Raw genomic sequence first — 57,294 nt, 5'->3', positions numbered from 1 at the left:
GTCTCTTGATCAACTGACATATGTCCAGGATCGCCTTTTGGGACCCACGACGTCGAGCAAGGCCCCTACGCGAACGGACGCTTGAGTCCGGACAGTGTTATTGCTGTTATTAGACTGTCACTGCTTTTATGGCTGAGAAGCCAATGAGGTTTCGGTTGGGCCGCGCCAGGTTCAAACTGAATCAGCAACGCCCAGGGGTCGAGCGTCCTCCGCTATTTGGCCATATCTCAGAGGACTCTCTTCCACTGCTTCTTGGGACACCGACAAGCTAGATTCACCAGCCCGGTGAATGATGCGTTTCCGTCTGGTCTCGCAGGCTCAGCGTGTTCAGCACCACGACGATCATGAGCGCGCCAGCGATGCCGAGGGTCATTCCGAGCCAGCCTGCGCCGTCGAACGCCACCCCCAGCAGCCAGCCCAGCAGGGACGAGCCCAGATAGTAGGCGATGTTGTACAGGGCGCTGGCCTGGCCGCGGAATCCGGCGCCCGCACGGGCGCCGACCGTGGCGACGGCCGCGGCGTGCGCCATGAAATTCCCGCCAGTGAAGAGCAGCAGGCCCAGGATGATCGGCATCAGGCCGTTGATCGCCAGGACGCCGAGGCCTGCGAACATCGCGATCACGCCGAACAGGCTGGTTCTGGCGAAGCCCCAGCGCATGAGCCACTTGCCGGCCAGACGGGAGGAGACCGTGCCGGCGAAGTACGCGAGGAACACCAGGGAGGCGAGCGCCGCTGGGATCGCGAACGGCGCCGCCTCAAGCCGGAAGGTCAGGAAGTTGAAGACCGCCACGAAGCTGCCCGTGACGAGAAAGGCCTGCATGTAGAGCACCAGCAGGGAGCGCGAGGTCAACGCCTGGCGGATGCGCCCGGACGGCCGCTCGGCACGATCCGTTCTCGGCCGGGCGCCCCGCTCCTGCGGCGCCAGGACGAGGAACACCACGGCCGCAGCGAGGCTCACCAGCCCGACTCCGAGCAGGGCGCTGCGCCAGCCGAGCCAGGCGCCGAGCGGCCCCGCCACGAGTCGCCCCAAGGCTCCGCCCACCGTGGTGCCGGAGATGTACACGGTGGCCGCGACTGCGGCTCTGGCTCCTGAAAGCTGTTCGTAGACGTAAGCGACCGCGAGCACCGGCACTCCGCCGACCACCAGTCCGGTCAGGAAGCGAATGCCGAGCAGCATCTCCATGCCCGGAGCCGCGGCCGTCGCCAGCCCGAGCACCACGGTTCCGGTCACGGCGATCTGCATGCAGCGCAGCCGTCCGATCCGGTCCGCGACGGCGGCCCACAGGAGGACGCCGACGGCGAGTCCGGTGGTGGCCGCGGAAACACTGAGGGCCGCCGTCGATGCACTGAGCGAAAGCTCCCGGGCCAGCCCGGGCAGGACGCCTTGAATCGCATAGAGCTGCGCGAAGCTGGCGACGCCGGCAGCCAGCAGAGCGGCCATCATGCGTCGGTACCGGCGCTGCTCCGCGACGTCGTCCGCTGCCTCGGGTGAACCCGAACCGTAGGGCAGCTTGCGAGGGCGCTGCTCTACGGTGGGAAGTTCGGCGGTATGAGTACTCACCTTTTCGACGGTACTCACGCGATGAGGTTATGACTAATGCTATTTATCTCTAGAATCATTCACTATGGATATGAATCCTCGGATGATCCGGGAGGTGCTTCCGCATCTTCCTCTTCTGGCGGAGCTCGCACGGACCGGTTCCGTAACCGCCGCGGCCGATGAACTCGGCATTCCTCAGCCGTCCGCCAGTCGTTCCCTGGCAAGGCTGGCCGCGCTCGTCGGAGTCCCCCTGATGCACCGCGTGGGCCGTGGTGTTCAGCTGAGCGAAGCCGGTGCGTCTTTGGCCGCGGCGGCAGCCAAGGCCCTGGCAGGCCTGGAAGACGCAGTGGCAGCAGCACGGGTCCAGGGGCAGGCCGACGACGCCGTCATCACGGTGGCCTATCAGAATGTTCTCGGCGAGATCCACGTGCCCCGGGCGATCGCTCGTTTCCGGACTCGCCGTCCCAAGGTGAAGTTCAATCTCATGCACGGTTCACGGGCAGCGTGCATCCGGATGGTCCGGGCCGGTGATGTCGATCTGGCGGTGATCGCTGACCCGCCCCATGTCGAGGACCTCAGGACCACCGAGTTGTTCACCGAGCCGCTCGTGGCGACCATGAGCCCGCAGCATCCGCTCGCCCACGCGGGCCGTGCCGTGACCGTTGACGATCTCAGGACCCAGGATCTGATCGTGCTGAGGCGTGGTTACGGCCTGCACGATTCGATGCAGAGGATCCTCGGCACCCGGGGCGAGATTCCTCATGCGGTGTTCGAGGTGGACGACACACGGGATGCCCGCGGGCTTGCCGCGGCAGGGCTGGGGATCACCGTGTTGCCCGCGAACCGTGGCGGTGGAGGCCTCGACGTCGCCGAGGTGCCCATCGACCATCCCGCAGCCAAGAGGATCATCGGGGTGGTCGCCCCTACCGCCGGCAATGCGCTCGTCGAGGAGTTCGTAAGCGTGTTCCGTGGCTGACGCTGGGGGGCAGTTGCCGAGTCACGCCGGTCGCCCCCGATTCTCCTTCGAGAATCCGAGCATCATCGCACCGAGAACCAGCAGGACCGGGCTGAAGATCAGCCCCAGCGCACAGAGAAGCTGCGACCCCGCAAAGGACTTGCCGAATGCTTCGGTGTCTCCTCCGCCGCCGGCGAGAAAGACGAGAATCAGGAAGCACTGGCCTGCCAGCGACGCCACACCGCCGAGGATTCCCACGATGAGGCCGGTGAGACCCCACCCTTTGAGGAGTATGCGGCGCTCACGTTCGATCCGCGCTTCCAGTTCCGCAAGTTCCAGCTCCGCAGGCGTCGGTTCATCGTCGCGCTCGGCGCTCTCGTCCGTAGCGCCTGCGGCCATCGGATTCTCGTGATTTTCGGCTGTCATGGCCACGACCCTATGGACCTCAGAGTGCAGTCGGCCAGACCATATCGCCCTGCTGTGGACAGCGTTTCCACAGCGGCCTGCGGAAGCCTCGACTCGGCCCCGTCCGGCGGGTAGTTTGCAGCTTATGGCGTGGTGGAGTGAGCGAATAGTCCCTCGGTTGATCGACAAGTCCTTGAGCAATCCCGCGCTCAGCTCATATCGTTCGACCGTCTGCTCAGGACTGTATGGCCAGGTGGTCGAACTGGGTTTCGGCAGCGGACTCAACATCGGGCACTACCCACCCGCTGTCGAACGAGTGGCGGCCATCGAACCGTCGGACACGGCCTGGGAACTGTCAGCAGGACGAAGGGACTCCTCACCGGTTCCCATTGAGCGTCAGGGCCGGGACGCTCAATCGCTTCCGTGCGGCGACGGGAGCGTTGACGCCATCCTCTCGACCTTCACGCTCTGCACCATTCCGGACCCCGTGGCTGCCCTCCGGGAAGTGCGCCGCGTGCTCCGTCGCGGTGGGACCTTCGCATTCCTGGAACACGGCCGTTCCCCCGACCGTGCCGTCGCGGGTTGGCAGAAGGTCATCGGGCCGCTCAATACCCGCTTTGCAGGAGGATGCCACCTCGGCCGACAGATTGATCGCCTGATCGCGGACGCCGGTTTGACCCTTGTGACGGGCGACGCCGGCTACCTCGACGTCAGCGCGCCGAAGTCCCAGCGTTACGGCTTCGTCGGAACTGCCCGGAAGGACGGATGACGCGACGACGCAGGGATCAGAGGTCTGCCAGCACGCTCCCCGGGTGCTCGACCGCGTCGGCGACGTAGCGCAGGAAGCCTCCCGCGGTGCCGCCGTCGCAGACCCGGTGATCGAAGACCAGCGTCAGCTCCACCACCTTGCGCACCGCGAGTTCCCCGTCGACCGCCCACGGCCGGTCCACGATCCGCCCGACCCCGAGCATCGCCACTTCAGGGTGATTGATAATCGCGGCACTGCCGTCCACACCGAACACCCCATAGTTGTTGAGCGTGAAGGTGCTCCCGGAAAGCTCCGCCGGACTCGCCTTGCCATCGCGGGCGACCGCGCTCAGTCTCTTCAATTCGGCATCCAGGCCGCGCGCACTGAGAGCCTGGGCACCGCGGATGTTCGGCACCACCAGGCCGCGGTCGGTCTGCGCGGCGAAACCGAGGTTCACGCCGTCGAAGGAGACGATCTCCTGCCCACCGTCGGCCGCGGTGTCCACGCGGGTGTTGAGCTCGGGGAACTTGGCCAGCCCGGCCAGGACGAAACGGGCGATGAACGCCAGCAGGCTCGGTGCGTTCTCCGGATCGCGCCGCTTGAGGTCGGCGCGGAGAGTCACGAGCTCCGTGGCATCCACGTCCACCCAGACGGTAGCCTCCGGAATCTCGCTCCGGCTGCGGCTCATCGCCTGCGCGACCGCACGACGGACCCCGCGCATCGGCGTGCGGGACGCGACCGGAAGACCGTTGAGCGCGTCGCGCTCCCCGGCCGCAGCGGCGGGAACCGCAGCAGCAGGAACCGCGGCGGCCGCCGTCGTCGTTCCGCTGCCGGCGCCTTCGACGTCGCGCCGGAGGATCAATCCCTCCGGCCCCGAACCGCTCAGCGTGTGCAACTCGACCCCGAGATCCTTGGCGAGCTTGCGCACCAGGGGCGAGACGACGCGGACGGCCTCCGTGCGCTGCGCCGGGGGTGCAGCCTGCTCCCCCTCGGCACGCGGTGCACTCCGACGACGGCGCGTGCGTCCGCCGTCGTCGTTCCCGGAGGTGCCGTAGCCGATCAGAACGTTCCCGGAACCGGCGCGCTCCTCGGTGCGGTAGTCGGAAGCGGTCTCCACGGCGGGCGCGGAAGCGGCCCCGCCTTCGTCGATGCTGATGAGCGGCTTGCCGACGTCGAGCGTCTCACCCTCGGCACCGTGCAGCACGGCGACGGTCCCGGCGTATGGCGACGGCACCTCCACGACGGCTTTGGCGGTCTCCACTTCGGCGACGGGCTGGTCGATGGCGACGGCGTCGCCCACGGCGACCAGCCAGCGGACCAATTCAGCTTCGGTCAGGCCCTCCCCCAGATCGGGGAGCAGGAATTCGCGGCTCATCAATCCTCCCACTGCAGCTCGTCGAGGGTGTCGAGGATGCGGTCCACCCCGGGCAGGTACCAGTGCTCGAACTTCGGCGCCGGGAATGGGATGTCGAAGCCGGCCACACGGCGGACGGGCGCGGCGAGCGAATGGAAGCAGCGTTCCTGGATGCGGGCGGTGATCTCCGAGGCGACGGAGGCGAAGCCCTGCGCTTCCGCGACCACCACCACGCGGCCGGTCTTGCGCACGGAGGCGCACACGGTCTCGTCGTCGAAGGGCACGATGGTGCGGATATCGACCACCTCAACGCTCCGCCCCTCGGCGGCGGCAGCCTCGGCAGCGGCGAGGGCGGGCGGCACGGCGGGACCGTAGGCCACGATCGTCGCGTCGGTTCCGGGACGGACCACGGCCGCCCGGCCCTCGGCATTCGCGCCCTTGCTTTCGAAGTCGAGCCGCAGCGTTTCCAGGTCGACGGGTTCCTTGGACCAGTAAAGCTTCTTGGGCTCCATGAAGACCACGGGGTCGTCGCTCGCAATGGCTTCGCGCAGCAGGCGGTAGGCGTCCGCGACGGTGGCCGGTGTGAAGACCTTCAGCCCCGGGGTGTGCGCGTAGTAGGCCTCCGAGGAATCACAGTGATGCTCGACGCCGCCGATCCCACCCGCGTACGGCACGCGGATGACCATCGGCAGCGTGACGCGGCCGCGGGTGCGGTTGTGCATCTTGGCGACGTGGCTGGCGATCTGCTCGAAGGCCGGGTAGGCGAAGGCGTCGAACTGCATCTCGACCACGGGCCGCAGGCCGTTCATGGCCATGCCGAGCGCCATGCCGACGATCCCGGATTCCGCGAGCGGGGTGTCGAAGCAGCGCTGCTCGCCGAACTCTTTCTGGAGGCCGTCGGTGATGCGGAAGACGCCTCCCAGCGTCGCCACGTCCTCGCCGAAGACGACGACGCCGGGGTCGGCACGCATCGCGTCGGCCATAGCGGTGGTGAGGGCCTTGGCGAAGGTCACGGCTTCGGGGCCGGCGTTCGCGGCGGCGCGGGCCGCGGCCGCTTCTGCGACGGTGGTCATCTCAGTGCTCCTCACGGGTTTCGGCAGTGACAGTGGATGCACCGGCGGCGTCGCGCGCGAGTTCGTCCGCTAGGACGGTGGCCTGCTCGCGCAGTTGCGGGGTGGGTTCGGTGAAGACGTAACGGAAGAGATCCTGCGGGTCGATGTCCGGCTCCTCGCTCAGGCCGGCGCGGAGCTGTTGCGCCACCTGCTCGGCGTCGCTCGCGAAGGCGGCCTCGACGTCGTCGTTCAGCTGTCCGGCGGCACGCAGATAGTGGCGCATGCGGTTCAGCGGGTCCTTGGCCGCCCAGGCTTCCACTTCTTCCTGGTTGCGGTAGCGGGTGGCGTCGTCTGCGTTGGTATGGGCCTGCATGCGGTAGGTGTTGGCCTCAACCAGGAGAGGGCCTGAGCCGGAGCGGGCCAGGGCGACGGCGCGGTCCAGGACGGCGAGGAGGGCGACGAGGTCGTTGCCGTCCACCCGCTCCCCCGCCATCCCGTAGCCCACGGCCTTGTGCGCGAGCGACGGCGCCGCGGTCTGGTGCGCGAGCGGGACGGAGATGGCGTACTGGTTGTTCTGTACGAAGAACACGACCGGCAGGTGGAAGACGGCGGCGAAGTTGAGGGCCTCGTGGAAGTCTCCCTCGCTGGTGGCCCCGTCACCGCACATGGCGAGGACGACAGTATCCTCGCCGCGCAGCTTGGCGGCGTGTGCGACGCCGACGCCGTGCAGGAGCTGTGTGGTGAGCGGAGTGCTCTGAATGCCGACGTGGTGGGCGTGCGGGTCGTAGCCGCCGTGCCAGTCGCCGCGGAAGATGGTCATGGTCTCCACGGGGTCGACGCCGCGGGTCATGACGGCGACGGCGTCGCGGTAGGTGGGGAACATCCAGTCTTGGGAGTCGAGGCACAATGCCGCCGCGACCTGGCAGGCCTCCTGGCCGTGGCTGGACGGGTAGACGGCGAGGCGGCCCTGGCGGACGAGGGCGGAGTTCTGGTCGTTGACGCGGCGTCCGATGACGAGGCGGCGGTAGGCGTCGAGGAGCTCTTCGTCGGAAGGGACGGGGTACTGGTGGCCGGGGCTGGAGCCGCGACGGTCCTCGGGGAGCATAGTGCCGTCCTCGGCGAGGATCTGGATCTGGCCGTGGACCGGAAGCATGTAGTCCTCGAGGCTGATCCCGAAGGTGGTGACGGCGTCTTGCGCCTCCGCGGGAATGGTCATGATGCCTCCTTGCAGCATGGTCCTGACGGGCTGATCTGTTGGGATCAGTATGGTCGCGGAGGACGTTTCGTATCCACGGATCGGGGAAATCCTGGAATTGTGGATTCAGAACCGAGTATCTTGTAGACGAAACGGTCAATATGAGCTGGATCACAGGAGGCCCCGTGGACGATGTGGACCGCGCCATCCTGGCGCTGCTGACCGAGGACGCACGCCAGTCGGTGACGACGATCGCGGAGAAGGTGCACGTGTCCCGCGCGCACGCCTACAACCGGATCGCCAAGTTGCAGGAACAGGGCATCATCACGGGGTTCACCACGAAGGTGGATCCGCTGAAGGCAGGGCTCCGGGCGAGTGCCTACGTGACGCTGAAGGTGCGGCAGCACTCCTGGCGGGAGCTGCGCGCCAAGGTCAGCGACATCCCCGAGGTCCACCACGTGGCGCTGGTGGGTGGGGACTTCGACGTGATCCTGCTGGTGCGTGCCGTTGACAACGCGGACCTGAGGCGAGTGGTATTCGACCAGTTGCAGAACATGCCCGAGGTGCTGGATACGCAGACGTTTTTGGTGTTTGAGGACGTTGAGGTGCGGTGATGGGCGGCACTAAACTACCACCCATCACCTTGCAATCTCCACCGGAGGTCAAACACAAAGCGTTCGGCCCAGGCTAGATCGTCACCGGGATCAATTATCGGTCCCAAGCTCGGAGACAGGGATGAACCCTAGAGTCCTCATATTTGAGACCGCAAAATCTATGCTCTCCTTGGACTTAATGTACCGGACTCCAAAATCTACGAGCCGCACAACTGTCGACCAATCGTCCGGGATCGGTAGGAGCAGGTCTCGAACATGTTCAGGCTCTAGATGCTGTTGCACGGCACCGTACTCGTTACGCAGAATTTGATGCTTGGCATTCTCCGACATCAAAAAACCGATAACATAGGCGCGTAACGTCGGCGAAGAAATGCGCACTCTAACCATGTCATCCGAGACAATCGCACCATCAAGAGAACTCGTGACGTACGCGAGTCTGCCAATCACTCCCGAACGGGTCAACAGAATGTCACCCTCATGAACCGTGCAAATTCCAAAGTCACGCTTCTGTTTAGCACTTGTCTTAGAAAGATCTATCCACTTAACAGAATCGCGCTTCTCCTGAAGCAAGGCCGACGGCGTAAAATATGGGATGATGTCGGAAGAGTCGGACTCACTGCCAGCCTGGACATTCTCAGTCTTAAGCCTGGGGCCTTTGAAAATCCTTATATCTTTCTCAACCTGCCCGAGCGTCGATGCAGACCAGCCCTCAATGTCAGAATATGCGAGAACGTCAGACAATGCATCATTAAGGTGAGGCAGGTGAAACTGGGGGTTCAAGTTGACAGCGTCACCTAGATCCGATCGACGTGCAGAAAACCGATACGTCGAGGGGATGAGCCGCCCGGCACGGAACGCGCGCAAGTCATGAGCGATCTCCGACAGATCATGATCAATATCCGCTGTCAACGCACCGTCGTCATTAGTGCGAAAAATCGGCATCCCTTCACTGTCCTGACCAGCCTTCTGCGAAATGGCCATGAAAATCTCATAATCGTCGGGCGGCACTTCGCCCAGTTCCAGCTTGCGAATAAAGAGCACGCAGGTTCTTACGCCAGTATCCGGTTGAAAAGAATCCTTGTGTAATGTCACGACCGCTTCGACCACAGCCTCGGAAAGGATGATCATCCTCGCGGAGAGGTAAGCATTTGTGTCGAGGACGCTCTTTGGTAAAACAATTCCAAGACGACCGCCAGGCTTAAGCCAATCGAGGGAACGTTCAAGAAAAAGAACCTCGGGAGCCTGACGCTCAAGTAGAGCACCGCCGATACCAACTGACTCTACCGAGCCGGTCAGCTTACGCGCTGTTCGGAATTGAGAGAGTATGGCCGGGTCGGTAACCTGGCCATCACTTCGCCCAGCAAACGGTGGATTGGTCAGTATTACGTCAGGCATATGGCGCGCACAGCGCGCCTTGAGCCAATCGTCAAGCTCATCATAACGCCCGAGAGAATTCCCTCGCGTCATACCTGAATGGCCATCGCCGTTTAGGAGCATGGCGGTTTTAGCAAGCTTAACGAGACGAGGGGAAATCTCCGATAGATACATAGACGATTTCGCAATGCCCAACATTCGCCCACGAGGGGGCGTATCCGGTTTAGTCTCGGCCAGAACTTGCCGACGGACATGCCGAAAAGCGCTAGTGACAAAACCGCCAGAACCTCCGGCTGGGTCCAGGACAATCTCGCCGACCTTTGGATCGACAAGTTCAACGATCATATTGACAATGAGTCGATTCGTGAAGAACTGGCCGCGTTGCCGTTTCAAATTTGCGTGGGTATACTGTTCATAGGCAGCTCCCATGATATCCCAGTCGTCTGCATCGTCTACATTGGCATCAAGCGACCAAGGTTGTAACACCGCGACAACTTCAATGATGGAGTCGTTTGATACCTCGATCTTCTCGTCCCTGTCGAAGACCGTCGGGAATTGGTCTGCAAACCTGCGAAATAGCTGACGAATTCTTTCTCCCGCGACAGTTCTGCCGGCCGGGGTCTCATATTCTTCTGCAGTGACGTAGAATTGAGGAAGTTCGCCAGGCTCACTCTCATCTTGGATTTTGGCGAGCAAGATTCTCACCATGTCCATCGTCAGATCGTAGTCGGAATTCTCCATTCCGCGCCCATACAGCTTATTGTTGCAAGTTCGAAACAGACGTCTCACATCGTACGGACGTTCAAGCTCCCGCTTGCGGCGCCGCCCAACCGAATTCCACTCTTCCTGAGCGCGGGGGAGTTCGGGCACCTGCTCGAGAGAATTTGAAGTATGACTACGTCGATAAATGACGGTATCATCCCCGTTGCTCCATATTCCGCCGGCGGCAGAAGTATTGAAAATATAGGACGTCAGTTGAGCGTAACCGGACTTTTCGTCTGGGCGTTTGCATTCAACGACGAACTTGATGTTCCCTTGATCTCTCTTACTTGCTGCAACAGAGGAATTGTAGACCACAATATCGGCTCGGATTGGACGACCGAATGCATCTTCCAGCTCGGCGTGGCCCCGCTGGATCGGAACCTCTCTTCGAATTACGTTCCGCGAATATCCATAGTCATTCATGAGAACCGCGATGAACTCCTGGCGAACTTCCTCTTCTGGTGTCGCGTTCAGAATTGTTCCATCGAGAAGGCAGACAAACTGGTTGTCTTCGTTGCGTCTAGGTTCCACCATTCGATTGTCCGATCTATAGTGATTCTACGTAGGGCTAAAGAACAGAATTTGGACCGTCATTGAGCTTCTTGTTAGAAGCGATCTGCCGCCGGTTTAGGCACCCTTTTTTGAATCAGGTACAGTCTTGACCTCGCACGTATGAAACCAGAATGCCAGGCGATCGTATGAAAATGATCGCCTGGCATTCAAAGCGGTCGGGCTGACAGGATTTGAACCTGCGACCCCCTGACCCCCAGTCAGGTGCGCTACCAAGCTGCGCTACAGCCCGCCTTGCCTGACCGTTATCGCTGTTCGCGGCCGTTCAAGCAACGGGTTCTACCCTATACGAAAACCGGGTCAGATGCGAAATCCTCTCCGCCCCTGCGACCCCTCGCGCCGCGCATTACCAGCACCCCTCACAGCCCCTCAACCAGCGCCGCCACAGCCTCCCGATACCGCTTCCGACCAGCGTCGTCGAGGAACACGCTCTGCACCATGTACCCCTGCACCATCCCCAGCACGGCGGGCGCCACGCGCCGCCCCTCGGCCAGCGCTTCCTGCTCCCCCAGCCCCCTGGACTGCCGGAACCAGGCCGCGAAATACTCCGAGAAATGCGAGGTGACCTCGCCGATCAGCTTCTCCGCCGTCTCGGCGAGCGCCTGCGAGTGAATCGCCTCCCCCCACACCTGCACGGCGACACCGGGGAAGAAGGCATCGTCCGGCATATGGTCAAGGAACGCGGGCACCACGGTCGCCGGCGACGGCACATCATCCTGCGCCAGGAAACGGTCCAGCACAGCGACCTTCTCGCTCAGCACCCGCCGCCCCATGTCCACCGTCAGCTGCTCCTTGCCGCGGTAATACACATACACGGCCCCGGCGGACAGCCCCGCCTCCGCGATGATGTCCGCCATCGACGTCGAGGCGAACCCCTTGCGAGCCACACACGTCAGCGCGGCGTCCAGGATCCGCTGCCGCTGCTTCTCGCGATGCTCGTCGCTGACCTTCGGCATGCCCACTCCTCCATCGGTTCACCGAAAACGAATGATCGTTCTTGACAGTCTAGCGCTCAGGTGGACAATAGAGAACGAATATTCTTTTTTGTTGAAGGAAGTCCCATGACCACCACACCCCCGAATCACCGGGAAACCTCGTCGGCCACGAGCGCGCCCCACACCCCCTGGGCGCACGCTCTGCGCACCGCGGTCCTCGCCGCCGTCGCCGTCTGCCTGATCCTCCTCGCCTTCGCCTGGCCCAGCGTCACGGCCAAGCCGCAGCACCTGCCGATCGCCGTCGTCGGCAGCGCCGAACAGGTCCAGCAGCTCACCGCCAAGGCGCCGGAGGGCATGCTCGACATCCGCACGGTCGCCAGTCGCGACGACGCCGTCAGTCAGATCAAGAACCGCGACGTCTACGGTGCCGTCGTCCTGCCGTCCGGCGGTACACCTGCCGCGCCGGAGATCCTGGTCGCGAGCGCGGCCAGCCCCGTCGCGAGCGCCGCGCTGACGCAGCTCGGCACCGGCATCCAGCAGCAGATCGACCAGCAGGCCATCGCCGGACTCACCTCCGCCGTCGAGAAGATGCAGTCAAGCCTCGCCGCTGCGGCGCAGGGCAAAATCACTCCCCCGACAACGGCGGGCAGCCAGGCAACTAGCACCCCGCAGAAACCCACTGCTGTTCCCACGGTGAAGGTGACGGATGTCGTACCGCTCTCCGCCGACGACGCGCGGGGCACCGGACTCGCGGTCGCAGGCCTGCCGCTCGCCATGGGCGGCATGGTGGGCGGCGTGCTCATCTCGCTGCTCGTCTCCGGTGCGTGGCGGCGTCTCGCCGCAGTGCTGGGGTACGGCGTGATCGGCGGACTGGGACTGGTCGGCATTCTGCAGGGCTGGTTCCACGTCCTGCAGGGCGAGTACTGGGTCAACGCCGCAGCTGTGGGGCTGGGATTGACCGCGACGGCGGCGATCATCGCCGGACTGTCCTCGCTGATCGGCCGGGCGGGCATCGCCGTGGGTGCAGTCATCACGATGTTCATCGGCAATCCGCTGTCCTCCCTGACGCAGCCCAAGGAATTCCTGCCCGCACCGTGGGGCGACGTCGGCCAGTGGTTCGTTCCGGGCGCATCCGGGACGCTGTTGCGCGACCTGTCCTACTTCCCCGACGCGAGCATGGTGTTCCACTGGCTCGTGCTCGCCGGGTGGGCAGTTCTGGGCGTGATACTGATCGCCACAGGTCACTTCCGGAATCAGGGAGCCGTCGCGGAGGCGTAGATCCGGGAAGGAGGGGCGAGGCGTTGATGCGCCTCGCCCCTCCTTGCGTTAAAGCCATTGCCTCCGTCTACCTCTCGTAGCCTGTGGATAACTTCTGTCATTTGTTGGTCATTTGACGTAGAGTTGTGCTTGTCCATCTCTCCACTTGATCGGGGTTCTTCGTGAAGCGTGCCGTGTCCTCGTGTGTGTTCGCCGTGGTGCTAGGGCTTGGCATGGCGGCTTGCGATGCGGGAACCACGACTCCGAGCCCATCCCCTGCGGTGACGGCTACTGCCTCCACGTCCGCCACGCCAAGCCCCCGTCCGACACCATCCGCCGGCTACAAGCCCGCCACCGCGACGAGCAAGGCCCAGAACGTCCCCATTCCGGTGCTGCCTGAAGCCGCGAAGAAGAAGACGCCCGAGGGTGCGAAGGCGTTCGTGGGGTACTGGACCACTGCCCTTTCCTATGCCTATGAGACTGGCGACACGAGATATGCCGCCCCTCTTGGGACAAGTGGCTGCCAGCTATGTCAATCGCTGCTGCATGCTTTGGAAGAAAAATGGGACGACGGGGGATGGATTGAAGGCGGGAAAATTACCGCAGGCCCCTCTGAAATTCGAGCTCGACTCGCGAACGAGCGAGTCGGACTAGTCGCCCAGTTCAATCAGGCCAGCTTCAAGACTCACAGAGCGAACGGATCGATTTCGGAGAGTCAGGGTATCGATACGTTGGCGCTCGGCATAAGCCTTGAGTTTGCCGGGGGTAGCTGGAGAATTAGAGACGCTAAGCTTTGGACCGCGAGGTGAAGCGCATTCGGACCTCACTCATGCCGATCGCGGCGCTCTTCCTGGCATTCGCAATACCGACGTCAGCGGTTGCCGAAGGGCAAGACAGCGACACAAGCGCGAGCCTTCGCGGAAATGCAGCGGAAGTGGGTAGCGCCGACGGATTCGATGAGACAACCATTGACTTGAACTCCGTCCACACCTCCCCCGAAGCCCCTAAGTACCAGTGGCTTCTCGCCCTCCCCTGCCAGATCGACAAGGCGGGCACACAGGACTCGAAGTGCCTCAGCTCCAACCGCAACGCGCAGCAATGCCCCGCGGACGCCGACCACGACGAAGCCGGGTACCTCGCCCAGTACCGTTACGCACCGATCGGACTGTCGGACCCTGAATGGTCCCAATGGGCCAATGACGGCTCCCCCACCTGCGTCTACAACCCGCAAGAAGCCCGCGCGCTCCTGAACATCCCGGGCCTCGTCGCCAGGGAATTCCAGTCACGCAAACTCACCCCAGCCCGGTTCGGCGTCGAACCGCAGCCGCACACCCTGATCGGCTTCAACACCAACTTCTACGCCCACCCGGCCACACAGAACTTCACGCTCACCCTGCTCGGCCAGCGGATCGCCCTCACCGTCTACCCGGTCTCCTCCACCTACGACTACGGCGACGGAACCACACTCGGTCCCACCAGCCTCGAAGGCTCCTCGCTCCCGAAAGCCCAATGGGGCACGGAGACCCGCACCTCACACGCTTACCAACGCACCGGCGACTACACCGCCGTCGTCACCACCCGCTTCCACGGCAGCTACAGCATCAACGGCGGCCCCACCATGCCGATCCCGGGCGAAGCCACCGTCACCAGCCCCGGCATCAGGATCTCCGTCTGGCGCACCAAGGTCGACTGGTACGCCGACAACTGTCTCGAGAACCCCTCTGGCGCCGGCTGCTGAACCCGGACCGCGCATTTCGATGCCCAGAATTCCTTCCGGCGCGGCAATATCCGCACCGAAACGAAATCAGGGCACCGAAACGACCCCGACCCCAAGCCCAGCCGCCCCCAACTCCCCCACCACGACAAAACGGCGCGGGCCCCGAAAGGGACCCGCGCCGTCGTACGTCAGAGAAAAGGGCTACTTCCCCCGCCCGCGACGCTCACGCACGCGCATCGACACGTCGATCGGCGTCCCGCGGAAGTCGAACGTCTCACGCAGGCGACGCGTGATGAAGCGGCGGTACCCGGGATCCAGGAACCCGGTGGTGAACAGCACGAACCGCGGCGGGCGGCTGCTCGCCTGGGTCGCGAACAGGATGCGCGGCTGCTTGCCACCACGCACGGGGTGCGGGTGCGCGGCCACGAGCTCGCCCAGGAACGCATTCAGCTTGCCGGTCGGGATACGGCGGTCCCAGTTCTCCAGCGCCAGATCCAGCGCCGGCACCAGCTTGTCCTTGTGCCAGCCGGTCCGGGCGGAGATGTTGACGCGCGGCGCCCACTCCACATGCGCCAGATCCTGCTCGATCTCACGCTCCAGGTAACGGCGGCGGTCCTCATCCAGCAGGTCCCACTTGTTGAACGCCAGCACCATGGCGCGGCCGGACTCGATGGCCAGCTGGATGATCCGCACATCCTGCTCCGACAGCGTCTCGTCCACAGCGAGCAGAATCACGGCCACCTCGGACCGCTCCAGCGCCGCCTGCGTGCGCAGCGAGGCGTAGTACTCGGAACCGTGCGCCATGTGCTGGCGACGCCGGATACCCGCAGTATCGATGAACTTCCAGGTCTCCCCGCCCAGCTCGATGAACTCATCCACCGGGTCACGAGTGGTCCCGGCCAGCTCGTTGACCACCACGCGCTCGGCGCCGGCCAGCTTGTTCAGCAGGGACGACTTGCCCACGTTCGGACGCCCGATCAGCGCGATGCGGCGCGGACCGCCGGAGCGTTCCACCCCGTCCACCGCGGAAAACTCGGGCAGCACGGTCATGGCCTTGTCCAGCAGATCCGCGACGCCGCGGCCGTGCACTGCCGACACCGGGTACGGCTCACCGAAGCCCAGACCCCACAGGGAAGCCGCCTCGGCCTCCTGCACGAAGTCGTCCACCTTGTTGGCCACCAGGATCACCGGCTTCTTGGCCTTGCGGAGCATCTTCATGACCAGCTCATCCGTCGCGGTCGCGCCCACGGTGGTGTCCACCACGAACAGCACGGCATCGGAGAATTCCACGGCCACCTCGGCCTGCGCGGCCACGGAGGCGTGGATGCCCTTGGCATCGTGCTCCCAGCCACCGGTGTCCACCAAGGTGAAACGCTTGCCGTTCCACTCCGCCGGGTACATGACACGGTCACGGGTCACACCCGGAACGTCCTCCACCACGGCCTCGCGGCGACCCAGGATGCGGTTGACCAGCGTGGACTTGCCCACGTTCGGGCGGCCGATGATCGCAAGCACGGGAGCGGGCTTCCGCTCCACCTGCTCGAACTCCTCACCGTGGTACTCGCCCAGCAGCGCGGCGTCGTCCTCATCCAGCTCATATTCGTCCAGTCCGGCGCGCAGGCTCGCGGCGCGCGCCTCCTGCTCAGACTCGTCCATGGCGGCGAACGTCTCGTCCACGGTGTCCGGACCGGAGGGGATGTACTCCTCGTCCTGTCCGTTCATCTTCTCGCTCATGTTCTCCCTCAGTTCACCGGCCCGGTTACGGCCGCATCCACGCTGCCGTCCGGCAGCTCAAGTCCACTTCTACGCACGACCCCGGCGACTTCCGCCACCAGCGCCTGCCTGATCTCCTCGGCCGTCCTGTCCATTGAAGCACGGCCGCTTTCACCCGCCCGGCGCACTGCCCGCAGCGGTTTCCCGAAGCTCACCGCGAACTCGCGGCGAGGCTTCGGCACATGGTTCACATGCTCACCGGCACGTCTGGTTCCGGTGATGCCCACGGGAACGACGACGGCGTCCGTGTGCAGTGCCAGCCAGGCCACCCCGTTGTTCAGACTCGACGCCGTCCCACTCCCGCGGGTGCCTTCCGGCAGGATCCCGACGTTACGGCCCGCATCCAGCAGGGCCTTCGCCGTGTCCAGCGCCGTCCTGCCGTGCGTGCGGTCCACCGGGATCTGCCCCGAGGCTCGCAGCACCCCGCCGAGGAAGCCGGAGAACATCTCCTGCTTCACCAGGATGTGCATCGGGACGGGACTCGCCCCGAACATCACCGGCCCGTCCAGATAGCTCAGATGATTCCCGGCGAACAGCACCGGCACATCCCGCGGGACGTTCGCCGTGCCGGACACCCGGGTCCGGTACGCGACGTGATCCAGGAACCAGCCCACCGGCCGCGCCCACCACATCGTGGCCGGATGCGGGAGGCGCAGCTGTTCAGACACCACGATCCTGCACCACGCCACCATCCTGTGCGCCGCCGTCCAGAGCCTCGTGCTCCAGCACCCGGTGCACGATGTCCAGCACGGCGTCCACCGTCTGACGGAAGTCCAGATCGCTCGAATCCAGGGTCACGACGCCGTCGGCCGCCCGGGTGAAGTTCACCACGGTGGAGTCCTTGGCATCTCGCTCCAGGACCTGCTGAGCCAGCTGCTCCTTGCTCTGCGTCCCGCCCAGCTGCACGCCGCGGCGGCGCAGACGCGCCTCCTCACTGGCGGTGAGCAGGAGCCGGACCTCGGCCCGGGGCGCCACCACGGTGGTGATGTCCCGGCCCTCCACGACCATGCGGCCGCGGTGCGACTCGATCTGCTCGCGCTGGCGGCGGATCAGCTCGGTACGGGCGCCGAGCGTGGTCGCCACCGCCGAAACGTTCTCCGAGATGCGCGGATCACGGATGGCGGCCGTGACGTCGACGCCGTCCACCCGCACGAACTCCTCATCGGGGCTGGTGCTCTGCTCCAAAGGCAGCGCCTCCGCAGCGTTCTCCACCGCCGAAGCGTCCGTCAGGTCGATGCCTCGGTCCAGGCAGTACCAGGTCAGCGCCCGGTACATCGCGCCGGTGTCCAGGTACGCCAGACGCAGGGCACGCGCCGCGGCCTTGCTGACACTGGACTTGCCGGAACCGCTGGGGCCGTCCACGGCCACCACCAGGGACCGCCCGGGGCGGAGCGTCGTCGCCTGGGCGGCTTCCGTCGTCGTGGTCCCGTCACTCATTGCAACACCTTCCAGCCGCGCTTGCTCAGTTCTTCCACCAGGGCGTCGTGCTTGCTCGGCAGCACCGAGATCTCCACCATGCCCACGTTCTGCCCGGACGAGTGGTCCAGACGCATGTCCTCCAGGTTCACGCCGATCTCACCGATCTCGGTGAGCAGCTGCGCGATCTGTCCCGGCCGGTCATCCACGAGCACCGTCAGCCACGAATAGCTGCGGGCCTGGCCGCCGTGCTTGCCCGGGATACGGGCCTGCCCGGCGTTGCCCTCGCTCATCAGCTGAGCCAGGTCCAGACGGGCACCCGGTGCCTCCGGCGCTTCCAGGGTGTTGATCAGCCGGTTCAGATCCTCGCGGACCCCGTGCAGGATCTCCACCATGGGACCCGCGTTGGCACCCAGGATCTGCACCCAGAGCTTCGGGTCACTCGCCGCGATGCGCGTGGTGTCCCGCAGACCGTTGCCCGCCAGGGACAGGGAATGCTCCCCCACCTCCTGCAAGCGGCTGGCCAGCAGCGACGACATGACCTGCGGCAGGTGCGACACCAGCGCCACGGCCTCGTCGTGCTCCTCCGGCGTGAACTCGTACACCGTGGCCGCCAGATCCAAGGCCAGGGTCCGTGCCATCTCCCGGGCCTCCGGAGAGGTCTCCGGACCGGCGCACAGCACCCACGGCATGGAGGTGAATAGCTCACCGCGTGCCGCCACAGGCCCGGACTTCTCCCGGCCCGCCATGGGGTGCGTGCCGATGTAGCGGGACAGCTCCTCAGCCGAGGCCTGCTCGGTCACGGACGCCAGGATCCCCGACTTCACACTCGCAATGTCGGTCACCACGGCATGCGGGTAGCGGCGCAGCGCCTCAGCCACGACGACGGCGGTCACATCGGGAGGCGAGGCGACGACGACGAGGCGCACCGCGCCGTCGTCGTACCCTTTGGCCGTCAGCTCAGCGAGCGGCAGGCCGGCGCCGATGTCCACGGCCACGGCCTGGTTGGTGGGCGACGGGTCGGAGAGGAAGACCTCCACGTTCCGGCCGCGCAGCCCCAGGCCGATGCTGGCACCGAGCAGACCGGTGCCGATGATCACGACGGGACCGGTCAGCTGACCAGGCCCGTGCATGCCGAAGGCGGACATGCTTACAGCCCCACCGCGGCCATCAGGTGGCCGAGTTCCTGCTTGCCGAGGCGGCGGATGCTGCCCTGCTTCTGGTCGCCCAGGCCGATGGGGCCGACCTTCAGGCGCACCAGGCGCAGCACCGGGAAGCCGACGGCGTCGAAGAGACGGCGCACGATGCGGTTCTTGCCCGAGTGCAGCACGACCTCGATCAGGACCTTGCCGGGGGTCGAGTCGACCAGGCGGAAGGAATCGACGGCGGTGACACCGTCCTCCAGCTCGATGCCGGCCAGCATCTGCTTGCTGATGCCGTGCGGGAACGGGCCGCGCACCTGGACCAGGTAGGTCTTGGGCACCTCGTAGGACGGGTGGGTGAGGCGGTTGGCGAGTTCACCGTCGTTGGTCAGGAGCAGAAGACCCTCGGTCTCGGCGTCCAGACGTCCGACGTGGAACAGACGCTCGCCGCGCAGCAGGCTCGGCTTGATGTAGTCGCTGATGCAGCGGCGGCCTTCCGGATCCGTCATCGTGGAGACGACGCCCTTGGGCTTGTTGAACGCGTAGTAGACGAGCGAGTCGTTGAGCTGCAGACGGATCCCGTCGACGTGGATGGCGACGGTCTCCGGGTCGACGCGCAGGCCGAGCTCGGTGACGATCTGGCCGTCGACCTCGACGCGCCCCTCTTCGATCATCTCTTCACAGATGCGGCGACTGGCAACCCCGGCCTGAGCCATGAGCTTCTGCAGGCGCACGCCTTCAGTGCTGTGAAGGTCGTGGTCCGGGGTGTTGCGGCGCGGTGCGCGACGCGGAGTCTGAGCGCGATTGACCGGGCCCTTGTACTCGCCGAAACGCTCATTGCCGAACGGTGCACTGGGGCCGGCGGTGGGCCGGGCCGTGCCTTGGCGGTTGCTGCCGGGCTTGCGGGTGCCCCCGACGGTGCCTGCTCCGCCGCGGCCGGTTCCGGCCTTTGGCTTGCCGGCCTTGGTGAAGCCCGGCTTGCTGGAGTTGGGGCGGTTGGGCTTGCGGGCGCCGTCCTTGGTGAAGGCGTCGCGGTCGGAGCCGAAGCGATCCGAGCCATTGCGGCCCCGGCCATCGCGGTCCGAGGAACGGCCTGCGCCCTGGCTGCGGTCGGGGCGGCCGAAGCGGTCGCTGCGCTCGTATCCGCGGTCGTTCCGCTCGTATCCGCCGCGCTCGCTGCGTCCTGCGCCCTGGCTGCGGCCCTGGCCCTGTGAACGGCCGGCGCCTTGTGTGCGGCCTGCACCCTGTGTGCGGCTCTGGCTCGAGCCGCCGCGGGAGGACCCGCCCTGGCCGAACCCGCCGTCGCGGCGTCCGCCGTCGTTGTCGCTGCGCCCGCCCTGCTGGGCGTCGCGGCCGTACTTACTGAAGCCCGAAGAGGCCTGGCGGCGGCTGCCGCCCTGATTACGGGCATTATCGCCCCGGTGTGAACCCTGTCGTCCCGACTGTGTCATGACCTGTGCCTTAAATTGTGGTGTTTCCGGTTTCGCGCCCCGAACCCCCGGACCGGGAGGCCGCCCCTGAGGGGTTCCTGTCCCGCCGAGCGAGCGCCGGCCGCCTGACGGCATGCCAAAAGAAGGGCCGAAGCCCGGTACCAGTCTACCGGATGGCCTCGCCCCGCCGAGGGAGACCTTGCTTACAGTCCGGCCTCCACGAGCGCTGTTTCGCGCCCTGCCCGGGCCGGGTACCGCCCGTACCGTGCCAGGTCTGGCCCCTCCCTCCCGTGCCCCTCCCTCCCGTGCCCCACCCTGCCGTGCCCCACCCTGCCGAGGTGGGGGGGTTTGGGGGGGGGGGGGGGGGTGTGGCCCCCCAACACCCGCAAACCCCCCCCCCCGGCGTGGGGGGTGTTTGGGTTCTCTTTGTGTTTTTCCCCCCCCCCCCCCCCCCCAAACCCCACGAACTCGGCGGGGTCCGCTGACTGCGGTCTGCCCGGCCTACGGGGCGCGGCCGCTCACGGGCAGGGACCTCACACCTCGGCCCGGCGCCCCTCAGGCCTCAGGCCTCAGGCCTCAGACGGGCCTTCGCCCACGCGGCGTGGATCCGGTGTTTCACGCCGAGCGGGTCGTCCAGGTCCTTCCAGTCGATCCTGACGAAGATCCAGCCCATCTCCATGAGGCGACGTTCCCGGATGCGTTCGTCGGCGATCGCCTCATCGGTGGGGACATCCCCGAAGTACTTGATCCGCCCGTCGAACTCCAGTGCGACCTTGAGCTCCGGCCACGCGAAGTCCAGACGGCGGATTCCCCTGTCTGTGGTGACAGCGAACTGCGAGACCGGCATGGAAATGTTCATCTCCCAGAGAAGAAAGCGCGTGCGGGTCTCGCCCATCGATTCACTCTTCGCGTCGCCGAGTTCCAATGCCTGCCTCAGATTGACCACACCGCGATGGCCTCTCATTTTCTCCGCATAGCCGGCAAGGAGCCGATGATCGGCTCCCCTGCGGAGCGCCTGATCCATCACCACGAGGCTCCCTTCCAGATCCAGAACGCGGCAACAGTCGACGACGGTTCGTTCGAGAGAGGTCATCGAAAACTGGCCGTGGTTCGTCAGTTCCGCATCCTTCAGAGGGATGTAATGGGCCACGGTGCGCGAATCCGATCGGTATCGGTTCGGGCGCGATGCGAAGGTGACGTGGACAAACTCGTCGGCGTGCCACATCTGACAGCCGTGGAGGCGGGCCGCAGACACGTGGCTGTAGACGAACGCCCGGTTCCGCCGTCGTGCATAGACCTTCTGGTGCGCTTCGAGACGGAGCCGCGCCCGTTCGACACCACGCAGCGCCGCAGCGTGGTCCCTCAGGGCGAAGGCACCTCTCTGGATTCTGAGCAGGCCACCCGAATCAATCAATTGTCTGCGCGCCTGCGCCCCGATCCCCAGAGATGACAGCTCAGAGGACGTCCAGACCGTCGTCCCCGGAGCAAGTCGTTTCAGGAGCGCATGAGCAGTCGAGGAGGTGAGTACTGGCTGTTTCGCACGGTTCATAGACCGATGAAAACGCTGAAGCCGCGGTCACGGCAGGGTCCTGTTCCCCCATGGGTACAACTCGCCGGCCGCCCCTGTGGAGACTGGTCCTGCTGAGTTCGTGGGTTCCGGCTGAATTCGTGGACTTAATCCACGAATTCAGCCGGAACCCACGAACTCGGCAGGAAAGGCCCGAAGGAACCCACGAACTCGGCAGGAAAGGCCGGAAGGAACCCACGAACTCAGCGGAGAGGGCAGGAGGACGCAGAAGGCAGGAGAAGGCAGGAGCCCGGCGCGAGCCCAGGAGCACCGCGACGAAGCCTCGTCCTAGCGTCCCGGGTAGATGGCCGTGGATTCGTCCAGGCCCGGGAGGTATGGGGAGATGGCCGGCAGTTCGGAGAGGTCCTTCACACCGAGACGCTCCAGGAAGTACGCCGTGGTCCGGTACTGGATGGACCCGGACTCGGGATCGGTCCCGGATTCCTCCACCAGGCCGCGCTGCACCAGCGTTTTCATCACCGAATCCACGTTCACGCCGCGGATCGCCGATACCCGGGCCCTCGACACCGGCTGCCGGTATGCCACCACAGCCAGGGTCTCCAGCGCCGCCTGTGTCAGCCGGGCGGTCTGCCCGTCCATCACGAAGCGCTGCACCACTTCGGCATGCACCGGCCGCGAATAGATCCGCCAGCCGCCGGCGAGATTCCTCAGCTCGAATCCCCGCGCCCGTCCGGCGCTGCCGCCGTCGTATTCCTCCCGCAGGGCGGCCAGACCGGCTTCGACCTCGGGCTCCGGCACCTCCAGAGCAGACGCCAGCTGGACCGCGGACACCGGCTCATCCACCACCATGAGCACCGCCTCCAGCGCGGAAAGCAGGCCTTCCTCAACGTCCACTGCCGTCCCCTTCCTCATCCGGCGTCTCGCCGGTCAGTGCCGGGCCGCCATCGACGCCCGGCTCGTCGCCGTCCTCACGCTCCGGCCCATCGAAATCCGATGCCACGGAATCCACGCCACCGTGCCCCGTCCACCGAACTGTCAGCTCCCCGAGCGCCTCAAGCTGGTCGAAGGTGACGGCCCGGTCCCGGAACAGTTCCAGAAGTGCCAGGAACCGCGCGATCACCACCTGGGCGTTCAGGGCGTCCGCCACGAGGGAACGGAAACTCAGCTGATGTTCGGCCTGGAGTCTCAACGCGATCAGTTCCGCCTGCTCCCGAACGCTCACCGGCGCACTGTGCAGATGATCCACCTGCACCTCGGGCGGGGTCTCGTCGCGAGGTGCCAGCACCTTCGCCGCAAGCTGCGCGAAATCGTCCGGTCCGTGCTTCCAGACCAGTTCCGGCAGCAGCGCGGCGAAATGCGGTTCCAGGGAGACCAGCCGCGGGAAGCGCCGCGCCTCCTGAGTCAACTCGTCCCCGAGCTGGGCGGCCACTTCCTTGAACGCCTTGTACTGGAGCAGACGGGCGAAGAGCAGGTCGCGCGCCTCCAGGACGGCCAGATCCTCCTCGGGATCAAGTTCACCGGCGGGCAGGAGCCGTGCCGCTTTGATGTCCAGGAGTGTGGCGGCGATGACCAGGAACTCGCTGGCCTCATCCAGCGCCCACTCCTCGCCTTGTTCCTGCAAGGCGCGGATGTAGGCGATGAACTCATCCGTCACGGTCGCCAGCGCGACCTCGGTGACATCCATCTCGCGCTTGGAGATCAGGCTCAGCAGAAGATCGAAAGGGCCGCTGAAGTTGTCCAGCCGGACCTGGAAGCCCTTGACCTCCTCGGCGGCGGCACCTTCAGCCGCTTCCACCCCGGAACGCACGACGACGGCGACGTCTCCGCCGTCGTCGTGTGTCTGTTCAGCCGTCATGGCCGTGCTTACGGGGCACCGCCGCGCTCGATGAGTTCCTTGGCCAGCTGCCGGTAGGCCTCGGCCCCGGGGTGATTGCTGGCGTACTGGGTGATCGGCTCGGCGGCCACGGTGGCGTCGGCGAATTTGATGGTGCGCTTGATGACGGTCTCGAAGACCTTGTCGCCGAACGCCTCCACCAGCCGGTTGATGACCTCCCGGCTGTGCAGTGTCCGCGCGTCGTACATGGTGGCCAGCACGCCGTCCACGGTCAGGCGCGGGTTGAGCCGGTCCTGGACCTTTTCAATGGTCTCCACCAGGAGCGCCACGGCGCGCAGGGCGAAGAACTCACAGATGAGCGGGATGATGACGCCATGCGCCGCGGTGAGCGCATTGACGGTCAGCAGACCCAGGGACGGCTGGCAGTCGATGAGGACGACGTCGTAATCGTCCTCGACCTTCCGCAGAGCGCTGGCGAGCACCTGCTCACGGGCCACCTCATTGACGAGCTGGACTTCGGCCGCCGAGAGGTCGATGTTGGCCGGCAGCAGGTCCACGCCTTCGACGCCGGTGGGCTGGATGGCGTCCCGGACGTCGACCTTGCGGTCCATGAGCACGTTGTAGACGGTGACGTCCAGCTCGTGCGGGTTGGTGCCGAAACCGGCGGAGAGCGCGCCCTGCGGGTCGAAGTCCACCAACAGGACGCGGCGCCCGAATTCGGCGAGCGCCGCGGCCAGGTTGATGGTCGAGGTGGTCTTGCCCACCCCGCCCTTCTGGTTCACCATGGCGATGATCCGGGCGGGACCGTGCGACTGGAGCGGTTCCGGGGTGGGGAACTCACGCAATGGCCTGCCCGTGGGACCGAGTTTGACGTCCTCTTCGGTGGTACCCAGCGTGGTCGTTCCCTGTTCGCGGTTCACGTGACGATCCACTTCTTCCTGCGTCGCTTGAAATCACTTGCCTGAGCACCACCATAACGGTTACGACACGCTGGGTCGGGGATCTTGACAAAGTCGCCCCGGTGAGCCTTGACCTTCAAGTAGAGGGTCAAGGTTAGACCCGGGCGGGCTCCCCTCCGGACACGCCGGCCTCGTCCTGAGCGGGCTCCGCGCCGTGCCCGTCGGCGAGCATGGTGCGCTCATCAAAGGGCAGTTCACCTGCAAGGACGCTCCGCACCTTCTCGTTGTCGATCTCCTTCACCCAGGTGCCGATGAGCACTGTCGCCACGGCGTTGCCGGTGAAGTTGGTCAGAGCACGCGCCTCAGACATGAACCGGTCGATCCCGACGATCACGCCGACGCCGCCGAGCAGCTCCGGGCGGTGGGCCTGAAGACCCGCGGCGAGGGTCGCGAGTCCCGCACCGGTGACACCGGCTGCACCCTTGGAGGCGATGATCATGAAGATCAGCAGGGAGATCTGCTCCCCCAGGCCCAGCGGAGTCCCCATCGCATTGGCCACGAAGAGCGAAGCCATGGTCAGGTAGATGGCCGTGCCGTCCAGGTTGAAGGAGTACCCGGTGGGAACGGTCACGCCGACCACGGGCTTGGAGACGCCCAGGTGCTCCATCTTGGCGATGAGCCGCGGCAGCGCCGCTTCCGAGGAGGAGGTCGAGAAGATGAGCAGGTACTCACGGGCCAGATAGCGCATGAGGCTGAAAACATTCACACCGGCGACGACACGCAGCAGCGTTCCGAGCACCAGGACGATGAACAGGATGCACGTCAGGTAGAAGGCGATCATCAGCGTCAGCATGCTCAGGATGGCCTTGGGACCGGTGGCGCCCACCACGGAGGCGATCGCGCCGAAGGCACCCAGCGGGGCGATCCACATGATCATGACCAGGATCCGGAAGACGAGCTTCTGGGCATGCCCGATGGCCTTGAGGATGGGAGCACCCTGGCTCCCCATGCGCTGCACGGCGAAGCCGACCAGAATGGCCACCAGGAGAGTCGGCAGGACCGGGATGTCCCCCGGGATGATGCCCAGCAGGAAGTCGACGGTGCTGTCCGTCGCCGCCTTCTTGTTCGGGTCGTACGGCGTGAGCTTGAGACCCTCGCCCGGATGGATGAGGTTGCCCACCACGAGGCCGATGGCCAGGGCGAAGGTGGACATGATGAGGAAGTAGCCCAGGGCGAGACCGCCGACCTTGCCCACTGTGGCTGCCTTCGCGATGGATCCGATGCCCAGCACGATGGTGCAGAAGATGACAGGGGCGATCATCATCTTGATGAGCTTGATGAAGCCGTCACCCAGAGGCTTGAGGGACTTGCCCACCTCCGGGAAGAGAATGCCCACCACCGCTCCGAGCACCACCGCGGCGATGACGGCGATGTAGAGGTAGTGGGATGATTCAAGGCGTTTGCCGCGCGCCGCCGTTGGCGCCGGGTTCCGCTGGGTCATGCCGATGCTCCTTGGGAGTCCTGGCGCAACCGGGATGGCGGCGCCTCATGCGACCATGGTGGCCTGGGGCGTGACGCAGGTCACCCTTGCGGTCATATTGGTCGCGGGTCTGAATCGCACGAAGGAGAGTGGAACGCTGAAACGACTGATGTCCCGTTGGAGCATCGCACGCCGCCTATTCGTGACGAACCTGCTGCTCGTGCTCACGGCCTCCGTTGCGGCCAGTGCCTTCGCCGCCATCGACATCCGCACGCGCAGCTATGACGACGCCGGGCAGCGCACCCAGAGCGTCGCGTCCGCCGTCGCGGCCAGCCCCCTGGTGCTGCAGGCTGCGCTCAGCGCGAGTCCTTCAGCAACCCTGCAGCCGTACGCGGTGCAGGTCATGAACCGGGGCCACGTGGACTTCCTGACGATCATGGCCCCGGACCGCACCCGCTGGACTCACGCGAACCCCTCGGAGATCGGCAAGCCGTATCTGGGCACCGTGCAGCCCGCTCTGGAAGGACAGGATTTCACCGAGACGTACACGGGAACGCTCGGCCCTTCGGTCCGGACCATCGTTCCCGTCAAAGACGGGCATGGGACGGTCCGGGCGCTCGTGTCCGCCGGGGTGACCGTGCAGAACGTGGACGCCGGCATCGGGGTGAGGCTCCTCGCCATCGTGCTGCTCGCCGCAAGCCTGGTCGCGGGTGGGGCTTTGGTCTCATGGCTTCTGGGCCGCTACCTCCGCCGGGTCACCCATGGCTGGGGCCCGGAACAGCTGGCTCAGCTTTTCGCCTATTACGAATCCGTGCTGCATTCGGTCCGCGAGGGCGTGGTCCTGGTGGACACCCGGGGCCGGGCCGTGATCTACAACGACCAGGCGGCCGAGCTGCTCGGACTGGACACCGCCACCCACGATCCGGGCGACGACGGCGCACCGTCCGGGCCGTGGCCCCGCTCCTTCCCCGCCATCGACTCGCTGCCGTTGGAATCCAGTCTCCGGGAGCTGTTCGCCTCGGGCCGGCAGGCCCGGGATGAGATCCATCTGGCCGGACCGCGCGTGCTGGTGGTCAACCAGCAAGACGCGGTGGAGCAGGATGCCGGGTCCCGGGGCAAGGCACGCCGGCTGGGCACGGTCGCCACGCTGAGGGACCGCACGGAGATCGAATCCCTCGGCTCCGAGCTGGCCACCACCAGGACCCTGTCCGACGCACTCCGGGCCCAGACCCACGAACACGCCAACCGCCTGCACCTCATGGTCTCCCTCATGGAGCTCGGCCGGACCCCGGAGGCCTTGGAACTGGCCACCCGTGACCTGGAACTGGGCCAGCGCCTGGCCGACGACCTCCTCGGCGCGGTGGACGAACCGGTGCTGACGGCTCTCGTGATGGGCAAATCGGCGGAGGCCCACGAACGTGGGGTGCAGCTCGACCTCGAGACGTCCTCACTGCCCACCGCCTTGGACCTTCCGGTGCAGGATCTCGTGACGGTGCTGGGCAATCTGCTGGACAACGCGATCGACGCCGCAGCGGCGGCACCCGCGCCACGGAACGTCAGGCTCGGGGTCCGCGCAGACGGCGACGACGTCGTCCTCACCGTTCAGGACAGCGGCAGCGGATTCGCACCCGGCACCCTCGAGAGGGCCTTCGAATTCGGCTACTCGACGAAGCCCAGCCGGCACGGGCGCGGCGTCGGACTCGCACTGGTCCGGCAGACCGTGCGACGGCTGGGTGGCACACTGGATGCGGACCCCGGCCGGGCGCCGTCGCCGGCCACCGCGGACTCCGAGGCGATGCTGCACGGCGCCCGCTTCACCGTGACCCTGCCCCAGAACAGCGCCGCGGACACAGCCCAGCAAGGAGAATCATGACCCCCATCCGCGTGCTCGTCGTGGAGGACGAGCCGATCGCCCGGGAGGCCCATGCCGCCTACCTGGAACGGCTGGACGGCTTCGAACTCGCCGGCAGCGTGGCCGGCGGGCAAGAGGCTCTCAAGGCGCTCGTGCAGGCTCAGGAGCGGGGTGAGACTGTGGATCTGATGCTGCTCGACATGAATCTGCCCGACCTCCACGGCCTGGACGTCGCCCGACGGATGCGCGGAGCGGGACTCCTGACCGACATCATCGCCATCACCGCCGTACGGGAATTGGCGGTGGTCCAGGGCGCCATCGCCAGCGGCGTCGTCCAGTACCTCATCAAGCCGTTCACCTATGCGACGTTCGCCGAGAAGCTGCAGAACTACCGGGCCTTCCGCGAGCGCCTCGGAACAGCAGGTGAGACGGGAGCCGAACACGCGCCACCGGTGGATCAGGATGCCGTGGATCAGGCCTTCGCCACTCTGCGTGCCCGGGTCGAACTGCCCCTGCCCAAGGGGATCTCCAGCGCCACACTCGCCGCCGTGCGTGAGCTGGTCACGGGCTCCGCATCGCCGCTGTCCGCGACCGAGCTGGCCGAACTCGCCAATCTCTCGCGGGTGACCGCCCGGCGGTACCTGGAACATCTCGTCAGCGCCGGAGTCCTCACGAGCAGTCCCCGGTACGGCACCCCCGGCCGGCCGGAGAACGAGTACCGTGGTAAGTAGGAAACGGCACAGCCCTGCCACAGAATCGTCCGCAACCATGGGAGACATGCGTATCCTGGAACGACTTTCGGAGGCCCCCCGCCTCCTCCTGGGACGCCCCAGGAGGCTTCTGGCCGGACTCCTTGCAACCGCAGCCCTCGCCACGGCCCTCACGGCCTGCACCGCCGCCCAGGGCGACGGGCTGACGATGGCGCCCGTCCCCATGGAGGCCACCGCACCCGCCGCGGATGTCGTGGTGATCGGGGATTCGCTCAGCACGGGGCTGATGACTTCGCCCGCTGATGCCTGGCCCACCCTCATCCAGAACAAGCTCAGCAGTTCGACGCCGGCGAAGAGCGCGCCGCGCTCGCTGTACAACGCGGCGGAGAACGGTGCCGGATACATCGCCCAGGGATCCGCCGGTGACACTTTCGGCGACGAAGTCCGCCGGGCCGTGACGAACGGGAGCAAAGAGGTGCTCTTCTTCGGCTCGGACAACGATCTGGGTGACAATCCTGACGACATCGCCCGGGCCGCAGCCTCGGCCCTGGCCCAGGCTCACGCGCAGGCTCCGAAGGCCACGCTCATCGTGGTCGGGCCGCCCTCGTACTCGGAGACCCCGGACTCCGCTCTGACGGCGATCCGGGACGCGTTGCAGAGCGCGAGCAAGCAGGAGGGGGCACGCTTCGTGGACCCGATCACGGAGGACTGGATCGCCCCTCAGGCCGCGCAGTTGCTGGCCGACGACGGCGAGCACCCCTCAGTGGCCGGGCATCAGCTTCTTGCGAGCAAGATGGAGACCCTGCTCGGCATCGCCTGACACTCTTCTTTGTATACATTTCCTCTAAAATTCACGAGAATTCACGGGATATCGCCCACAAATACCAGTTTGTGTATACACTCAACTCGTGAGAGCCAGTGATCGCGCTTACCAGCAACTACGTCAGGACATCATCTCCTGGCGTCTGGAACCGGGTACCGTCCTGGCCGAACTCGACCAGGCCGCACGCCTGGGCGTGAGCCGCACCCCCGTCCGGGAGGCACTCTCCCGGCTGATCGCCGAAGGCCTGGCGACCACCGAAGGACGCCGCGGCGTCGTCGTCGCCGAACTCTCGGTGGCCGACCTCGAACAGCTCTTCGAACTCCGCGAAACCCTGGAAAGCCGTGCCGCCGCCCAGGCCGCGGAGCGCGGCGACCGCGAGCGCTTCGCCGTCCTCCAGCGACGTTTCGACATCAGCGAAGGCTCCCTGACGGGCCCCGCCGACGTCGAGTCCTACTACGCCCTGGTCGGAGAACTCGACACCGCTCTGGACGAGGAGTGCGGCAACGGCTACCTGGCACTGGCGCTGCGTCAGCTCCGTCCCCATCTGCAACGGCTCCGGCGGCTCGCCCATGACAACCCCGAGCGGCTCGCCGGGTCCGCACGGGAACACCGCTCCATCGCCGCCGCCATCGCTGCCGGGAACCCCGGGCTGGCCGCGGCGGCCACGACGGTGCACCTGCACGCCAGCCTCGATCATCTCCACCACAGCCAGAGCGGCCAGGGCACCCTGGCACCGGCTCTTGCACCCTTCACCCCAACACAGGAAAGCGAGTCACGGTGAAACTCCACAACGTCCGCGTCCACCGCAGCGAAGAGAATCTGAGCCGGGAAGACCAGCTCGCCTACAAGATCGCCCAGGTGGCCACCGACGCCGTGCCCGTGGATCCCGAGGTCACGGACATGGTCATCAACCGCATCATCGACAACGCCTCGGTGGCCGTCGCCTCGCTGAACCGCGGCCCGATCGTCGCCGCCCGTGCCCAGGCACTCAGCCACGCCCCGTCCGCGGGCGGCCACGGCGCCACGGTGTTCGGAATCCAGGAGAAGGTCTCCCCCGAATGGGCCGCCTGGGCCAACGGAGTGGCGGTCCGCGAGCTGGACTATCACGACACCTTCCTGGCCGCCGACTACTCCCACCCCGGCGACAACATCCCTCCCCTGCTCGCCGTCGCACAGCACGTCGGGGCCTCCGGAGCGGACCTCCTGCGCGGAATCGCCACTGGCTACGAGGTACAGGTGGACCTGGTCAAGGCCATCTGCCTGCATGCCCACAAGATCGACCACGTCGCCCACCTCGGCCCGTCCGCAGCGGCCGGCATCGGCACCCTCCTTGGACTCGACACCGAGACCGTCTTCCAGTCCGTCGGGCAGGCGCTGCACACCACCACCGCCACCCGTCAGTCCCGCAAGGGCGAGATCTCCACGTGGAAGGCCCACGCCCCGGCGTTCGCGGGCAAGATGGCCGTCGAGGCGGCGGACCGTGCGATGCGTGGCCAGACCTCACCCGTTCCGATCTATGAGGGCGAGGACGGCGTGATCGCCTGGATGCTGGACGGTCCCGACGCCTCCTACGAGGTGCCGCTGCCTGAGCCGGGTGAGGCCAAGCGTGCCATCCTGGACACCTACACCAAGGAGCACTCCGCGGAGTACCAGGCGCAAGCCTGGATCGACCTGGCCCGCAAGCTCCACACCGAGCACCCCGAGGTCACGGACCCCGCGAACGTCGCGAGCATCGTGATCCACACCAGCCACCACACCCACTACGTGATCGGCTCCGGAGCGGGCGATCCGCAGAAGTACTCCCCCACGGCCAGCCGCGAGACGCTGGATCACTCGATCCCGTACATCTTCACCGTGGCGCTGCAGGACGGCCGCTGGCACCATGTGGACTCCTACGCCCCCGAGCGCGCCGCGCGCCCGGACACGGTGGATCTCTGGCACAAGGTGACCACCGAGGAGGACGCCGAGTGGACCCGCCGGTACCACTCTCTGGACATCTCGGAGAAGGCGTTCGGCGGCCGCGTGGTCATCACCCTCAACGACGGCGGCGTGGTCGAGGACGAGATCGCCGTCGCGGACGCCCATCCGCTCGGGGCCCGGCCCTTCGCCCGCGAACAGTACATCGGCAAGTTCCGCTCCCTGGCCGAGGGGCTCGTCGAACCCGCCGAGATCGAGCGCTTCCTGGACACCGTCCAGCGGCTTCCCGAACTGGCCGCAGGCGAGCTGGACCAGCTCAACATCCAGGCCGCCCCCGGCGTCGTCGATCTCGCCGCCGCACCGAAGGGACTCTTCTGATGCTGTACTCCCAGCGGACCCCGGAGCAGAAGCGCCGCCTGCTGCGGGAACTGCTCGCCTCCGGGCGGACCGTGCAGTTCCCGGGCGCCTTCAATCCGCTGTCAGCGCGCCTCATCGAGGAGAAGGGGTTCGACGGCGTCTACATCTCCGGCGCCGTCCTGGCCAATGATCTGGGGCTGCCGGACATCGGGCTCACCACGCTGACGGAGGTAGCCACCCGCGCCGGGCAGATCGCCCGGATGACCGAGCTGCCGGCCCTGGTGGACGCGGACACGGGTTTCGGCGAACCGATGAACGTGGCCCGCACCATCCAAGAACTGGAGAATGCGGGCTTGGCCGGCTGCCACATCGAGGACCAGGTGAACCCCAAGCGCTGTGGGCACCTGGACGGCAAGTCGGTCGTCGATGCCGACACGGCCGTGCGCCGCATCCAGGCCGCCGCCCAGGCGCGCCGGGATCCGGACTTCCTCATCATGGCCCGCACGGACATCCGGGCGTCCGAAGGACTCGCTGCCGCCCAGGACCGGGCCCGCGCCCTGGTCGCCGCCGGCGCCGACGCCCTCTTCCCGGAAGCCATGAAGACTCTGGACGAGTTCGCCGCCATCCGGGAGGCCGTGGATGTCCCGATCCTTGCCAACATGACGGAGTTCGGGCAGAGTGAGCTTTTCACCCTGGACCAGCTCTCCTCGGTGGGCGTGAACATGGTCATCTACCCTGTCACGTTGCTGCGCAGCGCACTGGGCGCGGCGGAACGGGTCCTGGACACGATCCGCGCGGACGGTACGCAGCAGGCGGCCGTGCCGGACATGCTGACCCGGGCACGTCTCTACGAGCTGGTGGACTACCAGGGCTACAACCAGTTCGATACCGGCGTCTTCAATTTCCAGGTGCCCGGCACGTCCCGCTGACGGCCACCGCTCTGTCATCCCGTTCGAAGCTGATTCACAGGAAGCAGTCCCAGAATCGGCCCTGAAGGCTTCATCCGACGAAGGAGTCACCATGAGCACCACACCCACCGAGAGCACCCTCGAGATCAAGAAGGGCCTGGCCGGCGTGGTGGTGGATTACACCGCCATCTCGAAGGTCAACCCGGAGAGCAACTCCCTGCTGTACCGCGGTTATCCCGTGCAGGAACTGGCCGCCGCCAAGAGCTTCGAGGAGGTCGCTTACCTGCTCTGGCACGGCGAGCTGCCCGGAGAAGCGGAACTGGCGTCCTTCACCGCCCGCGAGCGCGCGGGCCGCGCTCTGGACCCGGTCCTGAAGTCCGTGATCGATTCTCTTCCGACCACGGCGCACCCCATGGACGTGTGCCGCACCGCGGCCTCGGTCCTCGGCGCCCGCCATCCACAGGCCGAGGACTCCAGCCCGGAGGCCAACCTCGCCAAGGCGATCGACCTGTGGGCGGCCATGCCCGCCGTCGTCGCCTATGACCAGCGCCGCCGGCACGGTCAGGAAGCAGTGCCGCCGCGCGAGGACCTGGGCTACGCGGCCAACTTCCTCTGGATGAGTTTCGAGGAGGAGGCGGCACCCGCCGTCGTCGACGCCTTCAACGTCTCGATGATCCTGTACGCGGAGCACTCCTTCAACGCCTCCACGTTCACGGCCCGTGTCATCACCTCGACCCTGGCCGATCTGCATTCGGCGGTCACCGGTGCCATCGGCGCCCTCAAGGGCCCCCTGCACGGCGGTGCCAACGAGGCCGTCATGCACACCTTCGAGGAACTCGGGATCGACCCCTCGGAGTCCGCCGAGGACGCCGCCTCCCGGGCGAAGGCCTGGATGGAGGATGCGCTTGCGGCCAAGAAGAAGGTCATGGGTTTCGGCCACCGCGTGTACAAGCACGGTGATTCCCGGGTGCCGACCATGAAGGCCGCGCTGGACGCCATGATCGAACACTATGAGCGGCCCGAGCTGCTGGGTCTGTACAACGGCCTGGAGCAGGCGATGGACGAGGCGAAGGGCATCAAGCCCAATCTGGACTACCCGGCCGGTCCGGTCTATCACCTGATGGGTTTCGACACCCCGACCTTCACGCCCATCTTCGTGGCCAGCCGGATCGTCGGCTGGACCGCGCACGTCATGGAACAACTGGGCGCCAATTCCCTCATCCGCCCGCTGAGCGCGTACAACGGGCCGGAGGAACGGCACCTGAGCTGACGTCCACGCACGACGGCGGGCCGGTCACCCTGGGTGACCGGCCCGCCGTCGTTTCAGCGGTGCACCACGTCGCGGACGGTCGCGTTGTCCGTATTGAGCGTCACGTCCACGTCCAGCACGGCGCCGCTGAGGGCCAGCGGAAGCCAGTGGTCGGCGTCCTGCCACATGCGTTCGACGGGCAGCGCGTCCACGGCGAACCACTCGGGGGCGATCTCGGGGCTCTCGCGGGGTTCCCCGTCCCATCGGGAGGCGAGGAAGAGCCGGGTGTCCATGTTCCACTCGGGCCGGGCGGGAAAGACGAAACGGACCATCCCGGCATCCGTCAGATCCGCCTCACGGACGCTGACACCGGTCTCTTCGAAGACTTCGCGGCAGGCGGCCTGGGCATCGCTCTCCCCCGGCTCGACGTGGCCGCCGACACCCACGATCTTTCCCGCTCCGAAACCGGTCTTCTTCAGGCCCAGCAGGACCTCCCGGGCGGGCGATCCCTCCGACGGCGACGCCCCGGCGCGTGGGCGGAGCAGGAAGCAGAGGGCAACGGGCGCAGCGGTCACGCTGCCATGTTATCGAACAGGACGCCTCGAGGACCTACCTCTCGTATTCGATGACAGTTCCGGGTGGAGCAGGTTCGACCTGGGCGACCCTGACCACGCGGTGTGCCGACGTCACCGACATCAACTCTTCTCGAACCACACGGCGCAGCAACGACTCCGTCTCCTCCCGTCGGACCTCTTCGGCCATGGGACGGAAGAGGAGCACGTAGGCAAGAGCGAAACCCAAGGACCCAAAGATCAACGTGATGGACGTATCCGCGGAGCGTTCGGAACCAAAATCTGCCATCACCGCCGTGAACCAGGCGAAACCCACCGCTACCGCGCCCGAAGCATTCGAGACCAATGGCCGCCACACCCGTCGAATACAAAATCCGAATCCGGTTCCGACGTACACGAGCCCAAGGACCAAGAGGAATTTCGCATCACTAGCGAGAGCCTCCGGCGCGAACCACACAAGTGTCAGACACGTCACGATGACGATGGCCACGCTGATCGCGTACGTCATCAGGAGTCTGCGTACGAGCTGCATCTGCACATTCTCCACTCACTTGTAGTTGACCGCAGTCACTTCGCACGGTGTTTTCGATACACCGCACAGCCTCGTAACGGTCACAGTTCAGGGACTTCCCCTGTGCTCCGCAAGTGTCGAAACGCGGCTTCTAGTGCCGCCACCCTCGCTTCCAGCGACGAGGGGGACGTGTCGACGCGGCGGAAGGATTGTGCCAGCATCGGAACCACTACTCTACGATTCCACTTGTGTGACACGTAGGGGATACCGGAGTCTCGTCCTGTGCCATGCACGTCAATTGCAGCCTCGAGCTCATAGGCGCGGCCCGTCGGGCTCTTGCCTTCGCGGAGCCCGAGATTCTGGAGTTCACTTCCGACTACGGACGGGTTGGAGACTCCTAGCTCGAGCGCCAGCTCCCGGAGACCAACCCACTCTGTCGGCGCTTCTCGCGGTTCACTATTTGTCATGGCTAGGACACTACCAGAGCGCCTGACAATTATTGACGATCAGCCTGAGAATATTTGTCACATGTGCCAACGGAGCCTTCTCGACCCCCTCTTTCCGACCCTACCGTTAGGAGTCGCGGACGGTGCGACAAATGCCCGTTCGATCACGGGTTCGTACCACACTTCTCAGGCTTGGATTTTTCCCACACACTGGCAGAGCCCATGGCCCCGTTAGGGAACTTGCCCGTACTACGGACAAACATCTTGAAGGTGGTGTATCGCAGATCGGCACAGATCACCTCCGGGCTTGTCTGAGTCAACGAGGCGACACCCTGGTTAAAGCTGTTCCACGGCCCACCGACCTTCTGAAGCCCCCACCACACTTCCTTATACATCTCAGTGGACTGGCTGATGCTGATCATCGGAGTTCCACACGTTGTCCTAGGGTGAGCGCCGACAGTGCCATGGGGATATTTCCAACCGGAGGTCCGCTTGTAAACATCCCCGGTGAAGATACTGCACTTGAAGCCCATCGGCCCCTTGATCGGAACAGACGCGCTCATCGTCCCCAGAGCGGGGGCGCTGAACTCTCCTGTTGCATTCTTCTCCGACTCCTTGAACTGGGACCATGTGAGGTCGTCGGGACCGGGAGCCAAAACGGAAGCGCTGTAGACCGGAGCGTCCACAGGCGCATCCGGCGCCTGCGGAACGGCGTTAGAAGGGCTCACTCCCAGCCCCGCCAACAAAGCGATTACAGTAGCAGTTATGAGTAATTTTCGCTTCATAAAACGAGAGAGTAAAGACCAAACGAACGTATTGTCAACGAGTGACAGGAATTCTGTCGATTCCGAGGTGTGGATCGTCCGAAATGATGACCCTGACCCAGCACACAACATCCTTGGTGTCTTTGCTACAGCCGATGAGGCCGAGGTCTACGCCGAGGAAGTGGGACACCACTATGAGAACGGGGTGATCTACAACGGCTTCCCTGTTCCTTTCAGACGAGCACCGGCCACGGAGTACGGTCCGGGAGACACGGAGTAAGCACTTTTCCTGACCGCGAGACGCCAGTTGAGCACAGTTCCGTTGCCACGGACTGTGCTCAACTGGCGTTTCGCGAAGGAGTGCCGCTCAGCTCAGCCCAGCGCCCGGGGATGGGCCGCCGCATAGACCTCACGCAAAGTGTCGGCGGTGACCAGGGTGTAGATCTGGGTGGTGGTGACGGAAGCGTGGCCCAGGAGCTCCTGGACCACACGGACGTCGGCGCCGCCTTCCAGCAGATGCGTGGCGAAGGAATGCCTCAGAGTGTGGGGCGAGATGTCCCGTTGGATCCCGGCACGCTCCGCCGCCGCCTTCAGGATCGCCCAGGCGCTCTGCCTGCTGATCCGGCCTCCTCGGACATTGAGGAAAAGGGCCGGCGTGCCCTTGCCTTTCGCGGACAGCCCCGGCCGGCCTCGCACCAGATAGGCCTCCAGGGCGCGGGCCGCGTAGCTGCCCAGAGGCACGATCCGCTCCTTCGATCCCTTGCCGAACAGCCGCACCAGCGCGGGCCCGTCGCCGTCCTCCTGCACGAGGGCCAGATCGTCGACGTCCAGACCCACCGCTTCACTGATGCGGGCACCCGTGGAATACAGGAACTCGAGCAGTGCCGCGTCCCGCAGGCCGGCGGGCGTATCAGTGGGGACGGCCTGCAGAATGCGTTCCACCTCGGAGAAAGGGATGGCCTTGGGCAGTCGTTTGCCGGGCATCGGAGGCCGCACCTCGTGCGCCGGATCGCTCGGCGTGACGCCTTCCAGCGCCCAGAATTTGTGCAGTCCCCGGACTGCGACGATCGTCCGCGCCGCCGAGCGGACCCCCAGCACCGAACCTCCGTCCGCGCCGTCGTGCAACGCCTGTGCGAAGGCGCTGACCTGCGCCCGCCCCACCTCCTGGGGCTCTCCGATCCCGGCAGCGGCAAGAAAGCGCGCGTAACGTCCAAGATCACGCTCGTAGGACTGCAGGGTGTTGCGCGCCAATCCGCGTTCCACGGCGAGGTGCTGAAGATACTGCCGGATACCGCGTTCGACGGCGGTGGGCGGCGCGGTGCCGGAGTCCCCCGTCCGGCCGTGCGCAGAACTCATCGGAACCGCGGGTGCGCCGGCCACGGGGCATCCGCCGGGCGCAAGCCGGCGGCGTCGAGCGCCGCCCCGTTCAGTTCCCCACCGGCGCGCTGCACCGCGGCGTTGAGTGCCAGGATGCCGACCACGGTGGAGACATTGTGGATCCGGCCTTCCAGGATCGCGGTGACGAGCTCCTGAAGCGTGACCCAGGCGTACTCGAACTCGGCCTCCTCATCGGTCCGCACGTGGCGCTCGGCCTCCGGCACCGGGCTCAGACCGGTGGCGACGAAAACCCTGAGGGCCTCGGATGAACCCCCGGGCGAGTTGAAGAAGTCGACCAGGACGTGCCAGTCGGCTGCTTCCAGGTCGGCTTCCTCGGCGAGTTCCCGTGCGGCGGCGGGCTGCGGTCCCTCGCCGTCCACATCGAGGAGGCCCGCGGGGATCTCCCAGAGGTCCATTCCCACCGGGTGGCGGTACTGCTTGAGGACCATGATCCTGCCGTCGTCGTCGACCGGGATGACGGCGACCGCCCCCGTGTGATCCACGTAGTCGCGCACCATGCTGTGCCCCTCGTCGTCGAGGCTGACAGTGTCCGAGACGACATTCCAGACCCGGCCTTCGAAAGCGGTACGGCGGTTCTTCAGGGGACGCGGGTGGAAAGCATCCTCAAGCAGCTCGTCCGTTGGTTCCCGCTGCTCAGCGCCGGGTGACTGGCTCATGACTCTCCTTCGTTCGCCGGGTGTGCACGGCCTTTAACGACAATAGCGGCGTCCGGGAAAGGACGCCGCCATTGACCCGGCCTGGTCATCTCGCGAAAGAGTCAGCCCGCCGCGCCGGAGATCCTGGCAGGGCGCGCGAGCTGTCCGGTGCCCCGAGGAGTGGTGAGCAGCAGGGCGAGGATGGTGCACGCGGTCGCGATGAGCGCCAGTGGCAGATCCAGGCCGTAGGCGGAGATCGCGACGGAGGGCAGGATGAAGAGCGCGACGGCGGCAACGGTCGCCGCAGGGCCCACCCGACTCCCCTCTGGCTCAGGACGCGGGCGTTCGAGGCGCACCGTCCCGAGGGAGATGACCCAGACGACGGCGAAGACGGCGATCATCAGGAGCGGGCGGGTGAGCCACCACGAAGCCGATCCGGGAACCGGCATGGGCAGCGGGAGCAGCAATTGGACTCCGGTCAACGCGACGATGGCGGTGACGTGCCAGAGATAGATCGTCATGAGACGGGATCCCGCGAGGAACACCACTGCCTGCAGCGCGGGACGGCGCATGAGGACTGCGAGCAGGGGACGCAGGAGGGTGAAGGCTGCGGCCTGGATCGGGGCCAGCACCGCCAGCGGTGCGGTGGGTGGCCACTGATTCGTGAGCATGCTGGTCGAGTACGAACCGAAGGTGACGAGGGCTCCGATGACGGCGAACCCGATAGCGATCACCCCGAGAAGCCACCAGCGGCTCAAGCGATCGAACCAGCCGTCCTTGAGGCAGAAGCCGAGCTGCTGAGCGAAGAGCCAGACGAACGCGATGTTCGGCAACCCGAAGAGTTCGTCGCCCACGCCGTATCCCTCTGGGGCGATCCTTCCGAGCCCCAGGGTCCAGATGCCCACCACGAGCCTGACGATGTCCACCGCGAACGCCGCGGCCAGGAGGACGCCCAATGCGAGCCACGGCGACCTCTCATGCCAGCGGATCATCCACGGAGCCAGTGCCTGGACGAGCATGTAGGCACCGAGGAACCAGAGCACGGAGCCCACCGGCACCTCGACGGCGGTCACGAGGGCAGGGTCGACGCCGATCAGTTTCACCACGAGCAGCGCCACGGCGAGGAAGGCGAAGAGCGGCAGGGCCGGGCGGGCGAGCCTGGCCAGTCGCGAGCGGATGAACCGGCCCGCGTCCTCGCCCCGGCGCTGCGCCGAGGCCCAGCCGGTCCTGGCGGCGAACCCGCCGACCACGAAGAAGAGCGGCATGATCTCGGCGATCCAGGAGGCCGGAGCCACCCATCGGGTCTCGGTCACGGGACTGGCGATCAGGATGGAACCGTCCGGCGAACGGCCCACGCCCACCAGGACCAGGTGGACGAAGACGACGACCAGCACGCACGCGACGCGCGCAAGGTCCAGAGTCAGATCACGGCCGGCCGGAATCGCAGGCCGGGGTGAGGTGGTCGATGCAGTTGCCATGCTCCAAAGCCTATTACTCCAGTCGTTAGATTAACAAGCTCTCGTCAGCATTAAACCGCGAAAGGCGGCACCGTCGGTGACGGTGCCGCCTTTCGCGTCGAGGCTACTTGGCTGCCGGCTCCAAGGCATCGATGTGCCCGGCGTGCGTGAGCGCGGCCTGCACCAGGCCCGCGAACAGCGGGTGGGGGCGCGTCGGACGCGAGCTCAGCTCGGGGTGGGCCTGAGTGGCCACGTAGTACGGGTGCACCTCGCGGGGAAGCTCGACGAATTCGACCAGCTTGCCGTCCGGGGAGGTCCCGGAGAAGACGAGGCCGGCGTCGGCGATCTGCGGGCGGAACTTGTTGTTGACCTCGTAACGGTGACGGTGGCGCTCGCCGACCTCGGTGGCCCCGTAGGTCTCCGCCACGACGGAACCTTCGGCGAGGACCGCCGGGTAGAGGCCCAGGCGCATGGTGCCGCCCAGATCGCCCTTGCCGTCGACGATGTCGATCTGCTCTTCCATGGTGGCGATCACCGGGTATTTGGAGTTCGGCTCGAACTCGGAAGACGAAGCACCCTCCAGGCCCACGACGTTGCGGGCGTACTCGATCACCATGCACTGGAGGCCGAGGCACAGGCCCAGAGCCGGCAGACCGGACTCACGGGCGAACTTCAGCGCACCGAGCTTGCCTTCCAGACCGCGGATGCCGAAACCACCCGGAACGCAGATGGCGTCAACGCCGGCCAGGGCCTTCTTCGCACCGGCCTCGGTCTCGCAGGTATCCGAAGGGACCCAGCGGATCTTGACCTTGGCGTCGTTCGCGAAACCACCGGCACGCAGAGCCTCAGTGACGGAAAGGTACGCGTCCGGCAGATCGATGTACTTGCCGACCAGAGCGACCTCAACCTCATGCTTGGGGTTGTGGACGACCTCCAGCAGGCTGTCCCACTTGCTCCAGTCCACGTCCTTGAAGGGCAGGTCGAGGGCGCGGACGATGTAGGAGTCCAGGCCCTGGGCGTGCAGGGTCTTCGGGATGTCGTAGATGCTGGGGGCATCGGCGGCGTTGACGACGGCGTCGCTGTCGACGTCGCACATGCGGCCGATCTTCTCGCGCATCGCATCGGGAACCTCGCGGTCCGAACGGATCACGATCGCCTCCGGCTGGATGCCGATGGACCGCAGGGCGGCCACGGAGTGCTGCGTCGGCTTGGTCTTCAGTTCCTGGGAGGGGCCGATGTACGGGACCAGGGAGACGTGGAGGAAGAACACGTTGCCGCGTCCCACGTCCTGGCGCACCTGGCGGGCAGCCTCGAGGAACGGCTGGGACTCGATGTCACCGACGGTGCCGCCGATCTCGGTGATGATGACGTCAGGGGCGTCCTTGGGCACGGAGGGCAGACGCATGCGGCGCTTGATCTCATCCGTGATGTGCGGGATCACCTGGACCGTGTCACCGAGGTATTCGCCACGGCGCTCCTTGGCGATCACGGTCGAGTACACCTGGCCGGTGGTCACATTGGCGGAACCGTCGAGGTTCTCATCGAGGAAGCGCTCGTAGTGACCGATGTCCAGATCGGTCTCGGCGCCGTCGTCCGTGACGAACACCTCACCATGCTGGAAGGGATTCATCGTTCCCGGATCCACATTGAGATACGGGTCGAGCTTCTGCATCGTCACGGAGAGTCCGCGAGCTCGCAGCAGATGGCCGAGGCTTGAAGCCGTCAGACCCTTACCGAGGGAGGAGGCCACGCCGCCGGTCACGAAAATCTGCTTCGTGACCTTGCCGGAGTCCTGGAAACGGGAATTTACACGGGAATTCGATCGCTGCACCACGGAATTCAAGCCTATCACTCTTTGCCTTTCTCAAGCCATGGGCGAGGCGGCGAATCGTCGCGCGTCGTCCAATAGTTCCTGCGCGTGGGCACGCGCCGACTCTGATTCCTCCTGGCCCGCGAGCATGCGCGCCAGTTCCACCACTCGGGCGTCGCCGTCGAGCACTTCCACATCGCTCGAGGTGAAACCACTGTCGAGGCCGCCGTCGGCGCCCCGCACACTGTTCTTGATGACCCGGACGTGCCGGTCCGCAAACGCCGCCACCTGCGGAAGATGCGTGACGACCAACACTTGGACGTGCCGGGCCAGCATGGCCAGACGGCGGCCGATCTCGACGGCGGCCCGGCCACCGACGCCGGCATCCACTTCATCGAAGACGAACGTCGGCACGGGGTCCACCTCCGCGAGCACCACCTCGATGGCGAGCATCACCCGGGACAGCTCACCCCCGGAGGCCCCCTTGCCCACCGGCCGGGCCGGCGCGCCGGCATGGGGCTGCAGGAGGATGGAGATCTGATCGGCGCCGTGCGGGCCCGGTTCCGGAGCTTGTTCGACGTTCACCTGCAGCCGCGCGTCCGGCATCGCCAGGGCGGCGAGTTCTGCGCTGACCCGCTCTGCGAGCTCCACGGCGGCTGTGCTGCGTGCATCGTGCAACCGCCCCGCCAGCGTCGTGAGTTCGTCCTGGCGGGCAGCCACCGTGGTCTGCAGTCCTTCGATCCGTTCCGAGTCGCCCTGCAGCTCATCCAGACGACGACGGGACTCCTCAGCCCAGCTCAGCACCTCGTCGATGCTCGGGGCGTACTTTCTCACGAGTTTCGCCAGTTCGGCACGCCGTTCTTCCAGGGCTGCCAGATGTTCCGGCCCCTCGGTCTCCAGCCCGGCCGCGTAGTGTGCCAGTTCCGTGGAGATGTCCTCCAGGATCACGGTCGCCTCCGCCACCCGGGAGGCGAGCGCCGCCAGCGCGTCGTCGTGCTGAGACACCTGCTCAAGGGAACGATGAGCGCCGGAGAGCAGCTGCAGGGCGTCGCCCGTCTCCGCATAGTCGTCGCCACTCAGGGCCGCCTGCGCCGTCCCGGCGGCGATCCGGAGCTGCTCCACATGCGCGAGCTTCACGGACTCGGCCTTGAGGCGTTCGTCCTCGCCCTCTTCGGGCTCGACGGCGTCGATCTCCTCCAGCGCGCTCCGCAGGGACTCCGCCTCCCGCAGCCGCTCCCGTTCAGCGGCCGTCAGTTCGGCCAGCTCACGTTCGGCGGCACGGTACTGGGAATAGCACTCCCGGTACTCCTCCAAGGCCGCGGCCACGGTCTCACCCCCGAACTTGTCCAGAGCCTCCCGCTGCGCTGCCGAGCTCTTGAGCCTGATCTGATCGGTCTGGCCGTGGATCACGAGCAGCCGCTCCCCCACCTCCGCCAAAGCTCCGACCGGGGCGGAACGCCCTCCCAGGTAGGCTCGCGAGCGGCCCTCCATGCTGACGCTGCGGGCCAGCAGAAGCTCCCGTCCGGCGTCGCCGTCGTCGGTCTCGGCGCCCGCCTCCTCGGCCCGTTCCAGCGCCGCATGCCCTTCCGGCAGAAGAGCCGTCGCCTCCACGCTGGCGGCTTTGGCCCCCACTCGCACGGCACCGGCGTCGGCCCGCGAGCCCAGCAGCAGCCCGACAGCGGTGACCACCATGGTCTTGCCGGCGCCGGTCTCGCCGGTCACCACGCTGAACCCGGGGCCGAGCGGCAAACGGGCCTCGGAGATGACGCCGAGGTCCCTGATGCGGATTTCTTCGATCATGCTGTGCTTTCGTCTCGCTTTCCCTGGAACACGGCGGGCGCCTTGCTCACAGGTGTTTCGGGCTGGGCAACGGGGTGGTGCTGAACTTGGGCTGCGTGATGACAGGGACCGGACCGGTCGGAGCCGTCCGGGCCTGGTGCTCCGGACCGCGCCAGCCTGTGGTGGGCAACTCGAATTTGCTCACCAGGCGGGCGGAGAACGGCGTCTCATGGGTCCTGGCCAGCAGCACCGGCCGGGACGAGCGGGTCACTTCGATACGGGCCCCGGGCGGCAGTTCGATGGAGCGGCGTCCGTCGCACCAGAGGACCCCGTGGGCATCCGTCCGGGTCAGCACCTCCACGGCGAGCCGGGAATGCGGCGAGACGACGAGCGGCTTGGCGAACAGGGCGTGGGCGCTGATGGGGACCATGAGCAAAGCTTCCACCTCCGGCCACACCACCGGGCCTCCGGCCGAGAAGGCGTATGCCGTGGACCCGGTGGGCGTGGCCATCACCACACCGTCACAGCCGAAGGCGGTCAGCGGACGCTCGTCGACCTCCATGACCACCTCGAGCATGCGCTCCCGGTTGCCCTTCTCCAGGGAGACCTCGTTGAGGGCCCAGGTGTGCCAGATCCGCTGGCCCTTGACCCAGACCTGGATGTCGATGGTCATGCGTTCCTCGACCACGTAGTCCTTGCGGGCGATCCACCGGACCGTATCCTTCAGGTCGGCACGCTCGCTCTCCGCCAGGAAGCCCACGTGGCCCAGGTTCACGCCCAGAAGCGGGATCGCCGTCTCCCGGACCATCTCCGCGGCACGCAGGATCGTGCCGTCGCCGCCGAGCACCACGCCGAGTTCGATGTCTCCCAGTTCACAGTCTTCGCCCAGCACTTCGGTGGGCTCATCCCGTTCGCCGAAATACAGAGCCATATCGGCCCGTTCGGCGGGGTCCATGACCGGGACCAGGCCGCTGTCGCGCAGCTCCATGCACGCTTCCCGGGCGGCTTTCAGCGACTCTTCCCGGCCCGTGTGGGCGAAGACAAGGATCCTGCGGCTCATGCGTGCTCCTCCGATCTCGGCCAGACGTTCTTCAGCAGTCCGTCGACGGCAGTTCGGCCATCGGCGACGACGGCGTTCTCCGGCTCGCGCGGACGCGCCAGCCAGAGGAAGTACTCGTGATTTCCGTCCTGTCCGCGCAGCGGGCTCTCGGCCAGCCCCCGGAGAGCGAGTCCGGCATCGAGCGCACTGCGTGCCACCCGGCTGACGGCTTCCCTGCGCTGTTCGTCGCTGACCACCACTCCGGTCCGGGAGAGCCGCTCGCGGCCCACCTCGAACTGCGGCTTGACCATCAGCACCAGTTCCCCGCCCTTTTCGGTGCAGTCGGCCAGCGACGCCATGACGAGCGTCAGGGAGATGAAGGAGAGATCCGCCACCGTCAGGGAGGCCTCTCCCCCAATGTCGGATGCCTTGAGGTACCGGACGTTCGTGCCTTCGAACACCTGCACCCGGGGATCGTCCCGGAGCTTCTGCACCAATTGCCCGTGCCCGACGTCGACGGCGGCGACCTCCCGGGCGCCGGCGCGCAGCAGGACCTCGGTGAAACCACCCGTGGAGGCTCCCGCGTCAAGGCATCTGCGTCCGCTCACCTGCACCGCGGGGAACGCATCCAGCGCGCCGCGCAGCTTGTGACCGGCCCGCGAGACGTATTCGGTGAGGGAGGACTCTGCGACGGAGAGTTCCGCGGTCTCCTCGATGACGGTGGAGGGCTTCGAAAGCACCGTCCCGGCGCTGCTCACGAGGCCCGCTGCGATGAGCTTGGCGGCCTCGGTGCGGGAACGCGCGAGCCCACGGCGTGCCAGTTCCTGATCCAGACGACTCATCGTGGCTGGATCCCTGGGACCACCGGACCGTCCAGCAGCTTGCTGAGGGCGTCGTGGACGTTCTCCAGGCCTGCCGGGTGTTCTTCGAGCGGGGCGTCCTGGAGCGCGGCGAGGGTCTCCAGTACCGAGTTCACGGCCGGGTCTGTTCCCGATGAGGCTGCGTCGACGTCCATGTTCCCATCGTAGTGGGCACCTGGAACGGCATGGCGGGCGCCACTCTTGAACTCAGGACGGGCGGACGAACTCAGGACCAGCGAATGGTGGGATTCGTTGCTTCCTGGGCCTCGGGCACGGCGGACCACCAGGCAGCACAGGCGGCGCGCCAGCCGTCGAGCGAGTCCTCCTCGCCCGTGATGGTCAGCGTGTCGCCGTCGACCCATGCACGGGCCGAGCCGCACTCCCAGACGCCCTCACGGAGCCGGGGCTCCTGATACGGCTGGTACAGGCCGTCCAGGGTGGCGATGATGCGGCTGGGCCGTTCGAGGGTCACAGCCCGCAGGGCGTCCTCCGCACTGTTGACACCTGTCAGAACCAGAATCGTGGAATAGCCGGACCTGTTGCCGCCGAGGATGTCGGTGTCCAGGCGGTCCCCCAGCACCGCAGGCCTTGATGCCCCCAAACGGGCGGCTGCCGCGTGGAACAGCGGTGGCTCCGGCTTGCCGGCCACCACCGGCTCAGCTCCTGTCGCGGCCCGCACCGCGGCGACCAGCGTGCCGTTGCCCGGGGCGATGCCCCGGGCCTGGGGAATGGAGAGATCCGTATTGGTCGCCACCCAGAGGATCCCGGTGGCGACCGCGTAGGAGGCTTCGGCCAGATCCTTCCAGCCGAGACCCGGGTCGAAGCCCTGGACGACGGCCACCGGGGCGTCCGTTGCCGAACGGACGGGTTCCAGGCCCGCCGCCTCGACTTCAGAGGCCAGGGCATCGCTGCCCGTGATGAGCACACGGGCGCCCTGCGGCAGCCGCTCGGCCAGCAGCCGTGACGCCGCCTGCGGCGACGTCACCACCTGCTCAGCGGTGGCGGGTGCACCGAGCTCCCGCAGATGTTCGGCGACCTGCTCAGGCGAACGCGAGGCGTTGTTGGTCACGTAGGCGAGACCGACGCCATGACCGCCCAGGGCGCCGAGGGCCTCGACGGCCCCCGGGATGGCGGACGGCCCGGCGTACACCACACCGTCGAGATCGGAGAGGATCGCGTCGTAGCCGTCCACCAGCAATGCCATGGTCAGTCGTCCTGGCCTTCGCCCGCGGCACGAGCCTCGGCGTCGCCCTCCTCGGGCTTCACCTCGGTCTCGTGAAGATCGTCTTCGTCATCGATCCCGGTGCCCTCGGACTCAGCCTCGTCGGCGTCGTCGTCCAGGTCTTCCTGCTCACCCTCTCCCTGAGCGCCTTCTCCCTGCTCAGCGTGGGCGTCTCGCTCCGAGGACTCCTCAGCGCGACGATCCTCCTCTTCGTCGTCGCCCACCAGGTCGAAGATCTCCGGCTCGGCGAACTGTCCGACTCCGAGGGCTTCCTCGGCCACCAGGGCCTGACGGGACCAGCGGGAGGCCTCTTCTTCACGACCGACGGCGTTCAGGGCATCCGCGTACGCGAGGAACAGGCGCGGGCTGTAGGAGAAGGCCCGGTTGATGTCCAGCTGCGGGATCTCCAGTTCGGCCACGGCGGCCTCGAGGTCACCCTTGTCGGCCTGGGCTCCTGCAGCGACGATGGCGAGTTCCACCTTGCTGGGGGCGTCCAGGTCCTGGGCTTCCTCGCTCCGGGCGAGTTCAAGCGCCTTGTCCGGGCGGCCCAGACCGCGTTCCGCGTCCGCCATGAGCGGCAAGTGGATATTGGAGCCGGAGATCCGGCGGAAGGTACGGAACTCGCTGAGAGCCTCCGCGTAGTGTCCTGCCGTGTAAGCGGTCAACGCCACCGCCTCGCGGACGGCGGCCAGGCGACCGGCGCGGCGGCTGGCCGCGAGCGCATGCTGGTACGCGAGTTCGGCGTCTTCCTCGAGGTAACGGCCGGCCATCACGAGGTGCTGGGCGACGAACATGCCGTTGCGGCTCTCCAGAGTCCTCAGCTCCTGCTGGGTTCCCCGGTCCAGCTCACGACCCGTGACGTCCTCATCGATGTCCGGGGACTTCTCCCGATCCGGGCGGTTGGAGGCACGCAGGTCTCCCGGGTTGATGTAGCGCCCCTCGGAATCACGAGAGGTCTCACGCGGGCCGTTCCGGCGGTCGCCGTCCTGGCGCCGGGGTCCGCGGTCCTCCCAACGACGCTCGCCGTCACGACGGCGGTCATCACGGCCGAAACCATCACGCTGCGGGCGGTCCCCATAGGGACGGCGCTCACCGTCACGGTTGAACGGCTTGCGGTCGCCGTAAGGACGGCGCTCGCCGAAGGAACCACGGTCATCACGACGGCGGTCATCGCGCTCACCGCTGAACCCACCACGCTGGGGACGGTCGCCATAGGAGCGACGCTCACCGTCACGCTGCGGACGGTCGCCGTAGGGACGGCGCTCACCATCACGGTTGAACGGCTTCCGCTCACCATAGGAGCCACGACCCTCGCCATCACGCCGCGGGCGATCACCGTAGGGACGGCGCTCACCATCACGGTTGAACGGCTTCCGCTCACCATAGGAGCCACGACCCTCACCGTCACGCCGCGGGCGATCACCGTAGGGACGGCGCTCACCATCACGGTTGAACGGCTTCCGCTCACCATAGGAGCCACGACCCTCACCATCGCGCTGGGGACGATCGCCATAGGGACGACGCTCACCGAAAGAACCACGGTCGTCCCGATGCCTGTCGTCCCGCCCGAAACCCTCACGCTGGGGACGGTCGCCGAAAGGCTTCCGATCGCCATAGGAACGGCGCTCGCCATCGCGCTGCGGGCGATCACCGTAGGGACGGCGCTCACCATCACGGTTGAACGGCTTCCGCTCACCATAGGAGCCACGACCCTCGCCATCGCGCTGCGGGCGATCACCATAGGGACGACGCTCGCCATCGCGCTGGGGACGATCACCGAACGGCTTGCGCTCGAATCCACCCCGACGTTCGCCGTCGCGGGAGCTCCGCTCCCCGAACGGCTTGCGGTTGCCCTGCGGGCCGAAGTTCCGGCCGCTTCGCCGTCCGCCGTCGTGCTCTGCCATGGTGGATTCCTCCTCGTGCGAGCCGAGCAGCGGGGTGCGCTCTCCAAGCTCTTCGCCTCTATTGGTTTTCCCCGGGGTGCAGCCCCGGCACAATCCCCTCCATTCTAGGCGACCCTGGCCCTGTGGGCGGCGTCACCCATGCGGTGAATGCCGAAGGGCCGGTGGCATCAGCCACCGGCCCTTCGGGATTGCCTTCTGTGGATCAGGAGCTCTGGTGCGCGCTCTCCTGCGCAGCCACTTCCGCGATCTCCTCGTCTTCCATCCGGACAGTCAACGGCTGGCGGAAGAACCGGGTGATGACGAGCAGAACCACAACGCCGACGCCGAGCCAGATAGCCCCGTAGATACGGGCGTCGTCGGCGAGGAAGTACCACAGGACGCCGGTGAGGATCATTCCGATGACCGGAAGGACGATGTTCTTCACGATCTTCGCCACGCCCTGGACTTCCTTCTTCCGCAGCACGAAGTACACCACCACGGTGATGTTCACGCAGGTGAAGGCGATCAGCGCGCCGAAGTTGATCATCGAAGCGACGAAGTCCAAGGACAGCGGGATCGCGAGCAGGGATACCGCGCCGACGAAGAGGATCGCATTGAACGGCGTGTGGGTCTTCGGATGGATGTAGGAGAAGAAGCGGGAGAAGATGCCCTTACCGTTCCGGCCCATCACGTAGATCATGCGGGACACCGAGGCATGGGAGGACAGGCTGGATGCCACAGCCGCAGCGAACGACGCCGCGGTGAAGAGGATCTGGAAGAACTGTCCACCGACCTTGAGTGCCATCTGCGGCAGCAACGACTCATCCGTGTTCTGGAAGCCCTCCACGGTGGGGAATGCCGACTGGCTGAACCAGGCCGCGAGGAAGAACACCAGTCCGCCGATCATCAGCGCGAGGACGATGGCCCGCGGCACGGTGTTGGCGTCCTTCGCCTCCTCCGAGTACATGGTGATGGCGTCGAAGCCGATGAAGGAGAAACACACCACTGTCGCACCGGAGATCACCGCGGCACTGTCCACGCCGTCGTGGAAGAAGGGCTGGGTGGTGAAGATCGTCCCGGTGCCGAGACCGTTCTGCAGGGAGTTCCAGGTGAGCACGAGGAAGACGAGGATCAGCGCCGTGGAGAAAACCACCAGAATCCCGTTGATCCGTGAGGTGCTCGTCATGCTCCAGAGATTCAGCAAAGTGATGAGGGCGACATAGGCCACTACCCAGATCCATTCCGGCACGTCCGGGAAGAGCGATGTCAGGTAGGTGCGGACGATCAGAGCGTTGACCAGCGGCAGAAGCAGGTAGTCCATGAGGGACGTCCAGCCGACCAGGAAGCCGAGGTTGGGATGGATCGTCTCCGAGGTGTATGTGAAGGCAGAACCCGAGGAAGGGAAGACGCGGGTCATACGTCCATAGCTGATGGCAGTGAACAACAAGGCGATCAAGGCCACGACATAGGCCGTGGGGACGACGCCGCCCGTTTCTTCCGAGACGATGCCGAAGGTGTCGAAGACGGTGGTCAGCGTCATGTAGCCGACGCCGAGACCGACGATGGACCACAGGCCTAGCGAACGCTTGAGGCGGGGAGTGCTCTGGGACATGCGGGGGTCTTTCTGGTGGGGAGGCGGGCGCCCCGAGGGGCGCCACGAGAAGATCTGAACTCTTCCGGTGGCACTGGCGGGGTTTCTCCGCCCCGTCCCCGAGTTCGTTCAATCGTGTGATGAAGAGTGGAATGCCAGATTTCCAGCAAGTGTGCTCTACGCCACATTGAGACGATAGCGCTCAATCATCTGCGATGGAAGGATTTTTTATGAATGACGTTCAAAAATTTCCTTCAGGCCCGGATTCCCGGGGTTCTTTGGGCACCCTGACCCAGCTTTGGCCATTTCGACCACGGGCGGTCCGGACGCCTCGGCCTAGGGTGTGATTCATCACACCTGGCGTCCTTCGTGCGGACCGCCCGACCGGAAGGAACACCATGACCGGCTCCCCCGCTCAACGCCCCCTCGAGGGCGTTCTGGTCGCGGACTTCTCCCGCATCCTGGCGGGCCCCCTGGCCACCATGACCCTGGCCGATCTCGGCGCCACCGTCATCAAGGTCGAACGTCCGGGCAGCGGTGACGACACCCGGAGCTGGGGACCGCCCTTCTCCCCCACCGGATCGACCTACTTCGAGGGCGTGAACCGGAACAAGCAGTCGCTGTGCCTGGACCTCAACGACGCCGGAGACCTGGAACTGGCACACGAGCTAGCGCGACGGGCCGATGTGCTGGTGGAGAACTTCAAACCCGGCGGTATGGCCCGCCTCGGCCTCGGCTACGAGACCCTGGCCTCCGGCAACCCCGGCCTGGTCTACGCCTCGATCACGGGCTTCGGCAGCGCGGGCGGGGCCGGTCTGATGGGTTACGACTTCGTGGTCCAGGCGCTGGGGGGCCTGATGAGCATCACCGGCGATGCCGACGGGCCAGCCATGAAGGCCGGGGTGGCCCTCGTGGACGTGCTCACCGCGAAAGACGCCACCATCGGCATCCTGGCTGCCCTCCAGGCCCGGCAGCAGCACGGGCGCGGCAGTCATCTGGAGGTCAATCTGCTCTCGAGCCTTCAGGGCGCCCTCGTGAACCAGGGGCAGGCCTACCTGGGGGCCGGAGTGGTCCCCGGCCGGCTGGGCAACGATCACCCCTCCATCGCCCCCTATCAACTGCTGCAATGCTCAGACGGACCCCTGGCCATCGCATGCGGCAACGACGGGCAGTTCGCCCGGCTGGTGCGGGCACTCGGCGTGCCCGGGCTCGCCACGGATTCCCGGTTCCTGACGAATCCGGATCGCGTCCACCACCGGCTGGAGCTGACGGCTCTCCTCGAGGAGGCATTGTCCCGCGACACCGCCAGGCGATGGCAGGACGCCCTGGTTGAGGCCGGTGTTCCCGCCGGCCAGGTCTCAACCATCGACCAAGGTGTCGCCTACGCCGAGGAGCTCGGCCTTGGGCCGACCATCGAAGTCCGCGACACTGCCGGAACCGTGACGGGCCGTCAGATGCGTCATCCGGTCAGCTGGACGCCCGCGTTCCCTGTCCGGGCCGACGCTCCTCCCACCCTCGGCGAGCACACGAACGTCCTCCGCGCTTGGCTCTCCGATCGCACCCAGGACTGAATCTCACGGCCTTCGCAGGGCCAGCCAGAGATTCGCCGCCACGTCCGGGTCGTCCGGGTCCACCTCCATGAGACGGGTCGCCACGGACATCCGGTGGCGCAAAGAGTTCCGGTGAATCCCGAGCTCGCGAGCCGCGGACTCCCAATGGCCCCGGTGGCGAAGGTAGGCACGGACCGTGCCGAGAAGGTCCGCACGGTCATGTTCCCGCAAAGCCTGGACCCACACCGAGGCCTGCGGATCCAGCGGGTTCACCGGAGGCATCCGGATCTCGCCGTCCGGCACCGCATCGAGGAACACTCTTAGCTGTGCAAGCTGTTCGGGCAGCTGCCCGAGGGGCACCGCGGGGCCGAGGACGCCACGCGCACCGACGGCGAGACCGCCCGCCCCTCCGATGTCCTGCGTCGCTGCGGCAACCGCATCGGAGCCACGCTCCGGCGTCGTCCGCGGCACCTCAGCCGACCGTTCGGGATCGAGAAAGAGCACGTCGACGACGCCGTCTCTGCAGCGCGAGACCACGGTCCCCGTAAGCCTCTCGGCGCCTCGCAGGGTGGCGAGCCGGGCCTCGACCTCCCGATGCCCCAGACCCTCCGGGAGTCCTGCCAGCAGGACGAGACGGACTCGGGCGGCAGGCAGGGACAATCCGAGATCCTGCGCCAGCAATTGGGCCGCCTCCAGGTGCCCGCTCAGCACGAGCCTGGCCACCGCTGCCTGCAGCAACTCGGAGCGTTCCTCAGCCTCCTGGGCTTGCTGGGCCTTCAGCGAAAGGAGCATGCAGACGGTCTGAATGATCTGACGGTCCGCCCGGGTCAGAGTTCGGCCCGCCCCGATGGCCAGTACACCGACCATCCGCTGGCCGACCAGGACGGGATGCTCGACGACGTCGGCTCCGTGGACCTGGAAAGTGGCCGCGGAGTGCAGACCGCTCATGTTCAGCCGAGCGGTCTCCTGCCGCAGTTGCGGCAGCAACGGCGAGGCGCTGGGAGGCCAATGCGTCGCGAGACCGCCGTCGGCCGGAAGATAGGCTGCCCAGCCGCCCAGTGCTTGCGCCAGCGCCTTGACCACCGAGTTGAGGGCGTCTGTCCGGGTCGCAGCACGCGCCAGCGCAGTCTGGGTCCCCAGGCTGGCCACCAGATCAGACTGCCCGAGCTTCGCGACCAGATCCCAATAGGCCCGTGAGATGTCCATGAACGGAACTCCGTCCGGCACGAGAAGCAATTCGACGCCGTACTCCTCGCACGTCTGCTGCAAATCGTCCGGCACACGGTCAAGGCCTGCGCCCAGCCCGAGTCCCAGTGCGGCGACGCCTCGCCCGGCCAGCCGGCGGAGATAGCCTCGGGTGCGCTCGACGGATCCACGGACCGGAATCCCGGTGGTGAGCAGAAGCTCACCGCCTTCCAGGTAGGGGGTGGGGTCGTCAAGTTCGGAGATGTGCACACCGGTGATGCTGAGCGCCCTCGGCGGCTTGCCATGGACCGTCCGAAGACCGTCCCCCACGTGGTGCTGCACCTGGGCCAGGCTGATCATGGCGTCTCCTCCGGCGTCCGGATCTCTGAATGGTCAGTATGACCAGGAATCACTGTATCTGAGACAAAACATCCAATGAAGGCCGGTTCCCGGCTCAGTACCGTGATCCCTATGACCGCCGTCACACCCATCGGAGAAACTGTGAGCATCTACGACCTGGTCGACCTCGACTCCCTCTACTCAACGGAGGAATTGGCCTTCCGTGACACCGTTCGCGAGTTCGTGGACCGGAGGATCCGCCCCAACATCGCACGTTGGTACGAGGACGCCGTCTTCCCCGTCGAGATCGTTCCGGAGATGGCCCAGCTGGGCCTGCTCGGCATGCATCTGAAGGGCTACGGATGTCCCGGACGCAGTGCCGTCGAATACGGGCTCGCCGCGCTAGAACTGGAAGCCGGGGACTCCGGACTCCGCACCTTCGTCAGTGTGCAGGGTTCCCTGGCCATGAGCGCGATCCACAAGCACGGCAGCGAGGAGCAGAAAAACGAGTACCTCCCCCGGATGGCTTCCGGCGAGGTCATCGGCTGCTTCGGTCTCACCGAACCGACCGCGGGCTCCGATCCGGGAAGCATGCAGACCTTCGCGCGCCGTGAGGGCGAGGAATGGGTCATCAACGGCTCCAAACGCTGGATCGGCTTGGCCTCAATCGCACAGATCGCCATCATCTGGGCCATGACCGACGACGGCGTCCGAGGCTTCATCGTGCCGACCGGCACTCCAGGCTTCACGGCCACCCCGATCGAACCGAAGCTCTCCATGCGCGCTTCCATCCAGTGCGACATCGAACTCACCGAACTCCGGCTCCCGGCGACCGCTCTGCTGCCCGGCGCCAAAGGCCTGCGTGGCCCCTTCGAATGCCTCAACGAGGCCCGCTACGGTATCGCCTGGGGCGCCATGGGCGCGGCCCGGGACAGCTACTTCGCCGCACTGGAGTACTCTCAGCAGCGCCTGCAGTTCGGCAAGCCGCTCGCCGGCTATCAGCTGACCCAGGAGAAGCTGGTCAATATGGCCCTGGAGATCAACAAGGGCCTGCTGCTGGCCACCCAGCTGGGCCGGCTCAAGGACGCCGGCAAGCTCGCACCCCACCAGATCTCCGTGGGCAAACTCAACAACTGCCGTGAAGCGATCCAGATCTGCCGCGACGCCCGCACCGTGCTGGGCGGCAACGGGATCACCCTGGAGTACTCCCCGCTCCGGCACGCCAACAATCTGGAATCCGTGCGCACCTATGAGGGCACGGACGAGGTCCACACCCTGGTCCTCGGAAACCACATCACCGGCGTAGCCGCCTTCCGCTGAGGACGTCATGAGCAGCATTGAACTGAAGAACCACATCGACGGCGTCTGGCTGCCGGGAACGGGCGCGCCCCTGGAGAGCAGCAGCCCCACCCGACCCGGTTTCGTCGTCGCACACGGCAGGCAGGCGGGCCCGGAACAGCTTGAGCAGGCCGTTGCGGCCGCACGCCGCGCGGCCGCGGCATGGGCGGCCACTCCCGCACAGAGTCGAGGAGCCGTACTGCTCCGCGCGGCCGCCGTCATCGAGGCCAACGCGGATGCCTGGGGCGCCGAACTGTCCCTGGAAGAAGGCAAGACCCTTCCCGAAGGCAGAGGAGAGGTCCTCCGGGCCGCCCAGGTGTTGCGGTACCAGGCGGCGGAAGGCGAACGCGAGGCGGGAACCGTCCACCACTCGCCGCGCGCCGGGGAACAGATCCTGGTCACCCGGAAGCCGCTCGGCGTCGTCGGCATCGTGACCCCCTTCAACTTCCCCATCGCCATCCCCGCCTGGAAGATCGCTCCGGCGCTCGTACACGGCAACACCGTGGTGTGGAAGCCCGCCAGTACGGTCCCGCTGCTCGCCTTCCGGCTCGCACAGGCCCTGCAGGAAGGCGGACTGCCCGATGGAGTGCTCAACCTGGTGATCGGCCCGGGCGCCCTGGGCGACATACTGGTCGACCATCCGGAGGTCGACGGTCTGAGCTTCACCGGCTCCACCGCCGTCGGACGCTCACTCGCAGCCAAGGCCGCGGCTCGCGGCGTACCGGTCCAGGCGGAGATGGGCGGCAAGAACGCTGCGGTCGTCCTGTCCGATGCCGATCAGGATCTCGCCCTGGAGCAGGTCCTGCTCGGCGCCTTCCGGTCCAGCGGCCAGAAGTGCACCGCCACCTCGCGGCTCATCATCCAGGAACAGATCGCAGATGCCTTCCTGGAGCGCCTGGCAGCGCGGGTGGCAGCCTTGCATACCGGTGATCCGCTGGAGGATGGGGTCGACCTCGGACCGGTCATCTCGGACGGGGCGCGCAAGAGCATTCAGGGCGCGGCCCGGGCTGCGATCGATGCCGGGGCTCGGCTCCTGGCCGGAGGACCCGATGCCCGGGTCCCGGAGACCGGACACTTCGTCGCCCCGACACTCGTGGAGATCGACGAGGATGGTCCGCTCTGGCGTGACGAGCTCTTCGGTCCCGTGCTCACGGTCCGGCGCGCTGCGACGGTGGAAGATGCCTTCGCCCTCGCGAACGATTCCGAGTTCGGCCTGTCCGCTGCACTCTTCACCCAGGACCTCACGCATGCCTTGGAGGGCCTCGAGGGGCTCGACGTAGGAGTGCTGCACGTCAACTCCGAGTCGGCCGGCGCCGATCCGCATGTTCCCTTCGGCGGCGCGAAGAAGAGCGGCTATGGTCCGAAGGAGCAAGGGCAGGCCGCCCGGGAGTTCTTCACCCACACCACCACCGTGTACCTGCAGGGCGGAAAGGCTCGCGCGTGACCGGCCCGGAACGCCCTGTCGAACGCATTCTCGTGGTCGGCGCCGGGGCCATGGGCTCCCAGATCTCGATGCTCTGCGCCTTGGCGGGCTATCGCACCGAGGTCTTCGACGTCTCCCCTCAGCAGTACGAAGCAGCGCTTCAGGCGCTCCGCCCGCGACTGGCCGGAATGGTTGAAAAGGGCCGGCTCCGTGAGGAGGACTCGGAAGCCGCCTTCGCACGCCTGAGCTTCGTCGCCGATCTCGACGACGGCGCACAGCACGCCGATCTGGTCATCGAAGCCGCCACGGAGCGGCTGGAGGTGAAGCAGGACATCTTCAGGCGCCTGGGCATGGCGGCGCCGGCGCACACGATCCTCACCAGCAATTCCTCCACTCTGGCGTCCTCCCACCTGGCAGCGGCCAGTGAACGTCCCGAGCTGCTCTGCAATATGCACTTCTTCAATCCGGCGCTCCACATGGAATGCGTCGAGGTGGTCAGAAACCCGAATACCTCGGATGCCACCGTTGAGACCGTGCTTCAGCTGGCACGATCTTTGGGCAAGAAGCCGGTCCTGGTCCGACGAGAGGTACCCGGTTTCATCGCGAATCGCCTCATGGGTGCCCTGCAGAAAGAGGCACTCGGGCTGCTGGCCGCCGGGGTTGCGACCATGGAGGACATCGACACCACTGCCCGGACGGCGCTCAACCACCCCATGGGCCCCTTTGAGCTCATGGACTTCGTGGGGCTCGATGTGGTGAACTTCATCTCCGAGGCAGCCTATGGAGAGACAGGGAATCCGGACGACGCGCCCGACCCCCAGGTGTCTGCCCTGGTCCAGGCTGGAAAACTCGGACGCAAATCCGGCGAAGGCTGGTACCGGTACCCCTGAGTGGTCTCCGCAGACACCGCTGTGGGCCTGCTCCGGACGACCATCCGGAGCAGGCCCACTCGTCGTGAACGCCCGCGCAGCTTCGTCTGACTACCATTCACTATGGGCAGGAAGAACTTCCTCATCGAAGGCGGATCCGGAACCGGGAAAACCGCCGTATGCGAAGAGCTGGCACGGCGCGGATTCCATGCTGTCCACGGCGATCGGGAACTCGCCTACCAGGGAGACCCGGAAACAGGCTCGCCGGTAGAGGGCGTCCACGGTCCCGCCGCTCACGATCACCATCTCTGGCAGCTCGACAAGGTGAAGACACTCGTCTCAGATCGGCGTGAGGCTGTGACCTTCTTCTGCGGTGGATCACGCAATGTGAGCGAATTCATCGGCCTGTTCGACGGGGTCTTCGTCCTGGAAATCGATATCGAGACCTTGAACCGACGACTCGATGAGCGCGGTGACGATGAATGGGGAGGACGCGGCTGGCACGCGGAGCGTGAGCTCATCCTCCGATTGCACAGCACGAGGGCCGAGGTTCCTCCGGGGGCCGTTCCGGTCGATGCCACCGCTCCCCTGGTTCAGGTGGTCGATCAGATCCTGTCCCTCTGCGGAGTCATCGACGACGTCGCGTCCTAGTTGGGCGTCGCCGTCAAGGGCGGGATGCCCACCCAGCTTTGTCCCGCTGCCGTCCGGTGCCGCCGAGGGCCATCCGTCCGGTGCCGTGTGTTTGTTGTGTTGTTTTAAATGGTGGTGGCCCCGGGCGTCGTTGCTCGGGGCCATCACTGGTGGTTGTGTCCGGCGGTGTCCTACTC

General features: G+C 66.2%; 51 protein-coding genes and 1 tRNA gene. 19 read left to right on the top strand and 33 right to left on the bottom strand.

Translation table 11 applies throughout. From position 1 onward, the window contains the following. Positions 1–274: 274 nt before the first annotated feature. The gene (locus ACIPXZ_RS12690) at positions 275–1,579 is read right to left on the bottom strand and encodes an MFS transporter (RefSeq protein WP_400594722.1); all 1,305 of its coding nucleotides are present in this window, start codon (positions 1,577–1,579) and stop codon (positions 275–277) included. A 46-nt stretch (positions 1,580–1,625) separates the two neighbouring features. Here ACIPXZ_RS12690 and ACIPXZ_RS12685 point away from each other — a divergent pair, with 46 nt between their 5' ends. Next, a complete protein-coding gene (locus ACIPXZ_RS12685; RefSeq protein WP_400594719.1) occupies positions 1,626–2,516 on the top strand; it encodes a LysR family transcriptional regulator in 891 nt (296 codons plus the stop codon). 21 nt (positions 2,517–2,537) lie between these two features. Here ACIPXZ_RS12685 and ACIPXZ_RS12680 read toward each other — a convergent pair whose 3' ends face one another. Next, a complete protein-coding gene (locus ACIPXZ_RS12680) occupies positions 2,538–2,921 on the bottom strand; it encodes a hypothetical protein (protein ID WP_400594716.1) in 384 nt (127 codons plus the stop codon). A 157-nt stretch (positions 2,922–3,078) separates the two neighbouring features. Here ACIPXZ_RS12680 and ACIPXZ_RS12675 point away from each other — a divergent pair, with 157 nt between their 5' ends. Further along, on the top strand, positions 3,079–3,669 hold the full coding sequence (locus ACIPXZ_RS12675) for a class I SAM-dependent methyltransferase (RefSeq protein WP_400594713.1): 591 nt from the start codon (positions 3,079–3,081) through the stop codon (positions 3,667–3,669). 16 nt (positions 3,670–3,685) lie between these two features. On the opposite strand, the gene ACIPXZ_RS12670 is transcribed toward ACIPXZ_RS12675, so the two are convergent. From ACIPXZ_RS12670 to pdhA, 3 genes are read right to left on the bottom strand one after another with little or no spacing between them, the layout of a single operon-like run. Then, a complete protein-coding gene (locus tag ACIPXZ_RS12670) occupies positions 3,686–5,023 on the bottom strand; it encodes a dihydrolipoamide acetyltransferase family protein (protein ID WP_400594710.1) in 1,338 nt (445 codons plus the stop codon). Further along, positions 5,023–6,075: an alpha-ketoacid dehydrogenase subunit beta gene (locus ACIPXZ_RS12665; RefSeq protein ID WP_400594707.1), complete on the bottom strand. Its 1,053-nt coding sequence runs from the start codon at positions 6,073–6,075 to the stop codon at positions 5,023–5,025. Before ACIPXZ_RS12665 ends, ACIPXZ_RS12670 begins: the two co-directional genes overlap by 1 nt. A gap of 1 nt (position 6,076) precedes the next feature. Beyond that, the gene (pdhA, locus tag ACIPXZ_RS12660) at positions 6,077–7,270 is read right to left on the bottom strand and encodes a pyruvate dehydrogenase (acetyl-transferring) E1 component subunit alpha (RefSeq protein ID WP_400594704.1); all 1,194 of its coding nucleotides are present in this window, start codon (positions 7,268–7,270) and stop codon (positions 6,077–6,079) included. Positions 7,271–7,410: 140 nt separating this feature from the next. Between pdhA and ACIPXZ_RS12655 the strand changes: the two genes are divergently transcribed. Next, a complete protein-coding gene (locus ACIPXZ_RS12655; protein ID WP_400594702.1) occupies positions 7,411–7,863 on the top strand; it encodes an Lrp/AsnC family transcriptional regulator in 453 nt (150 codons plus the stop codon). A gap of 90 nt (positions 7,864–7,953) precedes the next feature. Here the strand turns inward: ACIPXZ_RS12655 and ACIPXZ_RS12650 are convergent, their stop codons facing one another. The 3 genes from ACIPXZ_RS12650 to ACIPXZ_RS12640 all read right to left on the bottom strand — a co-directional run bounded on the left by ACIPXZ_RS12650 (position 7,954) and on the right by ACIPXZ_RS12640 (position 11,525). Further along, positions 7,954–10,530: an N-6 DNA methylase gene (locus tag ACIPXZ_RS12650; RefSeq protein ID WP_400594699.1), complete on the bottom strand. Its 2,577-nt coding sequence runs from the start codon at positions 10,528–10,530 to the stop codon at positions 7,954–7,956. A 197-nt stretch (positions 10,531–10,727) separates the two neighbouring features. After that, a tRNA-Pro gene (locus ACIPXZ_RS12645) sits at positions 10,728–10,801 on the bottom strand. A 127-nt stretch (positions 10,802–10,928) separates the two neighbouring features. Then, complete coding sequence (locus ACIPXZ_RS12640) at positions 10,929–11,525, bottom strand: TetR/AcrR family transcriptional regulator (protein WP_400594696.1); 597 nt, start codon at positions 11,523–11,525, stop codon at positions 10,929–10,931. A gap of 105 nt (positions 11,526–11,630) precedes the next feature. Here ACIPXZ_RS12640 and ACIPXZ_RS12635 point away from each other — a divergent pair, with 105 nt between their 5' ends. The 3 genes from ACIPXZ_RS12635 (at position 11,631) to ACIPXZ_RS12625 (ending at position 14,499) form a co-directional block, all read left to right on the top strand. Next, positions 11,631–12,782: an ABC transporter permease gene (locus ACIPXZ_RS12635; protein ID WP_400594693.1), complete on the top strand. Its 1,152-nt coding sequence runs from the start codon at positions 11,631–11,633 to the stop codon at positions 12,780–12,782. 212 nt (positions 12,783–12,994) lie between these two features. Continuing rightward, on the top strand, positions 12,995–13,570 hold the full coding sequence (locus ACIPXZ_RS12630; RefSeq protein ID WP_400595047.1) for a DUF6318 family protein: 576 nt from the start codon (positions 12,995–12,997) through the stop codon (positions 13,568–13,570). A 164-nt stretch (positions 13,571–13,734) separates the two neighbouring features. Then, on the top strand, positions 13,735–14,499 hold the full coding sequence (locus ACIPXZ_RS12625) for a hypothetical protein (protein ID WP_400594691.1): 765 nt from the start codon (positions 13,735–13,737) through the stop codon (positions 14,497–14,499). A gap of 180 nt (positions 14,500–14,679) precedes the next feature. Here ACIPXZ_RS12625 and der read toward each other — a convergent pair whose 3' ends face one another. The 10 genes from der to ACIPXZ_RS12575 form a co-directional block, all read right to left on the bottom strand. After that, positions 14,680–16,212: a ribosome biogenesis GTPase Der gene (gene der, locus ACIPXZ_RS12620; protein WP_400594689.1), complete on the bottom strand. Its 1,533-nt coding sequence runs from the start codon at positions 16,210–16,212 to the stop codon at positions 14,680–14,682. An 8-nt stretch (positions 16,213–16,220) separates the two neighbouring features. Then, positions 16,221–16,883 carry a lysophospholipid acyltransferase family protein gene (locus ACIPXZ_RS12615; RefSeq protein ID WP_400595045.1) on the bottom strand — a complete coding sequence of 221 codons (663 nt, stop codon included), beginning with the start codon at positions 16,881–16,883 and terminating at the stop codon, positions 16,221–16,223. A gap of 28 nt (positions 16,884–16,911) precedes the next feature. Further along, a complete protein-coding gene (gene cmk / locus ACIPXZ_RS12610; RefSeq protein WP_400594686.1) occupies positions 16,912–17,688 on the bottom strand; it encodes a (d)CMP kinase in 777 nt (258 codons plus the stop codon). Continuing rightward, a complete protein-coding gene (locus ACIPXZ_RS12605) occupies positions 17,685–18,815 on the bottom strand; it encodes a prephenate dehydrogenase (protein ID WP_400594683.1) in 1,131 nt (376 codons plus the stop codon). The genes cmk and ACIPXZ_RS12605 overlap by 4 nt, the downstream gene beginning before the upstream one ends. Positions 18,816–18,817: 2 nt before the next feature. Next, entirely contained in the window at positions 18,818–20,260 is a 1,443-nt protein-coding gene (locus ACIPXZ_RS12600) for a pseudouridine synthase (protein WP_400594680.1), read from the bottom strand. Between the two features lie 541 nt (positions 20,261–20,801). Further along, positions 20,802–21,788 carry a hypothetical protein gene (locus ACIPXZ_RS12595; RefSeq protein WP_400594677.1) on the bottom strand — a complete coding sequence of 329 codons (987 nt, stop codon included), beginning with the start codon at positions 21,786–21,788 and terminating at the stop codon, positions 20,802–20,804. Positions 21,789–22,094: 306 nt separating this feature from the next. Next, the gene (gene scpB, locus ACIPXZ_RS12590; protein WP_400594674.1) at positions 22,095–22,661 is read right to left on the bottom strand and encodes an SMC-Scp complex subunit ScpB; all 567 of its coding nucleotides are present in this window, start codon (positions 22,659–22,661) and stop codon (positions 22,095–22,097) included. Further along, positions 22,651–23,622 (bottom strand): segregation and condensation protein A, encoded by a 972-nt coding sequence (locus ACIPXZ_RS12585; protein WP_400594671.1) that lies wholly within the window; start codon positions 23,620–23,622, stop codon positions 22,651–22,653. The genes scpB and ACIPXZ_RS12585 overlap by 11 nt, the downstream gene beginning before the upstream one ends. An 8-nt stretch (positions 23,623–23,630) precedes the next feature. After that, complete coding sequence (locus ACIPXZ_RS12580; protein WP_400594668.1) at positions 23,631–24,521, bottom strand: ParA family protein; 891 nt, start codon at positions 24,519–24,521, stop codon at positions 23,631–23,633. A gap of 133 nt (positions 24,522–24,654) precedes the next feature. Then, complete coding sequence (locus ACIPXZ_RS12575; RefSeq protein WP_400594666.1) at positions 24,655–26,001, bottom strand: cation:dicarboxylate symporter family transporter; 1,347 nt, start codon at positions 25,999–26,001, stop codon at positions 24,655–24,657. Between the two features lie 145 nt (positions 26,002–26,146). Here ACIPXZ_RS12575 and ACIPXZ_RS12570 point away from each other — a divergent pair, with 145 nt between their 5' ends. The 7 genes from ACIPXZ_RS12570 (at position 26,147) to ACIPXZ_RS12540 (ending at position 33,817) form a co-directional block, all read left to right on the top strand. Then, complete coding sequence (locus ACIPXZ_RS12570; protein WP_400595043.1) at positions 26,147–27,853, top strand: ATP-binding protein; 1,707 nt, start codon at positions 26,147–26,149, stop codon at positions 27,851–27,853. Beyond that, on the top strand, positions 27,850–28,563 hold the full coding sequence (locus ACIPXZ_RS12565) for a response regulator (RefSeq protein WP_400594663.1): 714 nt from the start codon (positions 27,850–27,852) through the stop codon (positions 28,561–28,563). The genes ACIPXZ_RS12570 and ACIPXZ_RS12565 overlap by 4 nt, the downstream gene beginning before the upstream one ends. Positions 28,564–28,600: 37 nt before the next feature. Next, positions 28,601–29,362, top strand: coding sequence for an SGNH/GDSL hydrolase family protein (locus ACIPXZ_RS12560; protein ID WP_400594660.1), 762 nt, complete (start codon positions 28,601–28,603; stop codon positions 29,360–29,362). An 88-nt stretch (positions 29,363–29,450) separates the two neighbouring features. Then, positions 29,451–30,146, top strand: coding sequence for a GntR family transcriptional regulator (locus ACIPXZ_RS12555; RefSeq protein WP_400594658.1), 696 nt, complete (start codon positions 29,451–29,453; stop codon positions 30,144–30,146). Beyond that, the gene (locus ACIPXZ_RS12550; RefSeq protein WP_400594656.1) at positions 30,143–31,660 is read left to right on the top strand and encodes an MmgE/PrpD family protein; all 1,518 of its coding nucleotides are present in this window, start codon (positions 30,143–30,145) and stop codon (positions 31,658–31,660) included. Before ACIPXZ_RS12555 ends, ACIPXZ_RS12550 begins: the two co-directional genes overlap by 4 nt. Further along, positions 31,660–32,568 (top strand): methylisocitrate lyase, encoded by a 909-nt coding sequence (gene prpB / locus ACIPXZ_RS12545; RefSeq protein WP_400594654.1) that lies wholly within the window; start codon positions 31,660–31,662, stop codon positions 32,566–32,568. The genes ACIPXZ_RS12550 and prpB overlap by 1 nt, the downstream gene beginning before the upstream one ends. A gap of 91 nt (positions 32,569–32,659) precedes the next feature. Further along, positions 32,660–33,817 carry a bifunctional 2-methylcitrate synthase/citrate synthase gene (locus ACIPXZ_RS12540; RefSeq protein WP_400594652.1) on the top strand — a complete coding sequence of 386 codons (1,158 nt, stop codon included), beginning with the start codon at positions 32,660–32,662 and terminating at the stop codon, positions 33,815–33,817. A gap of 53 nt (positions 33,818–33,870) precedes the next feature. Here ACIPXZ_RS12540 and ACIPXZ_RS12535 read toward each other — a convergent pair whose 3' ends face one another. From ACIPXZ_RS12535 to ACIPXZ_RS12475, 13 genes are all read right to left on the bottom strand, one after another. Beyond that, entirely contained in the window at positions 33,871–34,371 is a 501-nt protein-coding gene (locus ACIPXZ_RS12535) for an 8-oxo-dGTP diphosphatase (RefSeq protein WP_400594650.1), read from the bottom strand. A gap of 34 nt (positions 34,372–34,405) precedes the next feature. Then, positions 34,406–34,900 (bottom strand): hypothetical protein, encoded by a 495-nt coding sequence (locus tag ACIPXZ_RS12530; protein ID WP_400594648.1) that lies wholly within the window; start codon positions 34,898–34,900, stop codon positions 34,406–34,408. A gap of 589 nt (positions 34,901–35,489) precedes the next feature. Next, positions 35,490–35,747: a hypothetical protein gene (locus ACIPXZ_RS12525; protein WP_400594646.1), complete on the bottom strand. Its 258-nt coding sequence runs from the start codon at positions 35,745–35,747 to the stop codon at positions 35,490–35,492. 714 nt (positions 35,748–36,461) lie between these two features. Continuing rightward, the gene (gene xerD / locus ACIPXZ_RS12520; RefSeq protein WP_400595041.1) at positions 36,462–37,445 is read right to left on the bottom strand and encodes a site-specific tyrosine recombinase XerD; all 984 of its coding nucleotides are present in this window, start codon (positions 37,443–37,445) and stop codon (positions 36,462–36,464) included. Continuing rightward, on the bottom strand, positions 37,442–38,143 hold the full coding sequence (locus ACIPXZ_RS12515) for an NUDIX domain-containing protein (RefSeq protein ID WP_400594644.1): 702 nt from the start codon (positions 38,141–38,143) through the stop codon (positions 37,442–37,444). Before ACIPXZ_RS12515 ends, xerD begins: the two co-directional genes overlap by 4 nt. Before the next feature lie 101 nt (positions 38,144–38,244). After that, positions 38,245–39,600 carry an acyltransferase gene (locus ACIPXZ_RS12510; protein WP_400594641.1) on the bottom strand — a complete coding sequence of 452 codons (1,356 nt, stop codon included), beginning with the start codon at positions 39,598–39,600 and terminating at the stop codon, positions 38,245–38,247. Between the two features lie 103 nt (positions 39,601–39,703). After that, positions 39,704–41,431 carry a CTP synthase gene (locus ACIPXZ_RS12505; protein WP_400594638.1) on the bottom strand — a complete coding sequence of 576 codons (1,728 nt, stop codon included), beginning with the start codon at positions 41,429–41,431 and terminating at the stop codon, positions 39,704–39,706. 12 nt (positions 41,432–41,443) lie between these two features. After that, a complete protein-coding gene (gene recN / locus ACIPXZ_RS12500) occupies positions 41,444–43,189 on the bottom strand; it encodes a DNA repair protein RecN (protein WP_400594635.1) in 1,746 nt (581 codons plus the stop codon). A 46-nt stretch (positions 43,190–43,235) separates the two neighbouring features. After that, positions 43,236–44,228, bottom strand: a complete 993-nt coding sequence (locus tag ACIPXZ_RS12495) for an NAD kinase (RefSeq protein WP_400594632.1) — start codon at positions 44,226–44,228, stop codon at positions 43,236–43,238. Next, positions 44,225–45,049, bottom strand: a complete 825-nt coding sequence (locus tag ACIPXZ_RS12490) for a TlyA family RNA methyltransferase (protein ID WP_400594629.1) — start codon at positions 45,047–45,049, stop codon at positions 44,225–44,227. The genes ACIPXZ_RS12495 and ACIPXZ_RS12490 overlap by 4 nt, the downstream gene beginning before the upstream one ends. Beyond that, positions 45,046–45,222, bottom strand: a complete 177-nt coding sequence (locus tag ACIPXZ_RS12485; RefSeq protein WP_400594626.1) for a hypothetical protein — start codon at positions 45,220–45,222, stop codon at positions 45,046–45,048. Before ACIPXZ_RS12485 ends, ACIPXZ_RS12490 begins: the two co-directional genes overlap by 4 nt. Positions 45,223–45,293: 71 nt before the next feature. Next, the gene (locus ACIPXZ_RS12480; RefSeq protein ID WP_400595039.1) at positions 45,294–46,277 is read right to left on the bottom strand and encodes an HAD-IIA family hydrolase; all 984 of its coding nucleotides are present in this window, start codon (positions 46,275–46,277) and stop codon (positions 45,294–45,296) included. Further along, positions 46,274–47,083, bottom strand: a complete 810-nt coding sequence (locus ACIPXZ_RS12475; RefSeq protein WP_400594623.1) for a hypothetical protein — start codon at positions 47,081–47,083, stop codon at positions 46,274–46,276. The genes ACIPXZ_RS12480 and ACIPXZ_RS12475 overlap by 4 nt, the downstream gene beginning before the upstream one ends. Here ACIPXZ_RS12475 and ACIPXZ_RS12470 point away from each other — a divergent pair. Continuing rightward, the gene (locus ACIPXZ_RS12470; RefSeq protein WP_400594620.1) at positions 47,066–48,301 is read left to right on the top strand and encodes a hypothetical protein; all 1,236 of its coding nucleotides are present in this window, start codon (positions 47,066–47,068) and stop codon (positions 48,299–48,301) included. The genes ACIPXZ_RS12475 and ACIPXZ_RS12470 overlap by 18 nt on opposite strands. A gap of 94 nt (positions 48,302–48,395) precedes the next feature. Here the strand turns inward: ACIPXZ_RS12470 and ACIPXZ_RS12465 are convergent, their stop codons facing one another. After that, the gene (locus ACIPXZ_RS12465; protein ID WP_400594617.1) at positions 48,396–49,784 is read right to left on the bottom strand and encodes an APC family permease; all 1,389 of its coding nucleotides are present in this window, start codon (positions 49,782–49,784) and stop codon (positions 48,396–48,398) included. 377 nt (positions 49,785–50,161) lie between these two features. Here ACIPXZ_RS12465 and ACIPXZ_RS12460 point away from each other — a divergent pair, with 377 nt between their 5' ends. Further along, positions 50,162–51,334 carry a CaiB/BaiF CoA transferase family protein gene (locus ACIPXZ_RS12460; RefSeq protein ID WP_400594614.1) on the top strand — a complete coding sequence of 391 codons (1,173 nt, stop codon included), beginning with the start codon at positions 50,162–50,164 and terminating at the stop codon, positions 51,332–51,334. Positions 51,335–51,337: 3 nt separating this feature from the next. On the opposite strand, the gene ACIPXZ_RS12455 is transcribed toward ACIPXZ_RS12460, so the two are convergent. Continuing rightward, complete coding sequence (locus tag ACIPXZ_RS12455) at positions 51,338–52,858, bottom strand: PucR family transcriptional regulator (RefSeq protein ID WP_400594611.1); 1,521 nt, start codon at positions 52,856–52,858, stop codon at positions 51,338–51,340. 111 nt (positions 52,859–52,969) lie between these two features. On the opposite strand from ACIPXZ_RS12455, the gene ACIPXZ_RS12450 reads away from it, so the two are divergent. The 4 genes from ACIPXZ_RS12450 (at position 52,970) to ACIPXZ_RS12435 (ending at position 57,118) form a co-directional block, all read left to right on the top strand. Continuing rightward, complete coding sequence (locus tag ACIPXZ_RS12450) at positions 52,970–54,157, top strand: acyl-CoA dehydrogenase family protein (RefSeq protein WP_400594608.1); 1,188 nt, start codon at positions 52,970–52,972, stop codon at positions 54,155–54,157. Between the two features lie 7 nt (positions 54,158–54,164). Next, complete coding sequence (locus tag ACIPXZ_RS12445) at positions 54,165–55,619, top strand: aldehyde dehydrogenase family protein (RefSeq protein WP_400594605.1); 1,455 nt, start codon at positions 54,165–54,167, stop codon at positions 55,617–55,619. Beyond that, complete coding sequence (locus ACIPXZ_RS12440) at positions 55,616–56,488, top strand: 3-hydroxyacyl-CoA dehydrogenase family protein (protein WP_400594602.1); 873 nt, start codon at positions 55,616–55,618, stop codon at positions 56,486–56,488. Before ACIPXZ_RS12445 ends, ACIPXZ_RS12440 begins: the two co-directional genes overlap by 4 nt. A gap of 102 nt (positions 56,489–56,590) precedes the next feature. Then, positions 56,591–57,118 (top strand): AAA family ATPase, encoded by a 528-nt coding sequence (locus tag ACIPXZ_RS12435; RefSeq protein WP_400594599.1) that lies wholly within the window; start codon positions 56,591–56,593, stop codon positions 57,116–57,118. Positions 57,119–57,294: the final 176 nt, after the last annotated feature.

It is taken from the genome of Arthrobacter sp. NPDC090010 (genome assembly GCF_044748305.1).
Classification (GTDB): domain Bacteria; phylum Actinomycetota; class Actinomycetes; order Actinomycetales; family Micrococcaceae; genus Arthrobacter_E.
Note: the sequence above shows the minus strand (reverse complement) of the source record. Positions and strands in the feature narration are given on the sequence as shown.

Bases quoted from the DNA above. Each gene is read 5' to 3' on its own strand.
- ACIPXZ_RS12585 (WP_400594671.1), bottom strand. From the start codon at position 23,622: ATGACGGCTGAACAGACACACGACGACGGCGGAGACGTCGCCGTCGTC.
- ACIPXZ_RS12575 (WP_400594666.1), bottom strand. From the start codon at position 26,001: ATGACCCAGCGGAACCCGGCGCCAACGGCGGCGCGCGGCAAACGCCTT.
- ACIPXZ_RS12655 (WP_400594702.1), top strand. From the start codon at position 7,411: ATGAGCTGGATCACAGGAGGCCCCGTGGACGATGTGGACCGCGCCATC.
- ACIPXZ_RS12615 (WP_400595045.1), bottom strand. From the start codon at position 16,883: ATGTGGTGGGCGCGGCCGGTGGGCTGGTTCCTGGATCACGTCGCGTAC.
- xerD (WP_400595041.1), bottom strand. From the start codon at position 37,445: ATGAGTTCTGCGCACGGCCGGACGGGGGACTCCGGCACCGCGCCGCCC.
- ACIPXZ_RS12525 (WP_400594646.1), bottom strand. From the start codon at position 35,747: ATGATCAGCATCAGCCAGTCCACTGAGATGTATAAGGAAGTGTGGTGG.
- ACIPXZ_RS12450 (WP_400594608.1), top strand. From the start codon at position 52,970: ATGACCGCCGTCACACCCATCGGAGAAACTGTGAGCATCTACGACCTG.
- ACIPXZ_RS12495 (WP_400594632.1), bottom strand. From the start codon at position 44,228: ATGAGCCGCAGGATCCTTGTCTTCGCCCACACGGGCCGGGAAGAGTCG.
- ACIPXZ_RS12670 (WP_400594710.1), bottom strand. From the start codon at position 5,023: ATGAGCCGCGAATTCCTGCTCCCCGATCTGGGGGAGGGCCTGACCGAA.
- ACIPXZ_RS12560 (WP_400594660.1), top strand. From the start codon at position 28,601: ATGGGAGACATGCGTATCCTGGAACGACTTTCGGAGGCCCCCCGCCTC.
- recN (WP_400594635.1), bottom strand. From the start codon at position 43,189: ATGATCGAAGAAATCCGCATCAGGGACCTCGGCGTCATCTCCGAGGCC.
- ACIPXZ_RS12435 (WP_400594599.1), top strand. From the start codon at position 56,591: ATGGGCAGGAAGAACTTCCTCATCGAAGGCGGATCCGGAACCGGGAAA.
- ACIPXZ_RS12665 (WP_400594707.1), bottom strand. From the start codon at position 6,075: ATGACCACCGTCGCAGAAGCGGCCGCGGCCCGCGCCGCCGCGAACGCC.
- ACIPXZ_RS12680 (WP_400594716.1), bottom strand. From the start codon at position 2,921: ATGACAGCCGAAAATCACGAGAATCCGATGGCCGCAGGCGCTACGGAC.
- cmk (WP_400594686.1), bottom strand. From the start codon at position 17,688: ATGAGTGACGGGACCACGACGACGGAAGCCGCCCAGGCGACGACGCTC.
- ACIPXZ_RS12685 (WP_400594719.1), top strand. From the start codon at position 1,626: ATGGATATGAATCCTCGGATGATCCGGGAGGTGCTTCCGCATCTTCCT.
- ACIPXZ_RS12475 (WP_400594623.1), bottom strand. From the start codon at position 47,083: ATGTTCGTCGCCCAGCACCTCGTGATGGCCGGCCGTTACCTCGAGGAA.
- ACIPXZ_RS12530 (WP_400594648.1), bottom strand. From the start codon at position 34,900: ATGCAGCTCGTACGCAGACTCCTGATGACGTACGCGATCAGCGTGGCC.
- ACIPXZ_RS12640 (WP_400594696.1), bottom strand. From the start codon at position 11,525: ATGCCGAAGGTCAGCGACGAGCATCGCGAGAAGCAGCGGCAGCGGATC.
- prpB (WP_400594654.1), top strand. From the start codon at position 31,660: ATGCTGTACTCCCAGCGGACCCCGGAGCAGAAGCGCCGCCTGCTGCGG.
- ACIPXZ_RS12445 (WP_400594605.1), top strand. From the start codon at position 54,165: ATGAGCAGCATTGAACTGAAGAACCACATCGACGGCGTCTGGCTGCCG.
- ACIPXZ_RS12515 (WP_400594644.1), bottom strand. From the start codon at position 38,143: ATGAGCCAGTCACCCGGCGCTGAGCAGCGGGAACCAACGGACGAGCTG.
- ACIPXZ_RS12490 (WP_400594629.1), bottom strand. From the start codon at position 45,049: ATGAGTCGTCTGGATCAGGAACTGGCACGCCGTGGGCTCGCGCGTTCC.
- ACIPXZ_RS12595 (WP_400594677.1), bottom strand. From the start codon at position 21,788: ATGAACCGTGCGAAACAGCCAGTACTCACCTCCTCGACTGCTCATGCG.
- ACIPXZ_RS12455 (WP_400594611.1), bottom strand. From the start codon at position 52,858: ATGATCAGCCTGGCCCAGGTGCAGCACCACGTGGGGGACGGTCTTCGG.
- ACIPXZ_RS12485 (WP_400594626.1), bottom strand. From the start codon at position 45,222: ATGGACGTCGACGCAGCCTCATCGGGAACAGACCCGGCCGTGAACTCG.
- ACIPXZ_RS12460 (WP_400594614.1), top strand. From the start codon at position 50,162: ATGACCGGCTCCCCCGCTCAACGCCCCCTCGAGGGCGTTCTGGTCGCG.
- ACIPXZ_RS12630 (WP_400595047.1), top strand. From the start codon at position 12,995: ATGGCGGCTTGCGATGCGGGAACCACGACTCCGAGCCCATCCCCTGCG.
- ACIPXZ_RS12565 (WP_400594663.1), top strand. From the start codon at position 27,850: ATGACCCCCATCCGCGTGCTCGTCGTGGAGGACGAGCCGATCGCCCGG.
- pdhA (WP_400594704.1), bottom strand. From the start codon at position 7,270: ATGACCATTCCCGCGGAGGCGCAAGACGCCGTCACCACCTTCGGGATC.
- ACIPXZ_RS12510 (WP_400594641.1), bottom strand. From the start codon at position 39,600: ATGGCAACTGCATCGACCACCTCACCCCGGCCTGCGATTCCGGCCGGC.
- ACIPXZ_RS12635 (WP_400594693.1), top strand. From the start codon at position 11,631: ATGACCACCACACCCCCGAATCACCGGGAAACCTCGTCGGCCACGAGC.
- ACIPXZ_RS12465 (WP_400594617.1), bottom strand. From the start codon at position 49,784: ATGTCCCAGAGCACTCCCCGCCTCAAGCGTTCGCTAGGCCTGTGGTCC.
- ACIPXZ_RS12600 (WP_400594680.1), bottom strand. From the start codon at position 20,260: ATGACACAGTCGGGACGACAGGGTTCACACCGGGGCGATAATGCCCGT.
- ACIPXZ_RS12540 (WP_400594652.1), top strand. From the start codon at position 32,660: ATGAGCACCACACCCACCGAGAGCACCCTCGAGATCAAGAAGGGCCTG.
- der (WP_400594689.1), bottom strand. From the start codon at position 16,212: ATGAGCGAGAAGATGAACGGACAGGACGAGGAGTACATCCCCTCCGGT.
- ACIPXZ_RS12605 (WP_400594683.1), bottom strand. From the start codon at position 18,815: ATGTCCGCCTTCGGCATGCACGGGCCTGGTCAGCTGACCGGTCCCGTC.